The 45116-nt window shown below is 58.5% G+C and carries 41 protein-coding genes and 1 pseudogene; 15 read left to right on the forward strand and 27 right to left on the reverse strand.

Annotation, left to right across the window (positions count from 1 at the left end; all coding sequences use genetic code 11):
- Window positions 1-490: 490 nt before the first annotated feature.
- Window positions 491-1267, reverse strand: a complete 777-nt coding sequence (gene murI / locus ABEA08_RS13160) for a glutamate racemase (protein WP_345335786.1) — start codon at window positions 1265-1267, stop codon at window positions 491-493.
- 147 nt (window positions 1268-1414) lie between these two features.
- On the opposite strand from murI, the gene trmA reads away from it, so the two are divergent.
- Together trmA and ABEA08_RS13170 are read left to right on the forward strand one after the other, a co-directional pair.
- Window positions 1415-2509, forward strand: a complete 1095-nt coding sequence (gene trmA, locus ABEA08_RS13165; protein WP_345335787.1) for a tRNA (uridine(54)-C5)-methyltransferase TrmA — start codon at window positions 1415-1417, stop codon at window positions 2507-2509.
- Window positions 2510-2673: 164 nt separating this feature from the next.
- A complete protein-coding gene (locus ABEA08_RS13170) occupies window positions 2674-4134 on the forward strand; it encodes a sulfatase family protein (protein ID WP_345335788.1) in 1461 nt (486 codons plus the stop codon).
- A 60-nt stretch (window positions 4135-4194) separates the two neighbouring features.
- On the opposite strand, the gene fabR is transcribed toward ABEA08_RS13170, so the two are convergent.
- Window positions 4195-4824 carry an HTH-type transcriptional repressor FabR gene (gene fabR, locus ABEA08_RS13175; protein ID WP_345335789.1) on the reverse strand — a complete coding sequence of 210 codons (630 nt, stop codon included), beginning with the start codon at window positions 4822-4824 and terminating at the stop codon, window positions 4195-4197.
- Window positions 4825-4972: 148 nt separating this feature from the next.
- On the opposite strand from fabR, the gene ABEA08_RS13180 reads away from it, so the two are divergent.
- The gene (locus ABEA08_RS13180) at window positions 4973-6100 is read left to right on the forward strand and encodes a fatty acid desaturase (protein WP_345335790.1); all 1128 of its coding nucleotides are present in this window, start codon (window positions 4973-4975) and stop codon (window positions 6098-6100) included.
- 44 nt (window positions 6101-6144) lie between these two features.
- Here the strand turns inward: ABEA08_RS13180 and ABEA08_RS13185 are convergent, their stop codons facing one another.
- A complete protein-coding gene (locus ABEA08_RS13185) occupies window positions 6145-7449 on the reverse strand; it encodes an endonuclease/exonuclease/phosphatase family protein (RefSeq protein ID WP_345335791.1) in 1305 nt (434 codons plus the stop codon).
- Window positions 7450-7624: 175 nt separating this feature from the next.
- On the opposite strand from ABEA08_RS13185, the gene selD reads away from it, so the two are divergent.
- Both selD and mnmH read left to right on the forward strand, forming a co-directional pair.
- A complete protein-coding gene (gene selD, locus ABEA08_RS13190) occupies window positions 7625-8656 on the forward strand; it encodes a selenide, water dikinase SelD (protein WP_345335792.1) in 1032 nt (343 codons plus the stop codon).
- Complete coding sequence (gene mnmH / locus ABEA08_RS13195) at window positions 8649-9746, forward strand: tRNA 2-selenouridine(34) synthase MnmH (protein ID WP_345335793.1); 1098 nt, start codon at window positions 8649-8651, stop codon at window positions 9744-9746. Before selD ends, mnmH begins: the two co-directional genes overlap by 8 nt.
- A 62-nt stretch (window positions 9747-9808) precedes the next feature.
- Here the strand turns inward: mnmH and cysQ are convergent, their stop codons facing one another.
- From cysQ to gspC, 14 genes are read right to left on the reverse strand one after another with little or no spacing between them, the layout of a single operon-like run.
- The gene (cysQ, locus tag ABEA08_RS13200; protein WP_345335794.1) at window positions 9809-10624 is read right to left on the reverse strand and encodes a 3'(2'),5'-bisphosphate nucleotidase CysQ; all 816 of its coding nucleotides are present in this window, start codon (window positions 10622-10624) and stop codon (window positions 9809-9811) included.
- A 15-nt stretch (window positions 10625-10639) separates the two neighbouring features.
- On the reverse strand, window positions 10640-11203 hold the full coding sequence (gene nudE, locus ABEA08_RS13205) for an ADP compounds hydrolase NudE (RefSeq protein ID WP_345335795.1): 564 nt from the start codon (window positions 11201-11203) through the stop codon (window positions 10640-10642).
- 17 nt (window positions 11204-11220) lie between these two features.
- Window positions 11221-11976, reverse strand: a complete 756-nt coding sequence (locus ABEA08_RS13210; protein WP_345335796.1) for a type II secretion system protein N — start codon at window positions 11974-11976, stop codon at window positions 11221-11223.
- 10 nt (window positions 11977-11986) lie between these two features.
- On the reverse strand, window positions 11987-12481 hold the full coding sequence (gspM, locus tag ABEA08_RS13215; protein ID WP_345335797.1) for a type II secretion system protein GspM: 495 nt from the start codon (window positions 12479-12481) through the stop codon (window positions 11987-11989).
- Entirely contained in the window at window positions 12481-13668 is a 1188-nt protein-coding gene (gene gspL, locus ABEA08_RS13220) for a type II secretion system protein GspL (protein ID WP_345335798.1), read from the reverse strand. The genes gspM and gspL overlap by 1 nt, the downstream gene beginning before the upstream one ends.
- Window positions 13665-14660: a type II secretion system minor pseudopilin GspK gene (gene gspK, locus ABEA08_RS13225; RefSeq protein WP_345335799.1), complete on the reverse strand. Its 996-nt coding sequence runs from the start codon at window positions 14658-14660 to the stop codon at window positions 13665-13667. Before gspK ends, gspL begins: the two co-directional genes overlap by 4 nt.
- Window positions 14657-15394 (reverse strand): type II secretion system minor pseudopilin GspJ, encoded by a 738-nt coding sequence (gene gspJ, locus ABEA08_RS13230; protein WP_345335800.1) that lies wholly within the window; start codon window positions 15392-15394, stop codon window positions 14657-14659. The genes gspK and gspJ overlap by 4 nt, the downstream gene beginning before the upstream one ends.
- A complete protein-coding gene (gene gspI, locus ABEA08_RS13235) occupies window positions 15375-15740 on the reverse strand; it encodes a type II secretion system minor pseudopilin GspI (RefSeq protein WP_345335801.1) in 366 nt (121 codons plus the stop codon). Before gspI ends, gspJ begins: the two co-directional genes overlap by 20 nt.
- The gene (gspH, locus tag ABEA08_RS13240) at window positions 15740-16357 is read right to left on the reverse strand and encodes a type II secretion system minor pseudopilin GspH (RefSeq protein ID WP_345335802.1); all 618 of its coding nucleotides are present in this window, start codon (window positions 16355-16357) and stop codon (window positions 15740-15742) included. The genes gspI and gspH overlap by 1 nt, the downstream gene beginning before the upstream one ends.
- Window positions 16357-16791, reverse strand: a complete 435-nt coding sequence (gene gspG, locus ABEA08_RS13245) for a type II secretion system major pseudopilin GspG (protein WP_345335828.1) — start codon at window positions 16789-16791, stop codon at window positions 16357-16359. Before gspG ends, gspH begins: the two co-directional genes overlap by 1 nt.
- Before the next feature lie 39 nt (window positions 16792-16830).
- Window positions 16831-18057 carry a type II secretion system inner membrane protein GspF gene (gene gspF / locus ABEA08_RS13250; protein WP_345335803.1) on the reverse strand — a complete coding sequence of 409 codons (1227 nt, stop codon included), beginning with the start codon at window positions 18055-18057 and terminating at the stop codon, window positions 16831-16833.
- 3 nt (window positions 18058-18060) lie between these two features.
- Window positions 18061-19581 carry a type II secretion system ATPase GspE gene (gene gspE / locus ABEA08_RS13255; protein WP_345335804.1) on the reverse strand — a complete coding sequence of 507 codons (1521 nt, stop codon included), beginning with the start codon at window positions 19579-19581 and terminating at the stop codon, window positions 18061-18063.
- A complete protein-coding gene (gene gspD, locus ABEA08_RS13260) occupies window positions 19574-21697 on the reverse strand; it encodes a type II secretion system secretin GspD (RefSeq protein ID WP_345335805.1) in 2124 nt (707 codons plus the stop codon). Before gspD ends, gspE begins: the two co-directional genes overlap by 8 nt.
- A gap of 24 nt (window positions 21698-21721) precedes the next feature.
- Window positions 21722-22633, reverse strand: coding sequence for a type II secretion system protein GspC (gene gspC / locus ABEA08_RS13265; protein WP_345335806.1), 912 nt, complete (start codon window positions 22631-22633; stop codon window positions 21722-21724).
- Window positions 22634-22840: 207 nt separating this feature from the next.
- Here gspC and hslR point away from each other — a divergent pair, with 207 nt between their 5' ends.
- The 3 genes from hslR to ABEA08_RS13280 all read left to right on the forward strand — a co-directional run bounded on the left by hslR (window position 22841) and on the right by ABEA08_RS13280 (window position 25872).
- A complete protein-coding gene (gene hslR / locus ABEA08_RS13270; RefSeq protein WP_345335807.1) occupies window positions 22841-23260 on the forward strand; it encodes a ribosome-associated heat shock protein Hsp15 in 420 nt (139 codons plus the stop codon).
- 4 nt (window positions 23261-23264) lie between these two features.
- On the forward strand, window positions 23265-24131 hold the full coding sequence (hslO, locus tag ABEA08_RS13275) for an Hsp33 family molecular chaperone HslO (protein ID WP_345335809.1): 867 nt from the start codon (window positions 23265-23267) through the stop codon (window positions 24129-24131).
- 211 nt (window positions 24132-24342) lie between these two features.
- The gene (locus tag ABEA08_RS13280; RefSeq protein WP_345335810.1) at window positions 24343-25872 is read left to right on the forward strand and encodes a phosphoenolpyruvate carboxykinase; all 1530 of its coding nucleotides are present in this window, start codon (window positions 24343-24345) and stop codon (window positions 25870-25872) included.
- Window positions 25873-25929: 57 nt separating this feature from the next.
- On the opposite strand, the gene envZ is transcribed toward ABEA08_RS13280, so the two are convergent.
- The 3 genes and pseudogenes from envZ to ABEA08_RS13295 all read right to left on the reverse strand — a co-directional run.
- Window positions 25930-27258, reverse strand: coding sequence for a two-component system sensor histidine kinase EnvZ (gene envZ / locus ABEA08_RS13285; protein WP_345335811.1), 1329 nt, complete (start codon window positions 27256-27258; stop codon window positions 25930-25932).
- A complete protein-coding gene (gene ompR, locus ABEA08_RS13290) occupies window positions 27258-27986 on the reverse strand; it encodes an osmolarity response regulator transcription factor OmpR (protein WP_345335812.1) in 729 nt (242 codons plus the stop codon). Before ompR ends, envZ begins: the two co-directional genes overlap by 1 nt.
- Before the next feature lie 94 nt (window positions 27987-28080).
- A pseudogene (locus ABEA08_RS13295) lies at window positions 28081-28302 on the reverse strand (GreA/GreB family elongation factor); the annotation flags it as partial.
- Between the two features lie 476 nt (window positions 28303-28778).
- On the opposite strand from ABEA08_RS13295, the gene ABEA08_RS13300 reads away from it, so the two are divergent.
- Window positions 28779-31463, forward strand: coding sequence for a TonB-dependent receptor (locus ABEA08_RS13300; RefSeq protein ID WP_345335813.1), 2685 nt, complete (start codon window positions 28779-28781; stop codon window positions 31461-31463).
- A gap of 69 nt (window positions 31464-31532) precedes the next feature.
- Entirely contained in the window at window positions 31533-32435 is a 903-nt protein-coding gene (locus ABEA08_RS13305; RefSeq protein ID WP_345335814.1) for an endonuclease/exonuclease/phosphatase family protein, read from the forward strand.
- Window positions 32436-32634: 199 nt separating this feature from the next.
- On the opposite strand, the gene ABEA08_RS13310 is transcribed toward ABEA08_RS13305, so the two are convergent.
- A complete protein-coding gene (locus ABEA08_RS13310) occupies window positions 32635-32823 on the reverse strand; it encodes a hypothetical protein (protein WP_345335815.1) in 189 nt (62 codons plus the stop codon).
- Between the two features lie 150 nt (window positions 32824-32973).
- Here ABEA08_RS13310 and greB point away from each other — a divergent pair, with 150 nt between their 5' ends.
- Both greB and ABEA08_RS13320 read left to right on the forward strand, forming a co-directional pair.
- Window positions 32974-33447, forward strand: a complete 474-nt coding sequence (gene greB, locus ABEA08_RS13315) for a transcription elongation factor GreB (protein WP_345335816.1) — start codon at window positions 32974-32976, stop codon at window positions 33445-33447.
- Between the two features lie 268 nt (window positions 33448-33715).
- Window positions 33716-36076, forward strand: a complete 2361-nt coding sequence (locus ABEA08_RS13320) for a Tex family protein (RefSeq protein WP_345335817.1) — start codon at window positions 33716-33718, stop codon at window positions 36074-36076.
- A gap of 99 nt (window positions 36077-36175) precedes the next feature.
- On the opposite strand, the gene ABEA08_RS13325 is transcribed toward ABEA08_RS13320, so the two are convergent.
- The 4 genes from ABEA08_RS13325 to bioH form a co-directional block, all read right to left on the reverse strand.
- Window positions 36176-36580, reverse strand: a complete 405-nt coding sequence (locus ABEA08_RS13325) for a DUF4149 domain-containing protein (RefSeq protein WP_345335818.1) — start codon at window positions 36578-36580, stop codon at window positions 36176-36178.
- A 41-nt stretch (window positions 36581-36621) separates the two neighbouring features.
- Window positions 36622-37146 (reverse strand): SixA phosphatase family protein, encoded by a 525-nt coding sequence (locus ABEA08_RS13330; RefSeq protein ID WP_345335819.1) that lies wholly within the window; start codon window positions 37144-37146, stop codon window positions 36622-36624.
- A gap of 90 nt (window positions 37147-37236) precedes the next feature.
- Window positions 37237-37692 (reverse strand): hypothetical protein, encoded by a 456-nt coding sequence (locus tag ABEA08_RS13335; RefSeq protein WP_345335820.1) that lies wholly within the window; start codon window positions 37690-37692, stop codon window positions 37237-37239.
- 39 nt (window positions 37693-37731) lie between these two features.
- Window positions 37732-38541, reverse strand: coding sequence for a pimeloyl-ACP methyl ester esterase BioH (bioH, locus tag ABEA08_RS13340; protein ID WP_345335821.1), 810 nt, complete (start codon window positions 38539-38541; stop codon window positions 37732-37734).
- On the opposite strand from bioH, the gene ABEA08_RS13345 reads away from it, so the two are divergent.
- Entirely contained in the window at window positions 38534-39262 is a 729-nt protein-coding gene (locus ABEA08_RS13345; RefSeq protein WP_345335822.1) for a ComF family protein, read from the forward strand. The two genes, bioH and ABEA08_RS13345, sit on opposite strands and share 8 nt — an antisense overlap.
- On the opposite strand, the gene ABEA08_RS13350 is transcribed toward ABEA08_RS13345, so the two are convergent.
- Window positions 39259-41751 (reverse strand): M14 family zinc carboxypeptidase, encoded by a 2493-nt coding sequence (locus ABEA08_RS13350; RefSeq protein WP_345335823.1) that lies wholly within the window; start codon window positions 41749-41751, stop codon window positions 39259-39261. The two genes, ABEA08_RS13345 and ABEA08_RS13350, sit on opposite strands and share 4 nt — an antisense overlap.
- A 162-nt stretch (window positions 41752-41913) precedes the next feature.
- Here ABEA08_RS13350 and nfuA point away from each other — a divergent pair, with 162 nt between their 5' ends.
- The gene (gene nfuA, locus ABEA08_RS13355) at window positions 41914-42492 is read left to right on the forward strand and encodes a Fe-S biogenesis protein NfuA (protein WP_345335824.1); all 579 of its coding nucleotides are present in this window, start codon (window positions 41914-41916) and stop codon (window positions 42490-42492) included.
- 66 nt (window positions 42493-42558) lie between these two features.
- Here the strand turns inward: nfuA and dinF are convergent, their stop codons facing one another.
- Window positions 42559-43905 carry an MATE family efflux transporter DinF gene (gene dinF / locus ABEA08_RS13360; RefSeq protein WP_345335825.1) on the reverse strand — a complete coding sequence of 449 codons (1347 nt, stop codon included), beginning with the start codon at window positions 43903-43905 and terminating at the stop codon, window positions 42559-42561.
- A 21-nt stretch (window positions 43906-43926) separates the two neighbouring features.
- Here dinF and ABEA08_RS13365 point away from each other — a divergent pair, with 21 nt between their 5' ends.
- The gene (locus tag ABEA08_RS13365) at window positions 43927-44982 is read left to right on the forward strand and encodes a polysaccharide deacetylase family protein (protein ID WP_345335827.1); all 1056 of its coding nucleotides are present in this window, start codon (window positions 43927-43929) and stop codon (window positions 44980-44982) included.
- Window positions 44983-45116 lie beyond the last annotated feature (134 nt).

Raw genomic sequence — 45116 nt, forward strand, 5'->3', positions numbered from 1 at the left:
TACTCAATGAATACTGAATAAAACGTGTGTTCACTCAATAGGCATTAAGAAATGATGATTTCTCAATCCTGCGTGAGTGCCCACACAGATTGTCTGACAAATTGTTAAAGAGCTGCTCTTGCGAGCGCTGCCTCGTTGCCGAAGCCGGATGCGTATCTTACGCGTCCTGTTGTTTAAGTCAAGCGGAAAGTTTCACTTTCTTTTCAACTTAAACTTCAACTTTCGAGCCGTTGAGCTCAATCATCGAAGCGGAGCGCCATTTTAGCTAGCTAAGTTGCCAAGTCAAGGACTTATTTAGCAAGTTAACTGCGTGGCTGCTGCCGTGTTGAACGAATCACTCAAGCTGCCTAAGCGGCTTGTCCCCGTCAACGTGGAGCGCATTATAGATAAGGATTTGCGGAGTGCAACAAGCAAATCGAACATTTAGCACCAACCGACCAAGAAAACATCAACGCCAGCTCACTTTGCACATTTAGCCACCAATTCCGGCCTAAAAAGCGCGGACCTCGCCAAACCCTTGCCGCTTCAGGGCGTCGAATAGCCAAGGTCCAGGCTGACTACCTGTATAGAAGAAGCGCGCACCGTCGCCCCGCTCCAAGGTTAAAGCCGATTGCCGACACAGCTTCTCGACCTGGCGCGCCACCGCGGCGCCGGAATCCACCAGTTGCATATTCGAGCCTAATACCTCTTGCAACTCCGCAACTAGCAAAGGGAAGTGGGTGCAGCCCAACACCACAACATCCGGCTGTTGCACGAGTAGTGGCTGCAGTATTGCAGTCAATGCGGACCGATTTGGCGTCTGACCTGCCATCTTGGCCTCCGCCATACGTACCAGTTCGCTGCTACCGATGCGGATCACCTGATGTTGCGGTGCAAACGCGTCGATCAGAGCATCGGTGTACTGCCGCTGCACCGTGCCCGGTGTGGCCAACAGACCGATCCGGCCGGAGCAGGATAACTCTGCCGCCGGTTTGATCGCTGGCACCACGCCCACAACAGGGATCATCACCCTACTGCGAAGTTGCTGCAGCACCAGCGTGCTCGCACTGTTGCATGCGATCACCACCAATGCGGTGTCGTAACGCTGAATGTGCTCTTGGATCAACCCAATACAGCCCTGGATCAAATCGGGTTCAGACAACTCACCATAAGGAAAGCGCGCAGTATCCGCCAAGTAATGGATGCTGGCCTCAGGCAATCGTTGGCGTATGTGCTGGTAGATGGACACGCCACCCACCCCGGAGTCGAATAATAAGATGGAGCTCATGGAACCCGTCTGCTAAATAAAGATGCGGTGCTGCAAGTTAGAACGACATTCTCACACAAGCATCGCTTTCGACCAAGATCACTGGACTTAGCCTCACAGGTGGTTAGAATTTGCCCCCTTTATATAGACAGACGCTCGGAGAATCTCATGGATCTGGCTGCACTCGATCCCCGTCGTTACGATGACCAACTGGCCGAAAAATGTGAGCGAATGCGCGCTCTGTTCGCCGAATACACCACCCCAGAGCTGGAGGTATTCCGCTCCGAGCCCGAGCACTACCGGATGCGCGCCGAGTTTCGCATCTGGCACGAAGGTGATGATCTGGATTACATCATGTTCGATCAGGCCACCAAATCCCGGGTCGCCATCAAGCAATACCTGCCGGCCAGTGCGCTGATCAATGAGTACATGATCAAACTGCACGATGCCTTGCGCCCAACCCCGGCTTTACGCCACCGTCTGTTCCAGGTTGATTTTCTCTCCACTCTCAGTGGTGAGTTGGTGATCAGCCTGCTGTATCACCGCCAACTGGATCAGGCGTGGACCGATGCCATCGAGGCGTTGCTGAAGGAGTGGAACCAACCTGGCGTATCCTTTATTGGCCGCGCTCGGAAACAGAAGATCTGTGTTGAGCGCGACTATGCGGACGAAGTCCTGCACGTACATGGCCGCCCGTACCATTACCGCCAGATCGAAAACAGCTTTACCCAGCCCAACGGTAAAGTCGCGGAAAAAATGCTGGAGTGGGCGGTCGATGCGACCCGCAACAGCAGCGGCGATCTGCTCGAGCTGTACTGCGGTAACGGCAACTTCTCGCTGGCGCTGGCGCAAAACTTCGAAAAGGTCCTTGCCACCGAGCTGGCGAAACCCTCGGTCGAATCGGCACAGCACAACATCGCCAAGAACGGCATCGATAACGTCACCATTATTCGCATGTCCGCCGAGGACTTTACCGATGCCATGAATGGCGTGCGCGAATTCAATCGCCTGAAAGGGATCGATCTCAAGGCCTTTAACTGCAACACCATCTTTGTTGATCCGCCGCGCTCTGGACTGGATCCTGCCACCGAAAAAATGGTGCAGGGCTACGATCGCATCCTCTACATCTCCTGTAACCCAGAAACCCTACTGGAGAATATGAAGACGTTGGGACAGACCCATACGATCACCAAGTTCGCGCTGTTTGATCAATTCCCCTACACCCACCACATGGAAGCCGGCGTTCTACTGGAGCGTAAGTAGGCCTATTGGCCCTAACAACAAGCATTTGGCGCGCCATGTTATGGCGCGCCTTTTTTTGCCCCCATAAACAGTGAGCAAAGTACAAGCTTTACACTGCATAACAATCGCCTTACTCCTCCACTGGTAAGCTGGGCGGCGCCACCCCCTTGCCCATAGAGAACCGAATGATAAAGGCAAACTTTCCTATACTGCTGTCCGCCGCTGCGCTCAGTGCCAGCCTCACTGTTCAAGCCAATACAGCCCCCAACGTCATCATTATCCTGACCGACGACCAAGGCTGGGGTGATGTGGGCTATCACGGCATTGAGGATATCCATACCCCCAACATTGATCGTCTCGCAGCCGGCGGCACCGCATTTGCCCAAGCCTATGTCACCGCTTCGGTATCAGGCCCCTCTCGCGCTGGGTTGATCACCGGCTTGCACCAACAAAAGCTGGGCTTCTATGGCAATGGGGAGTTGAGCGTGATCCCTCACAGCCAGCCGACACTGGCTGAGATGCTGCAAACGCAAGGCTACGACACCGGCATGATCGGCAAATGGCACCTGGGCCAGGAAGAAGATCAGATGCCATGGCGTCGCGGTTTCGATTTCTACTATGGCTCACCCCATGGCTCCCACGACTACTTCCGCTCAAGCAACAGCCTGGAGGAAACCCGCAAGCGCTTCCTGCCCATGTTGCGCAACGGCAAGGTCGACACCCCAGTTCAAGAGCGAGGCGATTACCTGACGGATGTCTATACCGACGAGGCGATCCAATTTATCGAGTCGGAGCGGGAGGCACCGTTTTTCCTATACCTAGCCCATAACGCGGTGCACTTCCCTTGGCAGGTGGCGGAACGATATATCGATCGTCTGGCGGATCTGCCAGTTCATCATGAGGAGCGTCGATTCTTTGCCGGTATGGTACTGGCGGTCGACGACAGTGTGGGTCGCATCATGCAAAGCTTGGAAGAGAACGATCTCAGCGAAGATACGCTGGTACTCTTTCTCAGCGATAATGGTGCCCCGCGAGGCCAAGGCTTTGAGGCCCCCAAGCAAAAAGACCGCGGTCAAACCACCATGGCCAGCCCGGGCCCCTTCAACGGCTTTAAAGGCGATACCTATGAAGGTGGCTTAAGGGTTCCCTTTGTTGCCCATTGGCCCGGCACCATCCCTGCCGGTCAGATCTACCCGCACCCAGTGGTCAGTTACGATATTGCCCCCACCATTCTGGCTCGCTCTGGCGTCATCCAGCCGATGAAGGGCCTGCCGTTCGATGGGGTCGATCTACTGCCCTATCTCAGCGGCCAGATCGAGCCACAACAACGGCCGCATCAAACGCTGCACTGGCGCCGCGACAATGACTACGCGATCCGTGATGGCGACTGGAAGCTGACCTGGAACAGCCAAAGCGGGCCGCAGACCATCCGGCTGTTTGATCTAAAGTCGGATCCCGAGGAGAGAAACGACGTGGTCGACCGCTATCCTGAACGCGCGCAGATGATGCAAGACCGGTTCGATGATTGGGACAGCCGTTTGCCCAGCAACATGGCCGGCAAGGATCCCCAGAACCGCAACGACCATTATCAGCAGGGTCAACGCACCAATGTGATGCAGTTTAATGACCAAGAGCGGGCCAACTAGGCGCCCCGCGCTCACTCGCCCAATAGACAAACCCGCCAACTTCGGCGGGTTTCTTTATGCTCAGTCTGGATTGCGCTGCTGATATTTATTGGATTTTTGCAGCGCCTCACCGCCCAACGCCAGCATCGCCACCTGCAGCACCAAGCGCTCGCTCAAGGCTTTGCGCTCGGCCCGAGTCATATCCAACGCTTCCGAGCCCGTCGAAAACACCAATACAACCATGGCCTCCGCCTGCGCATAGGACAAGGCTTGCGTTCGTCCAGCGCGCGCTTGCAGGTAGTCGCTGAGCTCGTCGGTAAAGTGGCGGATCTCCCGATTAACGGCGAAACGAAATGCCTCCGACGTGCCGGTGCGTTCACGCAGCAGCAGGCGGAATACATTGGGGTTTTGCTCGACGAACTCCATATAGATCTCGATAGAGGCGCGGATCACGCTGCCGCCCTGCTCGGCCCGCTGACGCCCTTTGCGCATCAACTGGCGCAGGGTTAATCCACCTTCATCGACCATGGTCAAGCCGAGCTCTTCCATATCCTTAAAGTGGCGATAGAAGGAAGTGGGCGCGATCCCGGCTTCACGGGCAACCTCACGCAAGCTTAAGCTGGAGAAGCTGCGCTCAGCACTGAGTTGATTGAACGCGGCATCCACCAGCGCACGCCGGGTTTTCTCTTTTTGCTGGGCTCGGATCCCCATGGCTCTCACTCTACTCTCTTGATCAGGGCAAAACAGGCAGATAGTAACGCTATTGGCGCCACTGCGCATCTGCGATGCTGCAACTCTTGCATTTGCGCATGGATCTACGACAATAGCTTACAACTGTAAGCCGAAAAAGTTGTCAAGGATGAATAAGAAACCGCCCCTCATTTGGCTCAACATCGCCATCTTTACACTGACCTTTGCCGTCGCACTGATCGGCGTGCCATGGTACGCCCTGACCCATGGCTTCTCTTGGGCCAGTGGCATTATTGCCGCAGTCTTCTGGCTGTGGAGCGGGATATCCATCACCGCCGGCTACCACAGGCTTTGGTCCCATAAAGCTTGGCAAGCCCACCCCAGCGTGCAATGGGTACTGGCTATTGGTGGCGCCATGGCGCTGCAAAACAGCATCCTGCACTGGTGTGCCGATCATCGGGTGCACCATAAGCACGTGGACAACAATGACAAGGATCCCTACTCCGCAAAGCGGGGTTTCTGGTTCAGTCATATGGGTTGGATGCTGCGTGAATACCAGCCCGACGGCCACGATTATAACAATGCCCGAGATCTGCAAAAAAACCCGGTGGTCATGCACCAGCACCAGCATTACGGCGCTTGGGTATTGCTCACCAACATCGGCCTGCCGGTGCTGCTCGGCTGGCTTTGCGGCGATTTGCTCGGCACCGTGCTGCTCGCAGGCTTCCTGCGGCTGGTGCTGGTTCATCACGCCACCTTCTTTATTAACTCTCTGGCGCATATCTGGGGCAGCCAACCCTACTCCGATGCCCACACCTCAAAGGACAACGGCTGGTTGGCCTTGGTCACCTACGGCGAGGGCTATCACAACTTTCACCACACCTTTGAGTACGACTACCGCAACGGCATTCGCTGGTGGCATTTCGATCCCACCAAGTGGTTGATCAAAGGATTAGAGAAACTGAAACTCGCCAGCGGGTTACGACGGGTGCCTTCGGATCGGATCGAAGCGGCCAAGCTGAAGATGCAGCTAAAGCTGAGTCAACAACTGCTCAGCCGCCATCAAACGACGGGTGAGTTCCTCGGTAAGCTGGAGCAGGAGTACGATCAACTGCTGCAGAAGCTGCAGGCCTATTATGGCGAGAAGCAGCGACTGCTGAAGCTGCAAAAGCACCAGCTTGACCGTAAGGCCCGGCGCCAATTGAAAGAGCTCAAGCAGGCCTTTGAGCTGCAACAAAGACAGTGGCAACTGCTGCGCCAACAACTGCACGCCTTGACCGAAGAGCAGCAACGCTAAGCACAAAAAAGGCGCCCAACGGCGCCTTTCTTTGTGGCTATCTATCAGCCGGACTGACCAAAGTCGATGTCGATCCAGGTCAGGCGTCCCAGGTGGCCCAGCGCCGGCTCCGGCTGGCCCTGCTCATCATAGAACCATTCAAACCCGTTTTCGCCGACCGCCGGCCAGAACACCCCACGCTCGACGATGCGCAGATCCCGCTGAGGGATCACATAGTCCTGACGCAAGCCCAGCATGCTGGTCCAGATCTCTGCGAAGGTATGCCCCGACTCCACCTCCTGGCCGTACAACATGCCGCCTTGGCTGGACGGCGCATCCTGATTAATGGCGCCATCAGAGACGATCTGGTAGCTGGACAATAGCTTGCGCATGTTGCCGGAGTCCCAGCGATAGCTGTCGAGATCCAGATACGGCACGGTGAAGTGCGCCGTATCTTCATCGCTCTGCAAGCGGCCCATGATCACGAACGGACGGTTACCCGCCACCCCGCCCGGCTGGCCCTTGTCATCTCGCAGATACTTACCTTCATCCCACTCGTTGATGTAGTCGGTCAAAAACTGCAACTGATCGCGGTTGCGCTGGCGCGGTCGCTCGGACAGATCCCGCGGCATCGGTGATTCAAACTGGGTCAACAGCAAGCTGACGCGACGGCCATCGGGCAGCAGCAGGCTAAGATCGACAAAGTTGGTGTCCATGATGCTCAGTGCATCCCAAGCCTCATCGCCCAACACATTGCCGCCCCCCAGAGAGGGCTTGCTGGCGCCATTAACATCACGCCAGTTGAAGTCGCGGAAGGTACGGACGCCGTCAACATCGAGCGGGTATTGGGACAACAAGACGAAGCTGTTCTGGCCGTGGTAATGGCCATAGCCGTTACGGTCTTCCGGTGGGAAAACCAGGCCATCGCCACTGACGTCGATATCCTCGTCGAAACGCTGACCCGAGTTGGTGGCCGCGACGTAGATATGAGGGTAACTGAGGCCCGCCAAGCCGGCCTCCTGAGCCTTGCTCAGGTAGTTCTCCTGGAAGTTGCGGATAATGGCGTCACTGGCGGTGTCGGTGTCGCGCACATCCACCGAGATCCCGGTCAGCAACAGCACGTCTGGACGCCCGCCCTGATAGTCCTGCTGGATCATCGCCGCAATGCTTTGCAGCCGTGGCGAGGCATCGCTGCCGGTCGCGCGCACCTCATTGAGCAGCCGATCGTAGCCGCCGGCTTCATCGTAGGCCATGTCCACATGGAAGGTGGCAAAGCGTAGGGTGTCAGTAAAATTCTGGGTTTTGCTTGAATCGCTGCAAGCGGTCATCGCCAACGCCACTAGGGCCAAGCCGAGGGTTCGAAACTGCATGGGTGACTCCGTACCACATTTGTCGAAGAGTTGGCGCCAAAATATGCCGCCTACCGCATTGATTCAAGTGACAACTTTCAGAACTGCGGCGTTTTTCACCAAAAACCAACAATTCGCCCTAAGCCTAGGGGCCAGCTGGGTTATCATTCAGCCAGACGTAGATTAAGGAAACCCCATGACGGTAAAACTGACCGAATACAGCCACGGTGCTGGCTGCGGCTGTAAGATCAGCCCCAAAGTACTGGACACCATACTGCAGAGCCAGCTGAACATCGCCCCAGATCCCCAACTGCTGGTGGGCAACGCCTCTCGGGATGACGCTGCTGTCTACGCCTTGGATGACACCACGGGGATCATCTCCACCACGGATTTCTTTATGCCGATCGTGGACGACCCCTTCACCTTCGGTCGGATCGCCGCCACCAATGCCATCAGCGACGTCTACGCCATGGGTGGCCAACCGATGATGGCCATTGCCATCCTCGGCTGGCCGGTAAATGTGCTGGCGCCGGAGATCGCCCAGCAGGTGATCGAAGGAGGCCGCGCCGCGTGCCGCGACGCCGGGATCATGCTGGCCGGTGGCCACAGCATCGATGCGCCTGAGCCCATCTTTGGCTTAGCCGTCACCGGCCAGGTGCCGCTGGCTCAACTCAAGCGCAATGACACCGCCAAGGCCGGCGACAAGCTGTACCTGACCAAGCCGCTGGGCATTGGCATTCTGACCACGGCACAAAAGCAGAAGAAGCTCGAAGCCGCTGATGATCAGATCGCCATTGAAGCCATGTGCCAGCTCAATACCATCGCCCTCGAACTGGCGCAGCTGCCCGGCGTGAATGCGCTGACCGATGTCACCGGTTTCGGACTCGGGGGTCACCTGCTGGAGATGTGTCAGGGCGCCGATCTGCAAGCCCAGATCCAACTCGATACCCTGCCACTGCTGCCACGTATCGATCACTATCTCGCATTAGGGTGCATCCCCGGCGGTACCCATCGCAACCATGACAGCTATGGCGAAAAGATCGCGCCACTGTGTGACCATGCCAAGGCCTTGCTGTGCGATCCACAAACCTCCGGCGGCTTGTTGGTCAGCGTCACACCAGCGCACGCCGCGCAGTTGGAAGCGGTGTTGGCGGAAGCTGGCCTGCCAAACCAGTGTATCGGCAGCCTGAGTGATTATCAGGGCGGCTTCCGGATCACCCATGACTGATCGGATCCCGGCCAGCGACTACGCCCAGCTGCTACTGAGCGACACGCCGATGATCGATCTGCGTGCCCCGATCGAGTTTACCAAGGGCGCCTTTCCCGGCTCGGTCAGTCTGCCCTTGATGAGCGACAGCGAGCGGGCGGCGATCGGCACCTGCTACAAGCAGCAAGGGCAACAGGCTGCGATCGACTTGGGCCATCAGCTGGTCAGCGGCGCCGTCAAGCAAGCGCGGATCGATGCCTGGTTGGCACAGATCCAACGCCAGCCCGACACCGTGCTGTACTGCTTTCGCGGGGGCATGCGCTCGCAGATCACCCAACAATGGTTGCGCGAAGCTGGGGTTAACCGGCCATACGTCGAAGGCGGTTACAAGGCGATGCGTAGCTACCTGATCGCGCAGACCGATCGACTCACGCAGACGGCCGACATGGTGATCGTCGGCGGCATGACCGGCTGCGGCAAAACCGACTTTCTGACGCCTCGGGCGGACAGCGTTGATCTGGAAGGATTGGCCAACCATCGAGGCTCCAGTTTTGGCCGGCAGCTGACGGAGCAACCGAGTCAGATCAACTTTGAAAATACCCTGGCACTGGCCCTGATGCGCCATCAAGCTCGCGGGGCAACACAGTTGATCCTCGAAGATGAGAGTCGCCTGATCGGCCGCTGCTCGCTGCCACTGGAGATGCACGAACGCATGGCTCAGGCCCCGCGCGTGATCTTGGAGATCAGCACCGAGGCGCGGATCGAGCAGATCCTCAAAGACTATGTCACCGACATGCAAGCCGCCTTTATCGCCCGCGATGGCCTCGAAGCCGGCCATCAGGCCTTCAGCGAGCATCTGCTGGCCAGCCTCTCGCGGGTCAAGAAACGACTTGGGCCGGTACGCTACCAAGCCCTCAATGACATCATGGTCAAGGCACTGCAGCTGCAGCTGTCACGAGGGGCGCTGGATGGCCACCGGGACTGGATCGCACAGCTACTCACGGAGTATTACGATCCCATGTACCACTACCAGCTTGAGAAGAAGCCCACCAAGCCCCTGTTTCAAGGCCCACCGGCCGCCGTGGCCGAGTTTCTCGATCAGCGGCTCTGAGCGCCAAAACCCAAAAGGCCGCGCCTCCCTTCGGAGTCGCGGCCTTTTTTATGCGTACAAGCTCAATTGGCGCGAGGCGGCAGGATCGTCTGCCAAGGCAGCGCCTGAGAGCCGAGCACCATGTAGTTGGGGTTCTCTAGGCTTTCCCGCTCGTTGTAGCTGAGCGGCTGATACAGGGTATCGACGATCACGCCACCGGCTTCCGACACAATGCACTGTGACGCCCCGGTGTCCCACTCGCCCGTCGGCCCCAAGCGCAGATAGCAGTCCGCCGCGCCCTCCGCCACCATGCAACTCTTCAACGACGCACTGCCGAAGGGCACCAGCTCATAATGACGGGACGGATCCAGCCGGGCGATCACCGTCTCCCGTCGTTGCCGCCGGCTAACCGCGATCTTCAACGCCTCGCCCTGCGCCACCGAACGGCTGTGGATCGCCTGCGCTTCGCCCCGTTGGAATTTAAAGGCGCCATGACCACGGCAGGCATAATAACAAGCCTCCGTCATGGGCGCGTAGATCACCCCAAGCGCAGGACGCCCCCGCTCGATCAATGCGATATTCACCGCAAAGTCACCGCTGCCGGCGATAAACTCCTGGGTGCCATCGAGGGGATCGATCAGCCAATAGCTCTGCCAATGACAGCGCTCGGCGAGGGGAATGTCGGCATCTTCTTCCGACAGAATGGGGATCTCCGGGGTCAACTGGGTTAACGCCGAGACGATCATACGGTGCGCGGCCAGATCGGCACTGGTCACCGGGGTATTATCGGACTTGGTTAGGGCTTCGTACTCGCCCTGTTCATAGATCTGCCGGATCTGCTTTCCTGCCTGGATAGCAATGTCCATTACCGGGTCTAGCAAAGATTGCAGGCGACTCACTCCACCACCACCTTATTACGACGACACACCTTCCAGTTTCAGCCGCTTTTGCGCCAAAAACAAGGCGCTGATCGAGCGAGACTCGGAAAAATCCGGCCGCGCCAGTAAAGAATCCATGTCAGCCAGCGGCCAAGGCACCACCTCCAGCGGCTCAGGCTCATCCCCCTCCAACCGACTCGGGTACAGATCCCGCGCCAGCAAGATGTCCATCTTGCTGGAGAAGTAACTGGGCGCCAGTGCCACCTGATGCAACAGCTCGAGTCGATTCGCTGCGTAACCGATCTCCTCCTGCAGCTCACGATTACCGGCCTGCAGAGCGGACTCGCCAGGATCGATCAACCCCTTGGGGAAGCCCAGCTCGTAGCTGTGGGTGCCCGCCGCGTACTCACGCACCAACAACATGGTGTGCGCGTCCAGCATGGGGACAATCATCACCGCCCCGCTCATGGTGCCCCGCATCCGTTCGTAATGCCGCTCCACGCCATTACTGAAACGCAGATGCAACTGCTCCACTTGAAAAAGGCGACTCTTAGCCACCAATTCTGTCGCGAGGATCTCCGGCTTCTTGCCCTGACTCATGCTCAACTCCCTGTGACTCAAAGACCTGGAATGACGCCGTTATAGTTAAGCGGATACGCTCCGCTGCTGTCCGGCTGACCCAGGAACATCAGTGCCTGACGCAGATCCGTCGGCTGCTCGTCGGTTTCACGAATGGTGGCGGCCAGCTTAACCTGATTGTCCGCCAACAGCAGCGCCTCGCCCTGCACGCCAATACGGTTCTCGGCCTCATCCACGCTCAGCTGAGCGTTGCCCTGCTGACACGCCAATGAGCCGGCCAGATCCCCTAACGGGTAATGGCCAAACTGATTGCGGACATCCAAGCCCGTGATCAACAATCGACCATTGAGTTGCTCACACCAAGGCTGGCCTTGTTCGAGCTGACGCACATTGAGCGTCACGCCACCACTGAGTTCGGTGCGCAGCGGCAAACGGGTATCCCCCACCAACCAGCCGAGTGGGGCACTGAAGCGCAGGTTCTCTGCCGCCAGGCCACCCAAGCCATACTGCACCGCGCCTTGCGCCTGAACCACACTGTCTTCAATGCGGAAATCCAACGCCGCCGTGGCCGTCAACAGCTGCGCAGGCGACAGGATCCAGTGGATATTCTCCAGCTGTCGATCCGCCACATTCAATTGACCGATCTGGCCCTGCCACAGGGTGCCGTCAATGCCACTGATCGCCACACCGGGTGGCTTGGGCGCCAACTTCCAGATCCAAGCTGCCGGCACGTTCGCCAACAAAAACAGCAGGTACACCACAAAACCGGCCAGGCCGTACTTCAACACTCTCACATTCATTCCCTTACGGCTGCGCGATCTGCAGGCGACGCACCTGGATCAAACCCGGTTGTTGCGCCACGGTGACATCTAAGGCTTCCACCGAAACCCCTTGTTGCTGACTCAGCTGCTCCAGCCACGCCATCAAGGTTTCAAACTGGGTGTCCTCGACCCACAACTGCAGCTTGTCGCCCTGCGGCTGCATCCGGGCGATCCGGATCCCCGCGCTGCCCGCACTGCGGCTGGCCACTTGACTCAGGCTACCGCCCCGATTTTGAGTGGCGCCACCGGCGCCCGCTAACGTCACGTAGCGATTGGCGTCCCGCTTCACCTCGTTCAAGGCATTTTGTCCGGCTCGAACCCGCATCTCGGCCTGCTCAACCGAGTTTGCCACCGGCGTCCAGATCCCAAAATACAGCAGCGCCAATAGCAGCAAGGGCCCGGCAACCGTCATCAAACGTTGCTCAGAGGCTGCTCGACTGAACCACCACTGCTGGGCTTGTTCCCAATAGGCATTCATCATTTGGCCTTCACGGTTACCGTGCCGGTAACCCCTTGTTCGTCATTATTCAAAGCCCCGGTCTCCACCGTGAAGTCCCGGCTGGCGGTCTCGCGAAACTGCTCGAACTGAGCAAAGTCCTTACCCATCAGCTGCAATCGCACCTCGCCGCGGGTCGCATCGAAGCGCAAGCCTTCAGGGCGCACTTCAGGCTGAGCCTTAAAGGCGGGCTCCAGCTTGGCCAGCATGGCCATCAGCTCGCCACCACTGCCGCCGCCGAGGCCACGTAGCTTGGCGCGCAATTGGCTGGCCGGATTGACCACCCGCTGCTCATTAGGAAACAGTTGACGGTAGATCCGCGTTTGCTCCTCGCTCAACGCCTTTTGCTGCTGATTGAGCTGATAGACGGTCACACCATTGTGGATCAGGCCCAGCACAAACAGCACCGAGGCGGCGATCCCGACCTTGGCCCAGATCTGCACCGCCTTGCCCAGCTCCCGCGCCGGGGCATAAGGGCCGCTCATCAGGTTCACCGGTGCCTTGGCAAAGCCCTTGCACAAGCACTCCATCGGCAGCTCGAAAGGCTGCGGCTCGACCGCGATCCCCTCGGGCAGCTCATAGGGGCTGAACAAAGCCCAAGGTTGCCCTACTGGCAGCACCAAACGATCCTGCAGCGCATCCAGCCAGTCCGGCTCCAACACCTGGCCGGCGCTGTCACCGGTGCGCAGCAACAACTGCGACTCCAACTGCAACAGCGACAAGGCGGTGTCGTCGAGCCGAGGCAGCGCCAACACATCCGGCACCATCCGCTTGCAGGGCAGATCGGCGTCGGCCAGCCAAGTTTGCCACAACGCCATCTGACGATGACTGACCACGGCCACGGACAGCTGCTCGCCATGACGGGCGCCCGTGATAAAATGCAGCGCCTCGACATCCTCGGCCAGGCCCTCTTCCAACATGAAAGGCACCGCCTTCGCTGCCTGACGCTGCGCCTTGGCGGGCAGCGTCACTTCGGTCAGGGTCACCGCGCTGGCGTCCACCAACACGTCCACTGGCCGCCCCCCGGCCCGCTCGGCCAGAGTGGATAAGGCAAACGCATCCGGCAACACCCCAGAGCTGATCACGCCCCGCTGCTCGTCGGACCACGTTATCCACGGGATCGGTTGTCGGGCATGACTGCCCAGACGCACTACCAATCGTTCACTCACTGTTGGCCTCCATACTGGCGGGTTAACACCGTTAGGTTGTTATCCCCACCACGTCGCAAAATACTTTCAAGTCGAAACACCGCATTGTCCACCTGGGCCCCTGCGGTGAGTCTGAAATAGCTGCTGTCCACGCTCATTGTCGCTTTCGCTTGCGCGGACAGATCGGTTAATCGTTGCAGGCTGCGCTCTTCCCAGAACTTCTCCGTGCTCTCCCAGCCATCACCGGGTCGATTGCTGATCAGGCTCTCTGCCTCACTCAGGCTGATCTTGCCCTCCAGCATGCCAACCAGCAACGCGGCCTGATCTTCGGTGACCGTATTGACGTTCAACACCTGGCGATCCTCGCCGGGGATGGCGCAGACATAGTCGGTCAGGAACTGATACAGCTCCGGCGACGTGCCCAGCACCGCGCGCAATTCACTGTGATGCGCCATCGGTTGGTTGGGGGTGCGGTACGGGTATTCCCGCGCACTGTACTCAGGATCTTCGGCGCCAAAGCTGCCGGAGGGATCGCTGTCGCCATCGACAAAATCTTTGATCCGATCGGCCAGTAGCTCACTGGTGTAACTGTCCACATCCAGCGCATCCAGCATGGCCATAAACTGACGTGCCGCCAAGGGCTTCTGGTAGGGATCCGTCTTCTTCTCTTCGTCGGTCAGATCCTGCGACAAGCCATTGAGGTTGAAGCAGCTGCGCAGATCATCAATGGTACCGGCGATCTGGCCGTGGTCGAGCGGATAGACCACGCTCGCGGTGGCCCAATATTGCTGCAGATGTACGGTTCCGTCGGCATCCTCAAAGTCCTGCTTCAACGCCCGTTTGGCCAGCGCCTCCGACGACAGCGCATACCAGTAGGCCTGATCAAACTGATTCAGGTTGACCGTGCGCCGGATCGAGATCTGGCTGCGCTGGGTCATGGCCGTGCCGATGGTGGTGATCACCACCAGCACCAGCAACACGGTCAGCAACGCCACGCCACGCTGTCGTTTCATCGGTTGCCTCCCGCACCATTGCTGCCGCTACCTGTGCTACCGCCGCCGGTGTTGCTACCGCCGTTTTCGCTTTCGTCTTCGTCTTCCGCTGTCGCGCCCTCTTCATAACCTGCAGGGAGCATAATGTGACGGCGGATCACGCCAAGATCGGCAAGTTCAAGCTCCACCGCCACCGCATTGGGAAACACGGTGCCGTCGACTTGTCGCTCCCAGCTGGACTCGAGGTAGAAGGCAAATTTCAGATCCAGCACCCCGTCCATCATATCCAGTTCGATCGGCTCCTCACCCTCAACCGGATCCGGATACAGGGTATAGAGGCGCTGCAATTTTTCATCCTGCACCCGATAGATCACCTGCTGAACCGAGCCACGAGGCAAGCGCCCCTGCGGGTTAAGCCAGCCGAGGCGAGTAAAGCGGATCCCCTCGCCGTCGGAGTTGTACAGATTGGCGCCATGCTCAAACAGCGCGTCACCCAGCTCGCCAAACGCATCCCGGCTGGCTCGGGGGATCATCTGCCCCAGATCCCGCTCCAGCATATTCATGGTGAGCTGCAAATCCTTCAGGCGCCGCTGCGACTGCTGGCTGATCTCATCCGATTGGATCACCTGCTGCATGATCGCCGCCGTCGCCGTGCCCAGCATGGCAAATACCACCATCGCCAGCAGCACTTCAATCAAGGTAAAGCCGCGCTGGCGCCGGGCGCACGCCGCCCGCTTAGTTGGGATCAGCCACATAGGTCTGAACCTCCGCCAACACGTTATCAAATGTCTGATCCAGACTGACCGAAACCTCGATCATCCGGAGTTTTTCGTCACTGGCTTTGACCACCTTCTGGCGCCAATACCAGGTTTGCTCGGCCAGCTCGGTCTGACCATTGCGGGTGCCCACATCCGGGAAAGGGCTCTCCAACTGGGCATCCACCAAGCGGTTATGCACCACATAGTTCGCCAGCGTCCGCTCCTGCAACAAGGGGATCGCATTGAGCTGAATACTGGCGGTGTTGATGATCGCCAGTGCCGCCGTGGCGAAGATAGCCAGCGCCATCATCACCTCGATCAAGGTAAATCCACGGGCGCGCATCAGTCATCGTCCTCCTGCTCGTGCAGCCAGCCGATCCGACCCAATTGATCGCCCACCAACTCGAGCGACTCGGTATCCGTGCCACGCTCGGTGGCGCTAAACAGCACGGTGAACCCGCTCATCTCACCGGACGGCATCAGGATCAACTGTGGGTCCGGTCGCTTGCGCTTCTCCTCCTCGGAGAGCTCGAACAGCGATTGATCCAGACCAAACTCCGAGGCGCGATCCTCATCCCCCTGGCTCAATGGCAACCCTTCCAGCTCCAGGGTCATCTCCAATCCTTCCGGCAGACGACGTTCGCGGTACAGCGGATCGTGGCCCAAGACCTCCCAGCCTTCCTCATCCAGGTTCCAACGGGCAAAGAAGTAATGATCCGGCTCGATCACGATCCCTACCTGCTGGCCGGACAGCGCGGCTTCCTCCAGCGCCATCCCCACCACCAAGCTGAACTCGGTGCCAAACTTCATCATCGCCTCGCGGCGGGGATCACCACTCATCACGATGCTGACCGCACCGGCCATGACGCCGATCAGCACCACCACCAACAACAGCTCTAACAGGGTAAAGCCCCGCTGACGCGAGGCTTGAGCAAAGGATGAAGCGCGGCCCTGCGACATTACTGGTAGTCGGCCAGGTTGTAATTACAGATATCGTCTTCGGTGCCGAACTGCAGATCCGGACCGGCCGAGCAGAGATCGAACCGACCCATCTCACCCGGGCTTTGGATGTAGTAATTGCCGCCCCAAGGATCGGTTGGCAGACGCTGAATATAACCGCCTTCCTGATAGTTACGCGGCTCCGGCGAGATCGTCGGCCGGTTCACCAGCGCTTCCAACCCCTGCTCGGTGGTCGGCAATACGCTGTTGTGGGCGTAATACATGCTGATGGCGTTCTCCAGGCCGGAGATATCCGCCACGGCTTTCTGCATGTTGGCGCGATCGCGGTTACCCAAGATGTTCGGCGCCACCAGAGAGGCCAGTACACCGATGATCACCAGGACCATCATCACTTCCAGCAAGGTAAAACCTGCGGCCTTGCGGCGCGCACGCAGTTGTCGTTTCATTGGGTCAATCCTCTAAACTTTTACTTATTAAATCATTTGGTTGAGTGCAAGCATCGGCTGCAAGATCGAGATCACGATGAACATCACAAGGCCCGCCATGACCGTGATGATCATCGGTTGCATGATCGCCAATGCCACGGTGATCTGAGATTCAAATTCACGATCCTGGTTATCCGCCGCACGGCCCAGCATGCCGTCCAGCTCACCGGATTTCTCGCCCGAGGCGATCATATGCAGCATCATCGGCGGGAACAGCTTGGTTTGTTGCAGCGACGCCCGCAGCGACGCGCCTTCGCGCACCTTGGTCGTTGCTTCTTTGACCGCGGTCTTCACCTTGAGGTTCAGCAGCACGTCCGAGGCGATCTTCATCGCCTCCAGCATCGGCACGCCCGACGAGGTCAGGGTACTCAGGGTGCGGGCGAAGCGGGCGGTATTCAAGCCGCGCGACACTTTACCCACCACGGGCATATTCAGTAGAGCCTCATGCCAGCCCAGCTTAAACTTGGGGTTACGCAGGGCCTGATTGAAGCCAAGCAAGCCCAGCGCGATCAGCACCAGCACGTACAGGCCGTAGTCATTGAGCAGTTCGGAGGTATCGATCAAAAACTGGGTGGTGGCCGGCAGCGCCGAGCCCATGTGCTCAAACTGAGAGACCACGGTCGGCACCACCGAGGTGAGGAGATACACCACCACGGAGATCGACACCAACGTCAAGATCGTGGGATAAACCAGGGCCTGGATCAGCTTGGAGTTAAGCTCCTGCTTACGCTCGGTGTAATCCGCCAACCGCTCCAGCACCACCTCCAGGTGGCCCGATTTCTCACCGGAGGCCACCATGGCGACGAACAGCTCATCGAACACCCTGGGGTAATCCGCCATCGATTCGGCCAGCGAGTAGCCTTCCACCACTTTGGCCCGCACCGCCATCATCATGCTTTTCAGCCGGGGCGATTCGTTTTGCTCCGCCACCGCCTTCAAACACTCCTCCAGCGGCAAGCCGCCGGCGACCAGTGTCGACATCTGTCGGGTGATCAACGCCAGATCCTTCGCGCTGATCTTAGGCTCAAACAGCTGACCGATGGAGAATCCGGACGACGCCGCCTTCTTCTCGCGCTGCGCCGCGGCTTCCAGTGACACCGGCATCAACTGCTTTTCACGCAAGGCCGCGCGGGCCTGCTTGGCGGTGTCGGCCTCGATCACTCCTTTGACCTGACGGCCCTTGAGATCGAGTGCCTGATATTCGAACGCTGCCATGACTTACTCCTCCCGCGTCACCCGCAACACCTCTTCCAAGGTGGTTTGACCGGCCAGCACCTTGCTAAAGCCATCTTCGCGAATGGAAGGCACGGTCTGGCGCAGGTAGCGCTCGATGGCAAGCTCACCCTTGCCACCGTGGATCAGCTCACGGATGGTGTCATCCACCTCCAGCAATTCATGGATCCCAGTACGGCCCTTATAGCCGCCCTGGTTACAAGCCTCACAGCCCTGCGGCTGATAGATCACCACATCCGTATCCGGCGCCAATCCCATCAACTCGCGTTCGCGCTCGGTCGGCGCATGCGGCTGTTTGCACTCGTTGCACAAGGTTCGCACCAGACGCTGTGCCACCACGCCCAACAAGGACGAGGACACCAGGAAGGGCTCAACACCCATGTCCTGCAAACGGGTCACCGCACCCGAGGCGGTGTTGGTGTGCAGGGTCGACATCACCAGGTGACCGGTCAACGACGCCTGTACGGCGATCTGGCCGGTTTCCAAGTCCCGGATCTCACCGACCATCACCACGTCCGGATCCTGACGCAAGATCGCGCGCAGACCACGGGCAAAGGTCATATCGACCTTGGTGTTTACCTGCGTCTGGCCGATCCCTTCCAGCTCGTACTCGATCGGATCTTCCACTGTCAGGATATTGCGGTCGCGACTGTTGATGTCGGTCAAGCCGGCATACAGGGTGGTGGACTTACCGGAGCCGGTCGGGCCGGTCACCAGCAAAATACCGTGCGGGCGGCGGATCAACACATTGAAGCGATCGCGAATGCCCTGGGACATGCCCAACTGCTTGAGGTTCAGCACCGATTGGTTCTTATCGAGCAAACGCATCACCACCCGCTCACCGCGGGAGCTGGGCATGGTCGACACCCGCACATCGACGGCACGGCCACCAATGCGCAGTGAGATACGGCCATCCTGTGGCACCCGCTTCTCGGCGATGTCCAGCTTGGCCATTACCTTGATCCGCGACACCAACAAAGAGGCGATCTTACGCTGCTGCTTGAGCACCTCACGCAGCACGCCATCCACTCGGAAGCGTACCACCAGCTCTTTTTCATAGGTTTCAACGTGGATATCGGACGCACCCACCTTGATGGACTCGGACAACAGGGCGTTGATCAAACGAATGATCGGCGCATCGTCGTCAGCATCGAGCAGATCCTCCGTCTCCGGCAGCTCATCTGCCAAAGAGGTCAGATCGTCGTCTTTGCCGATGTCTTCCATCAGCTGCTGCGCCTCGGAGGAGTCCTGCTGATACAGCTCGGTCAGGCGCAGATCAAACGCACTGCGCGCCATCGGCTGCAGCGGCAATGGCTCGCCGTAGAAACGACGGGCCTCGGTTAATGCGGATAGGTTGGCCTCTTCAACGTGACACAACGTCGGCGGCTGCAGCGCATCGTCGATCATCACCCCGAAGCGACGGGCGAAGGCAAACGGCAGTCGACGCGCGTCGACCGCCTCCTCGCTCACCTCGGACGGCACATCCGTTGAGATCGGATCAGTCATCGGTCGACTCCGCCCCGGCCTGATCCTTACCCAGCGCCTTGTTCATCCAACCACTCTCATCACGCAGTGGGGTTTGCATCTCTTCACCGGACTGGTGACGCTGCAATAACTCCATGATCTCAGGGCTCATGCCATCCGGCACCACCCACTCCTCCAGCACCGGCACATCGGTGTTCGGCATCAGGTTGATACCACGCTCCTGCTGCTTGAGCTGCTCGGCGCGGAAGTAATTGTATTTGCGACCGGCAATCCCCGTCATTGTGCTGCCATCACGGATAATGGTCGGCTTAATGAAGATCATCAGGTTGCGCTTGCTCTTCTTGGAGCTGGTCGAGCTGAACAGGTGGCCGATCACCGGGATATCCCCCAGCAGCGGCACCTTAGATACGGACTCCTGCACATCCTCGTTAAGCAAGCCCCCCAGCACCACAGTTTCGCCGGAATCGGCCAGTACCGTGGTGGTCAGAGTACGTTTACCAAAGGTCACATCCACCGCCGTACGGCCGTTGACGTTAGACACCTCCTGCTCGATCTGCAGCTGCACCGCATTGCCTTCGTTGATCTGCGGGGTCACCGTCAGCTTGATCCCCACCTCTCTACGCTCAACCGTAGTAAACGGATTCTCGTTATTGGAGCCGGACGCCGAGCCGGTGATCACCGGCACCTCATCACCCACCACGAAGCTGGCCTCTTCATTGTCCAACGTGGTGATGGAAGGCGTCGCCAGTACGTTGGAGTTGGAATCCGACGCCACCGCCTGGATCAATGCACCAAAGTCGCCGGAGGCCACGCCCCAAGCCATGCCATTCACCTTCGCCAAAGCCGAAGCCAAGGTGGAAATATCGCCATCCACATCTGGGTTCTCGGTACAGGTTTCTCCGGTACACACCGTCGACCCTTCGGTTGGCCGTGCATCCCAAACCCCTGCACCGATCTCACCGATGGTGGTACCAAAGCCTGAGTTGTATTGCACCAGACCACCGCTGGCCGAACCGTACTGGACGCTGAAGCCGACTTCGTCACCCTCGGCGATCTCCACGATGATCGCCTCCACCAACACCTGGGCACGTCGGATATCAAGCTGACGGATCACGCTCTCCAGCGTATTGAGTTGATCCGGCTGAGCATTGAGTACCAGCGCATTAGATTCCGCGTGCGCCATGATGGTGATCTCATTGCGGCGACGGGATTGCTGTTGCCCAGCATCCTCCTGCTGCAGGCTCTCGGCAAAGCCAGACAACACCTGCTGCAGATCTTCCGCCTTGGCGTACTTGAGATAGATCACCTTGGTGTTGCCCGAGCTCTTCATGTCCTGATCCAGCTCACGCACCAGATCGGCCGCACGCTTACGCGCCCGCTCATCACCGCTGATCACCACAGAGTTGGTGCGCTCATCGGCCACCACTTTCGGGATCGAGCCCGCACCGGTGGCCGCCTGCTGACCGCCACCGCGATACAGCGCATCGATGATCCGCACCATCTCACCGGCCGAGGCGTAGCTCAGCTTCACCACCTCCACCTTGGTATCGCCCTGCAGATCGACCCGCTTGATGATCTCCACCAGCTTATTCACCGTCACGGCCCGCCCGGTGATCATCATCACGTTGGAAGGATCGTAGTTCACCACGTTGCCGCCACGGGCGTTGTCGTTGAGCTGACGCAGCAGCGGGGCCAACTGCTTGGCCTCCACGTTGTACAGCGGCACGATGCGGGTCACCATCTCATCGCCGTTGCCCGGATCATTCTCATCCGCCACCCGGATATTCTGATCCTTGGCGTCTTTGTCCTTCACCACCTTGATGATGTTGCTGTCTGGCATCTCGACAATGGCGTAGCCGTACACTTGCAGCACGTTGAGGAAGAACTGGTAATACTGATCTTCACTGAGCAGATCATAACTGCGCACATTGATCTTGCCGCGCACGGTCGGGTCGACAATGATGGTCTTCTCCAGGTTCTTACCAACAATGTTGATGAACTCCTGAATATCGGTGCCTTTAAAATTGGCGGCGTATTGAGCCGGCTCTTGGGCCACTGCAAATGTGGCGGCCCCGGCGATCATACCCGCAAGGATCTGGTTGCGGATCCAAGGCAGTCGGCGCTGCTTCAAAGTCATGGTGCTTCCTTCGCTCGAAATCGTTTATTGGGAGGGCAGGGCAAAATCGATCTGGGTCAACTGCCCGTCACGCTCCACCATCAAAGAGGCATCGGTGAGCTCTTGAAGCTCGCCCATTAACTGCGCCGCCTCTGCCAAATTGGTCAGGTCATAGCCGTTGACGGAAACCGCAATGTCATTGGGCTTCAAGCCCGACGCCATAAACAGCTCACGCCCTTCCCGGCCCGGGTTCAAGCGGTAGCCGCGCAAGGCCCCGTCACTCCGTACCGGTGAAAAACTGATAAAATCGGTGATCTTGCCTGGATCGGCCAGCAAGGCCTCGCGCACTTGGGCCACCGCTTGGTTGGCGCCAGAGCTGGCTTGACTGGATGGGCGCGGCTCGCGCAGCCGCTGAGTCTCATTGGACATCTCACGGGTGTATTCCATCCCATCCAACATCAGGGTCTCATAGCGCCCCTGATTGAGAATGATGGCCCGATCGGCATACACCTCATGCAAACTGGCATTGGTGCTCTTGATCTTCTCACCAATACTATAGGTCTCTTGCGAGCCGCCGCTCTCGATGATGGCGATCCCCCGCTCCTCAATAGAGCTGGCGACCAGTCCGGTCAGCAAAATACGCAAGGAGGTTTTGGGCGCATCGGTGATCAGATCCCGTGCCACCGGCTCCGGGGTGGCCACCTCCGGCTTCGCATCCGGGGTGCCAAACAGCTTCAGTGACAGCAGCGGCGCCAGTGACACATTGCCGGACTGCCCGCCCTGCTGCGGCGTGGGTCGCCAGTTGGCCGTATCCGTGCCAGGCTCGGGCAACAATTGCCAGGTCATCAGCGCGGCCAGATACAGGGAGCACACCACGAGAATAAGAGTGAGGATCTTAGCCACAGGGGCTTGCGGGATCCTTGCCAGCCAACGCTGGATGGGTAGAGATAAATCCATCGGTCGGGAAACTGATTATCCTGCGCCAGGGAAACTCCCCGCGCTTGCTGAATTTGAAAGGTTTGATGCTAACTTACGCCATTGGTCAGCAACAAGCCAGAGTGGCCAGATGCCCAATTCATAGCGAAAAATGACCAATTATGCTAACTTTCTCCGCCCTAATAAGCTGTGAAGCTCGCCCCTCTTTTCCTACCCTAGGGCTTTTGTGTGTCAAAACAACGCTCAAACGAACAAAATAGCACCGAACTGAATTCGGTTCGGTTGGATAAGTGGCTCTGGGCCGCCCGATTCTACAAAACCCGTGCGCTGGCACAGGAGATGATCAACGGCGGCAAGGTCCAGGTGAATGGTCAGCGCAATAAGCCCAGCCGTAAGCTGGAGCGCGGCGCCACTCTAACCTTGTGGCAAGGCCATGACGAGAAGGAGATCGTGATCCTAGCGCTGTCAGAGAAGCGCCTTAGCGCCCCCCTGGCACAAGCGCTCTATGAGGAAACGGAACTCAGCGTAGAGAAACGAGCCGAGCGAGCCGAGCAACGTCGCCTGTTGGCGGATGCGGATCACACCGCGCGCCGCCCAGACAAGAAACAGCGACGCCAACTTCTTCGTGTCAAACACCAGGACGAGTAAAACCATGACTCAATCCGACAAGCTCTACCGTTACCTGTTCGACAAAGCGGATGTCCGCGGCGAACTGGTGCAACTGAAAGACAGCTACCAGCAGATCCTCGCGGCCGCCGACTACCCGGCTCCGATCAAGCGCCTGCTGGGTGAAACCTTGGCGGCCACCGCCATGCTGACCGCCACCCTCAAGTTCGAAGGGGAGATCGCGGTGCAGATCCAGGGCGATGGCCCGCTGCGCCTGCTGGTGATCAACGGCACCCACGACAACGTCCTGCGCGGCGTCGCCCGCTTTGAGGGCGAAGTGCCAGAGGGCGATCTGCAGAGCCAGATCGGCCAGGGCCACCTGGTGATCACCATCACCCCAACCGATGGCGAGCGCTATCAGGGGATCGTGGCGCTGGACAAGCCGAGCCTGGCCGCCAACATCGAGCAGTACTTTGCCCAGTCAGAGCAGCTCAACACCCGCCTGTGGCTGCACACCGACGAGCAACACGCCGCCGGCATGCTGCTGCAGCAATTGCCCGCCAGCAACGTGCAAACCGAGGTCGAGTTTGAGCACCTCGAAGCGCTGACCGACACCATCAAAGCGGACGAGCTGTTCACGCTCGAAGCGCAGGATGTGCTGTACCGCCTCTATCATGAAGAGTCCGTGCAGTTGTTCGATCCAAGCGACGTCAGCTTCAAGTGCGGCTGTTCTCGCGAGCGCAGTCTGTCGGCACTGGCCACGGTCGCCAAGGCCGAGCTGGATGCCATCATCGCCGAGCGCGGCCACATCGAGATGCACTGCGATTACTGCAACACCAGCTACCGTTTCGACGCGGTCGATGTCGCTGGCGCCAACGTCGCCCTCGCGCCGAGCAGTGACAGCCAGCACTGAGTTGCGCCCTCTCGACTCGATTCTGTAAGAAAAAGCTGCCTTTCGGCGGCTTTTTTATTTTGTGATAGCCATCACGCCTATCCCGCTTTGGCGCCGACTGAGATACACTCACCTTGCCAGATCAGAGCCAGGAAATGGCCGATCATTCAAACCGATCATCAGCAGATGTCTGACTACGATCGGTTATATACCAAGGACCGAGGAGAGAGATATGGCAGCAATCCGGCAGGATCTGAGCAACGCAATGTTGGTCGAAGCCGCAATCCGCCGCAACGAAGGACAACTCGCCGCCAATGGCGCACTGGTTGTTGAAACCGGACACCGCACCGGACGCAGTCCCAAGGACCGCTTCATTGTGCAGGAGCCCAGTACCGCGGCTCAGATCGACTGGGGCCCGGTCAACCGACCTTTTGACCCGGGTCAGTTCGATGCTCTATGGCAGCGGGTCGAACAGCACCTGGACGAACAAGAGCACTTTCTGTCTCATCTTGAGGTGGGCGCCGATCCCGAGTACTCCTTGCCGCTGCAAGTACGCACCGAAACCGCCTGGCACCAACTGTTTGCCCGCAACCTGTTTATCGTGCCACAGCAATGGAACCAAGCCGACAAGCCGGTCTGGCAGATCCTCAACGTACCCAGTTTTCAGTGCGATCCCGAGCGCGACGGCACCCACTCCGACGGCGCGGTGATCATCCACTTTGCCGAGCGCAAGGTCTTGCTGGCGGGCATGCGTTACGCCGGCGAGATGAAGAAGTCCATGTTCTCGGTACAGAACTTCCTGCTGCCGGCCAAGGGCGTGCTGCCGATGCACTGCTCTGCCAACGTCGGCGAAGAGGGTGATACCACCCTATTCTTCGGCCTGTCCGGCACCGGCAAAACCACGCTGTCGGCCGATCCCAAGCGCGCGCTGATCGGCGACGACGAACACGGCTGGGCCCCCGGCGGTGTCTTCAACATCGAAGGCGGTTGCTACGCCAAGTGCATCGATCTGTCCCACAAAAACGAACCGGTGATCTGGGATGCCATCCACTTCGGCACCGTACTGGAAAACGTCGTCCTCGATCCGCAGCGCCAACCGGATTATCGCGACACCCGGCTAACCCAAAACAGCCGCGCCGCCTATCCACTGGAGCACATTGCCCACCGCGTCGAGGCCAACCGGGGGGCGGAGCCCCACGCCGTGGTGTTCCTCACCTGTGATGTCTCGGGCGTGCTGCCACCGGTCGCCAAGCTGTCGAAAGAGGCCGCGGCCTACCACTTCCTGTCCGGTTACACCGCCAAGGTCGGCAGCACCGAGATCGGCTCCAGCGCCGCCATCGAATCCACCTTCTCCACCTGCTTTGGTGCCCCCTTCTTCCCACGCCCGGCCGGTGTCTACGCCGAGTTGCTGATGGAGCGGATCGCGCGCTTTGACAGCCAGGTCTACCTGGTCAATACCGGCTGGACCGGCGGCCCCTTTGATCAGGGACAGCGCTTTTCCATCCCCACCACCCGAGCGATCATCGACGCCATCGTCTCCGGCGCGTTAGCCCAGGTTGAGACCCAACACCTGCCTCAGCTGAATCTGGATGTCCCCATCGCCATCCCCGGCGTCGACAGCGCGCTGCTCAACCCACGCCAGACCTGGCAGGATCCGGCCCAGTACGATCAGTACGCCGCCAAACTGGTGGCGGAGTTCCAGGCCAACTTCAACCAATACGATGTGGCCGACACCATCGTCGCGGCCGGCCCCCAGGGCTGAGCCACACCGGCAAGAAAAAACGCGAAGCCCATGGCTTCGCGTTTTTTTGGCAAAAGCCTATTGCGACAGCGGCTCATCCTCTCGTTTAGGCAGGCGGATCTTCACCTCGAGGCCGCCCTCCCGCCGATTGGCCACGTGGATCTCGCCGCCGTGGCGATCGATGATCCGCTTGACGATCGCCAGGCCCAGGCCCGAGCCTGCGCCGCCCCGGGCCTTATCGCCCTGACGAAAAGGTTCGAACATTTGCCGCAATAACTTCAGCGGAATGCCCTCACCATTGTCCTCCACCTTAAACCAGACCCAGTGCCGCTCCTCGCCGGAGCTGATCCGCACCCAACCGTTGCCATAACGCTGCGCATTCTCCAGCAGATTATTGATCACCCGCTTGATCGCCACAGGCTGCAGCCGCACCGGCGTGGAATCGGTCAGCGCCAACGCCAACTCATTGCCCCGCACCTCTTCCAGATGACCCACCTCCGCCAACAGCTCATTGAGGCTGACCGGCTCAATGGTTTCATCCTCGTGCCCGCGGATAAAGGCGATAAACTGATCGATGATGGCATTCATATCATCGATATCATGCTCGATCCCCTCCTTGAGGAAGGTATCCTCACCGCTCATCATCTCAGTCGAAAGCCGGATCCGGGTCAGCGGCGTACGCAGATCATGCGACACCCCCGCCAGCAACAGCTTACGATCCGACTCCAGCTCGGCCATCGAGCGTGACATCTGATTAAACGCCTTGGTCACCTCCACCACCTCGGCCGAGCCCGACAGCGGCAACGGCTTAGGAAAGTGCTCGCGCGACACCGCCAGTGCCGCCCTCTGTAACCGGCGCAGCGGCCGCGACTGCAGACGTGCCAACCACCAACCGCCCAGCACCGACAAAAAGCCGATCACCAGCAGGTAGATCGCCAGCGGATTGTTGACAAAGGATTCATCAAAACTGGACAAGGGCACCCGGATCCACGCCTGTGGCGCCTGTGGCGGCTGGATCCACACCAGATAACGCCGGCCGGTGGTCAATCGAACCTGCGCATCACCGCCCAGATATTCACCCATCTGATCCGACAATAAGCGGTAATGGGTCGCCTGCTCCAGCCCCGCCATCCTGGCCTCCACCTCGGTGAAGGCATCCATATGGGGATCGTCCGCCAACTTGGACTTCAACGCATCGAGCGGGGTCAGATGCTCGATATCCAGCGGCAGATCATGAAACGCCAGATCAACCTGCCGCGCCAGCAACTGGACGATCTGCTGGGTCGACGGCTTCACCACATAGATCGCCATCGACAGATAGGACACCAGCTGATTGATCAGCAAAAGGAAGCCGATCAGCAACACCGTCTGACCGAAATTACTGCGGGGCAGGATCCCCCAGCGCACTAGTGGGCCGCCCCATCCGGCACAAAGACATAGCCCAATCCCCACACGGTCTGGATATAGCGAGGATTGGAGGGATCGTCCTCGATCAACCGCCGTAAGCGGGATACCTGCACATCGATAGAGCGCTCCAGCGCGCTGTAATCCCGCCCCCGCGCCTGATTCATCAGCTTATCCCGACTCATCGGGGTCCGCGGGTGGCTCACCAACACCTTAAGCACGGCAAACTCGCCGGAGGTAAGCGGCACACTCTCGCCCGCCTTGAACATCTCCCGGGTCGCCAGATTGAGGCTGTGCTCGCCAAACTCGATCAGCTCCTCGGTTTGCGAAGGCGCGCCAGGCACCTCATTGGGCCGACGGCGCAATACCGCCCGGATCCGCGCCAGCAGCTCCCGCGGGTTGAATGGCTTGGGCAGGTAATCATCGGCGCCCAATTCGAGGCCGATGATCCGATCCACCTCATCGCCCTTGGCCGTCAGCATCACGATTGGGATCGGATTCTCCTTCTCCCGCAAACGACGACAGATAGACAACCCATCTTCGCCCGGCAGCATCAGATCCAGCACCAGCAGGTGAAAGTTCTCCCGCTCCAAGTGGCGATCCATCTGCTCAGCATTGGCCGCTGCGCGCACCTGAAAGCCCTGCTCAACCAGATAACGCTCCAGCAAGCCGCGCAAACGGATGTCATCATCGACAACCAGCACCTTGTTGGTTTCCTGTTCCATAGCCATTTGATATTGCCTTAAAAAATGGTCCCTAGGTCATTCTAAGCACAGCGCTGACATTGTCACCAAAATTGCGTTAGCAACTTAGTTGCAAGGTGTGTCAGTCGAAACGGTTGTAGCTGATCCGATTGACATACCACACCTTCTCACCCGCCGGCGTCTTCACCATCACCTCATCGTCCACCGCCTTGCCGAGCATAGTCCGAGCCAACTGTGAGTTGATGCTGATCTTCCTTTCGATGACATTGAACTCATCGGCCCCTACCAGCTGATATTGCTTGTGCTCCCCCCCCTGTTCCGACTCCAGCTCCAGCCATGCGCCAAAGAACGCCTTGCCCTATTGCCGTGGGTCCGGATCCACCATCGGCAGCACCTCCATCCGCTTTGAGAGTAAACGTACCCGGAAATCTACCTGAGTTGTTTTAAGGCATATGTCAGATCCCCGGTGATTGATAATTAGGCACTCATGTTCTTGCCCTGATTTATCCTACGTGTCAATTTCTCTATGTCTTATTAAAATGAACTTTTTAATAAGACATATTCCATTAATTTATTTGTCATGGAGAAATGTTCTAGTGTGCATGCCCGATTTCAGGTTGAGGTTTGCTGTCATAGCAATGGCATTTATGTCTATCAGGTAGCTAAGACTACTAGACACAAAGGGCTTTACCATAGACACATTGTCAGAGTTGTTAACTTGGCAAGTTATAAATAAATCTCACATTTAACACCTAGCAAAAATAAAAGCTTTTTGCTTTAGTGCCAAGGGTTAACTGTACCCACAACAAAGTTCAAATAATGATAAATGTCAACCTAAGTATTATTTCCGCTGCTGTTATCATGGGGCTTTCTGCAGGTGCACATGCAGAACCAGTCTCTCCTTCGGAGGAATCAAGTGACGCGGAAGTCAGTTTGCCCAGTGTTGAGCGAATTGTTGTTTCTGGATATAGAACCGCAAACTTAGCTGAAATCGACAGCAAACGAGAGTCGGATGGGATCCTCGATGGGATCTCCCAAGATCAGAGCGGCATGCTGCCAGATATGGACATCACGCAGATTGCTCAGCGCATCCCTGGGGTCTCAGCGATGACCGGGTTTGGTACCAATGCCGGTCGAGCAAATAACCGAAGTGACGCTATCTCAATTCGGGGCCTGGATCCTAATTACAATTTGACGACGTTTGATGGTGTCCCGGTCGCCTCGGCTGATGAAAACAACCGCGGTGTAACCTCATCCATTTTCCCGACCTCGATTATTTCTCAAGTGCAGGCCGTGAAAACACTGAGTGCAGATATGGACCCACATGGCATGTCGGGTCAAATCAATATTGTCACCGGCAGTGCATTTGATCGGGATGGTATGTTTGCGTCAACTCGGGTTTCGCTCGGTGAGCAATCTCATTCCGGTGGCCTGATTGACGATCAAGGCCCGGATCAACGTTTTGACCTGACCTTGTCAAACACCTTCGGCGCTAACAATCAGTTCGGTGTGAGCCTGGCCGGTTCCTACCATAACCTCAGCAGTACCACGAAAGGTTACAGCAACGGTAAATCTGCCAACAGCTTGATTGTCGTCGAGGATGTGCTGGCGGCACGGCAAAACGGGATGTTTGCCCATGAGACAACATGGGAAAAATACTCTGCCATGGCCAAGTTTGAGTACCAGCCAAATGAAGATACCTATGCCTATGTGACCTTGGGACATTTTGTGGTCGATGACCATGAAACGCGCTGGGAAAATCTGATCTGGGGTGGTGATCTGGATATGAGCACCGTAACGGCGAACTCCGGGACCTGGAATGAGGCTGCAGTTGAACACGGCTATGTTTATCAGCCTAAGGTAGATACAACGGATCTGCTCAGTGCGCATCTGCATCATTGGTTAGATAACGAGCAGGCGATCCGAGTCGATCTGTCCCACTCACGCTCTCATACGGATCTGCTTCGCGACATGACGCGATTCGAATTTGAAAGTGTCTGGAATGACCAAGTCAAAATCGACTACACCATCAACGATGACGGCTTCGAGTATCGCTTCCATGACGAAGACTACGTCAATGATCTCAACAACTACTCGAACGCCTATATTCGAAATCGTAGTGAAGACATTAGCAACAACCTGACGTATGCCGCCTTCAATTACGACAACAATGTTGATGGCATCAGCGGACCGTGGGGCTTTAACCTAGGGGTTAATCTCACTCATCAGGATCTCTCCTTCGACAGAAAGTACACCGAAGGTCGTCTCTTTGACGATTGCGGTGCGGATGATTTCACCGAGTGTGGATTCAGCTCCATGAATGGTTTTGTTCATGACTTTACCCTTCCATTCCACGGCGGCGTGCCAATGTATTTCATTGACGACACCGCGGCACGTGTTCGCTGGGCCGAGCAGGGTTACAACATCTTTCGAGATCGGACTCGTGAATCCATCCAGGATGATTACGAGCTGACCGAAGAGCTGTACGCAGCGTTTGGCCAAGCCTTTTATCGAGGTGAGGCTCTCACTGTGCGGGCAGGTCTGCGCTATGACTACAGCCGTGTTTCGGTTGACCTGTTCCAGTACGATGCCAATGTTGAAGAGTTCAATCCAATCACGCGGGATTACAACCATGGCTATCTTTTGCCTTCCGTGGTCGCCAGCTATGACCTGAACTTGGATACGGTAGTTCGCTTGGGCTATAGCCGTACTTTGGGGCGGCCAAACTTCGGTCACTATGCAACCAATGAGACTGTCCAGATCTGGAATCCGGGTGATGAGTACCTAAACATCACTCAAAGCAATACGGATCTGAAACCTCGAGTTTCCGATAACTTTGATGCGTCACTAGAGTACTACTTCGATGAAGGGGCCTCGATGCTGTCGGCTGCGTACTTCTACAAGGACGTCAGCAACATGATCTACACCCGCGAGACCCTCGTGGAAAACTATGAGCATGAAGGGCACTTGGTTACCGCTCGGATAACCTCTCCGCAAAACGCGACAGATGCGTATATTCAAGGACTGGAACTGTCTGTTCGAGTGGATATGGCCAACTACCTTCCATCACCGTTTGACGGCCTTATCTTCAACGCGAACACCACATTTATCGACTCTGAACTGACCATGTCTAATGTCGATGGTGAAGAGTACACCGCTGATGCTTGGGCGAATCAACCGGACTTTTTAGCGAACGTTTCCCTGTCCTACGACAAAGGGCGTTTTGGCGCCAACCTGGCGCTAAACCATGTGGGTTCTTATACACAACATCTCGACCAAGATAAGCCGGATAATAACCTCTACCGCGATGCCTCTAGCAGCCTTGATGGCCAATTGCGATATAGCGTTACGGACTCCATCAAAGTACTCCTTGAGGGGCAAAACCTGACCAATGAGAAGATCACCAATTACCGTGATCTGGCCGATTTCGGCCGGGTCATCGGTGATGTGCGTGACCAAGGCCGTACCGTTTGGTTGGGCGTTACCTGGATCCCTCAGTTTTAACCCAGCCATCATTGGATGAGTGCTCGGCCGCTTTGGCCGAGCACCGACACAAATAAAAAATAAGATCACATGACTCTATTATCAATTCGTACTTTAGCCGCTGTAGCATTGGCCAGCTCCGCTGTCAGCCTACCTTTGAGCGCCAATGAGCAACCCACCATCAGCGTTGTTCAATACAACATCTACAATGGCAAAAATATCGACCTTATTACTCAGGTCCTGCATGAACAAGAGGCGGACCTGATCGGCCTGAATGAGGTTAACTATAAGAACAAGCGCAGTAAGGGCAGCGATCAAGCCAAGCACCTTGCCGAGCAACTGACTGAACTTAGTGGCGAAGAATGGCGCTATGAATGGGCCCACGCGATCCCCTTTCAAGGAGGGTGTTACGGCAACGCCATTCTTTACAACGCAACTCGTCTGAAACTGCATGGCTACCAGCCATTGACCATGGACGATTCGGAGGGGGATGGGATGCGATCGTCAGGGCTTGGGATCTTCGAGCTCAAAGATGAAGAGATCTACTTCCAGTGGGGCACATTGCACCTGACCAACCGCAACACCCGACTTTCAGAAGAACCGATGATGACCCGTCAACTGCAGCAGTCCAAGGCGATCTGGGGCGCGATGGAACCGGGACTACCAATGCTGATAGGAGGGGATTTCAATTCGCACGTCGACGGGCCACATAACCCAGAAACCATGGCTTATTGGATGGATAAGGGCTTCGCTGTGAATACTCCCCTGATCCCTGATCCTGCAGGTCGCTCGCATGTCATTGATTTTAATCTGATGAAGGCGCAAGGCTGGGAGTCAATAGAGGAACAGATCATCTGGGATGAAACTGCTGCTGTCGCCTCCGATCACGCCCCCATATTAACGCGCTATCGCGTCAACGCACGCAACCCTGAAGGGGCGTCGATCGCGCATGACAGTGCCGCCAGTTTTAGCCCAAGCATTTGCCCAATGTGATGGCTTAAACGCGGCAACCATTGACGGTGGGGCGGCCCCAGAAGGCTGGGCCGCTTCCACCATCTCGTCGATAAGAATGAGACTATAAGATTCACCGTGATGCGCTATCGCCAGCACTAACGGGTCTTCGCCTTGGGTAACAAAAGCTTTCCTGCAACCCGACGCTTCAACAGCGTGGAGGCGGAATGCCTCCAGCTCTTCAACGGCCTGACGCCAGAGGCTCTTTGGACCTGGCCAAGGTCATTTTCATATAGATCCGCTCAATAATGAGAAGCTGCAAGCCAATATCAATGGTGACACTCATTATTATTGCCTTGATATCGAATACCGTATTTGGGCGATTCCAATAGCTCGACTCAACATTGCCAACGTGAGTCTCTTGATTCATGAAATACGCGTTCCTCTGGCAAACAGAAGAGCGAGCTTAAAAGACTCACTGAGCCTCACCCGCAATAACAACCAAGCGATAATGGAACACTTTCTGTCATACTAGTAATATCCTTTGGTAAGTCATGTTGTTTAGTTAGGTTGTTTATTGATGAGAACGAAACTGATAACTCGAAAAGGATTTCACAGATTAGAAAGCGAACTCGACCACCTCTGGCGTGTAGAGCGCCCGGAAACCACCGCCAAAGTCGCTTGGGCCGCCAGCCTTGGCGACCGCAGCGAGAACGCGGACTACCAATACAACAAGAAGCGATTACGGGAGATCGATCGGCGGGTGCGCTACCTGAGAAAGTGCCTCGAGCATCTGCGCATCGTTGATTACTCACCGCAGCAGGAGGGTAAGGTGTTCTTCGGCGCCTGGGTCGAGATCGAAAACGACGATGGCGACACCAAGCGCTTCCAGATCGTCGGCTACGACGAGATCTTCGGCCGGGACGACTGCATCTCCATCGACTCCCCCATGGCCCGGGCGCTGCTGAAAAAAGAGGTGGATGACGAAGCCTTGGTGAAGACACCGGCCGGCGAAGCCACCTGGTACGTCACCAAGATCGAATACCTGGCATAACCCCATAGGAGCCTGGCGCGGCGCCGGCCAGCATTGGACGACCGGGCCAACAGGGGTCCACTGCTACGCGCCCCCGTCTCGCGCGCCAGCCCGTACCGGCAGACGCGTGGTCGCCACCGTGCTGGCAGCACAGCACGCCGGCTCAGCTTCCGCGCCATTCCAGCCGTCTTAATCCGTTAATCCCTTGGTCGCCACCCAGCCTGTGCTATGGTGAGCATCGTTTTTTCCGTTAGTCCCGCCGTGGCGGGCCAAAGCAAGCATTGTCATCATGGATCATATTTCACATACCATTGCCCAGGAGCTGGGCGTCCGACCGCAACAGGTTAATGCGGCCGTTACCTTGCTGGACGAAGGCGCCACCGTGCCCTTTATCGCCCGCTACCGTAAAGAGATCACCGGTACCCTCGACGACACCCAACTGCGTACGCTGGAAACCCGATTGGGTTACCTGCGCGAACTGGAAGATCGTCGCGGCACCATCCTCAGCAGCATCGACGAGCAGGGCAAACTGACCGACGCGCTCAAGGCCAAGATCCTGTCGGTGGCCACCAAAACCGAGCTGGAAGATCTGTACCTGCCCTACAAGCCCAAGCGCCGCACCAAAGGGCAGATCGCCATCGAAGCCGGACTGGAGCCGTTGGCGGACGCCCTACTGGCCGATCCCACTCGCAACCCAGATAGCGAGGCCGAGGCCTTCTTCAATGCCGAAGCGGGCTTTGCCGACAGCAAGGCGACACTGGATGGCGCCCGCGCCATCCTGATGGAGCGTTTCGCCGAGAACGCGGCGGTACTGACGGTCGTGCGCAGTCACATGAAGCAGCACGCCCAGCTTAAGGCCAGCGTAGTCACCGGCCAGGAAGGCAGCGGCTCCAAGTTTGCCGACTACTTTGACCACTCCGAGGCCTGGCACAAGGCGCCCTCACATCGGGTGCTGGCCATGCTGCGCGGTCGCAACGAGGGCGTGCTGTCGCTGCAACTGGATGCGGATCCGGATCGGGAAGAGGGCGATCGCAGCTCCATCTGTGAAAGTCTGATCGCCCAACAGATCGGGATCGACAACCAGGGCCGTGCCGCCGACAAGTGGCTGCAGCAGGTGTGTCAGTGGACCTGGCGGGTCAAGCTGTCGCTGGCGATGGAAACCGAACTGATCGGCGATCTGCGCGAGCGCGCCGAAGCCGACGCCATCAAGGTGTTTGCCGAGAACATGAGCGATCTGCTGATGGCCGCCCCAGCGGGCATGCGCCCAACCCTGGCGCTGGATCCGGGCCTGCGCACCGGCTGTAAGATCGCCGTTATCGACGGCACCGGCAAACTGGTCGCGTTCGATACCGTCTACCCCCACGCGCCGCAGAAGCAGTGGGATCGCACGCTCGCCACCCTGGCGCAACTGGTGAAAGCCCACGACGTCGAGCTGATCGCAGTCGGCAACGGCACCGCCTCGCGCGAGTCGGATAAGCTGGCGGGCGAGCTGATCAAACTGGTCGGCAAGCCGGGCCTGACCAAGGTGATGGTGTCCGAAGCCGGCGCGTCGGTTTACTCCGCCTCGGAAACCGCCGCCGCCGAATTCCCGGATCTGGATGTCTCCATCCGCGGTGCTGTGTCCATCGGCCGTCGACTGCAGGATCCGCTGGCCGAGCTGGTGAAGATCGAGCCCAAGTCCATCGGGGTTGGCCAGTACCAGCACGACGTCAGCCAAACCCAGTTGGCTCGCTCACTGGATGCGGTGGTCGAGGATTGCGTAAACGGCGTCGGGGTGGATCTCAACACCGCCTCTGCCCCGCTGCTCACCCGGGTGGCAGGCCTGACCAAAACCATCGCCCAGAACATCGTCAACTTTCGTGATGCCGAAGGCCGCTTTACCGATCGCAAGCAACTGAAAAAAGTGGCGCGACTGGGGCCTAAGGCGTTTGAGCAGTGCGCCGGTTTCCTGCGGATCAACCAAGGCGACAACCCACTGGACGGCTCCGGAGTCCACCCAGAAGCCTATCCTGTGGTGAAGAAGATCAGCGCCCATACCGGCGTGCCGGTGGCGGACTTGATCGGCAACAGCGGTGTGCTCAAGTCGATCGATGCCCGTCAGTTCACCGACGAACGCTTTGGCCTGCCCACCGTCAATGACATCCTCAAGGAGCTGGACAAGCCGGGTCGCGATCCACGCGGCCAGTTCGAGACAGCCCAGTTTGCCGATGGGGTCGAGAAGATCACCGATCTGCAGCCCGACATGGTGCTAGAAGGGGTGATCACCAACGTCACCCACTTCGGTGCCTTTGTCGATATCGGCGTTAAACAGGACGGCCTGGTGCATATCTCTGCCCTCTCCAACAAATTCGTCGACGATCCCCGCAGCGTGGTCAAAGCCGGTGATGTGGTGAAAGTGAAGGTGATGGAGATCGACGTGGCACGCAAGCGCATCGGCCTGTCCATGCGCCTGAGCGACAACGCCAGTGAAGTGGCCGAGCAAAAAGCCGCGCCTCGGCGCAGCGCGGGTGCGAGTCAACGGCGGGAATTCAGTGGCGATCGCACCAAACCAAGCCACGACCGCCCACAGCGCCAAAGCAACTCGACCGGCAATGGCCTTGCGGGCGGCGCCTTTGCCGACGCTTTCGCCAAAGCCAAGAAGCGCCGCTAAATACGCGTCTCCCCCGAACAAAGCCGCCGCTCAGGCGGCTTTTTGCTTTGCCGGCGCCCATCCCTTAACATCCGCGCCGCTCTATCTTGTGAGCAGGGATCACCCCATCACAAACCCACGGCTGAGCAACGCTAGGGCCAGCAACTGCATGCTGTTGACCGCCACCATGATCCGGTGCCACCAGACAAACCCTTGCCGTCGCCGACTTTGAGCCCGTTCGGCCGCCGGCATCAACCACAGCGCGCACAATAAAAAGCCCATCAGCGACACAGTGAGGATAGACACCTCCCACGCCGCCCCAACCAACCAACGCAACAACAGCGCCACCGCGCACAGCGCCGCGCAATAGACATACAACCAGGGGAAAAACGCGTGTTGAAAGCGGCGCGCCAAACCCGTCTCACGCGCTGAAAACAGCACGGGCAAGAACAACATCATGTACGCCAACATCCCCCCGAACAGGGTGGCCAGCAATAACGCATAGAGGGTTTGCAGCAGCGACATCGGCACTCCCGATCGGCTCACCTGCTGTCAGTGTAGCTCGGCTAAGGGCAGTCGAAGTCCAGTGTGATCTCTGCCAGCTCTGGCGACTGCCCAGATCGTACGGTCACCTGCCAGAGCTTATCGAACTGCGACTCGCTCAATGCCGGTAGGGCGCGCCCGACCAACAAGCCTACCAAGGCGGGTGTAGTATTGCTGTGGCCCACCACCAAGGCATTCTCTGTTCGCAAGCGGAGTCGCTCGGCCAATGGGGCCAACGCAGCGCCATCATAGCGCTCAACGGCCAGTGCGTGTCCCAACCGCCGAGCGATCCGCTCGGCGGTCTGTCGGGTCCGTCGCGTATCGGTGCTGTAGATCTGGTGCAGATTATGTCCGGCCAACCAATGCGCCCAGAGATCGGCCCGGGCCTCACCACACGGACTCAGTGTCGGATCCACGCCCGACGCCTTTTCACTGTGGCGGATCAGATAGATCGTATGCTGGTCTGGATGACTGGTTTCCCAGCCGAGCCAAAGCGCTAGGCTCAATAAGCCAACACTCAATCCAGCAAACAGCCAACGCTTCGTCATGGTCTCTCCTGATCCTCGGCCTCGACAACTCAAACGCTCAAGTAAACATAGGGCCCCGTTTGGCCAACCGGGAAACCGGCGCGCTGCCGCCTAGGTACGCACAGTAAAGGCCGGTGGCACCTGAGGCTTGGCGACACGGCGGTAAAACCGATCCACCACCTGGGCAAAGCGGGCGTACTCGTCCGCACTCAGCTCAACCGCCGGATGATAAGGGAAGTCCAACTCGGAAGGCTGGCGCACCTGGCCGGGACGACGCAACAACGGCCGGGCCTGATCCAGCAACTCCTTCAGCGTTTCTTTGCGGTGGCGCTTGGGCGGCTGTCGCTCTGACTGGGATTGGGACTGGGACTGCTCGCCGCCATCGGGATCACGCCGCTCGACGCGGGCCTGCTCATGTTTGGGATCCAATGCCCGCTCGGCCGTACTCTTCTCCAGCGCCTCGGGGCGGGAGATCGGTGGGCGGTGCTGGGCCTCTTTCGCCGCCTGCTCCGTTGCAGGGTTGCTGGTGGCGATCGGCACCTGAGGAAAATGGGAAACCAGGAACATAGCCGCTCCGTAACGGGCTCCTGGTTAATTTAGCACCGCTCAAACGGAAAGGTAAAACTTCTCCAATATCTCAAAGGTTTGTTCTGGGTGAGAAACAAAGGGCGCGTGCGAGGCCTGAGGCAGGATCGCCACCTCAGAGTGCGGTGCCAGATCCGATGCCGGCTCGATCCCACGGGCGGGCACCAAGCCATCCAATCGGCCGTACAATCGTAACCAGGGCGCGTTGATCTGATCGATCTGCCCGCGCAGATCCGCCTGTGCCAGCAAGCGCAGACCCGCCGCCAGCGCATCGGGCCGGGCGGCGGGCTTGCTAAGCACCGCTCGTTTTAACTGGCGCACATCGTCCCGCGCACTGGCCGAGCCCATCGCCTGCAGGGCGAAAAACCCCGCCAGGGTTTTGTCCAGATCCTGCGCCAACTGCTCGGAGAACTGCGCTAAGACCGCAGGCTTGATCCCAGGCCAGCCCGGCTCAGCCTGGAAACAGGGGGAGCTGGCGATGCTCACCAGCGACGCGGTGCGTTGCGGTGCACTGAGGGCCATCTGCATCGCGATCGATCCCCCCAATGACCACCCCATCAGATGGCATTTCGTCTCGCCATCGACCGCCTGCCACACCGCTTCGGCCCACTGACTCAGGCTGCCCGCGTCGCGCAACGAAGCCGAATGGCCAAAGCCGGGCAGATCGACACAGCCGACACGAAACCCCAACTGCGCCAGGCGAGGTGCCAGGCCCTGCCACACGGCGCCGTTCATCCCCCAGCCGTGTAAGATCAACAAACTGGGCCCCGCTCCATACCAATCAATTTGCAGGCCTGGGCGGGCGGTTTCTAAGCTGGTGACAATGGACATGGAACGCTTCTCTTGGGATCAGATCATGGCCGGCAGTTTACCCAACCGGTGCTTACTGTGTCAGCAAGGCATCACTCTGGGCCGCGGCTTGTGCCAATACTGCCTCGATGACGCCCGCCCCGGCCATCAATGCTTGGGCTGCACCTGCGCGATGCGGCAATGCCCGCCGTGGCGCTGCGGCGCCTGCCAGAAAAAGCGCCACTGGTGGCCAGTGATCAGCGCTTTCCCCTACCACAGCCCAGTGGGTTACCTGACCGGAGCGATCAAGATCCATCGACAACTCTGCTTGCTCGAGCCCATGTGTGAGGCCCTGGCCCAGCGCTTAGAGCAGTTATGGCAGGCGGATGCGATCGGCCCGATCAGCGCATTGGTGCCGATCCCCATGCACCCCAGCCGCCTGCCGGTGCGCGGATTTAACCATGCCGTGCTGATCGCCGACCAACTGGGAAAGCGCTTGGGCTTACCGGTCTTGGACACGCTGGTGGTGAAAAAGCAACGAACCGTTCCCCAGCATGATCTGGAAGATCAACGGCGGCGTAAGGATCTCAGTGGCGTGTTTCAGGCCCAGCCCGGCGCACGCCGCCAGCAACAACTGGCCCTGATCGACGATGTGATCACCACTGGCTCCACCATGACCGCGGTCGCCCGCGCCTTACGCAAGCAGGGGCATCACGTCAGCCAATACTGGGCCTTAGCCAGTGCCCTCAAGCGTCAGCGCTAGCGCAAACTCGGCACCAAAAACAGGCTGTTGGCCACCACACGCTCCCCCCCCAACCAGAAGTTACGAAACAGCGGATTATCCGCCAGCAGCACATATTGGCCTCGACCGTTGCGCTCCACCGTGGCCGCACTGTCCCGGGCCAACGCTTGCTGATAGGTCGGATCCATAAAGCCGGACAGCAGCAAGGCTTCCGGATAGATCGCCACCTGATCCGCCTGCTCCCCCTGCAGCGACAGCTCCCGATCCTTCATCATCGGCAGATAGTGCGACAGGCCAAAGCCCAGCGGATGGGTTTGGTCCAGCTGCCAGGCGACGATCGCACCGCCGATGGTGCGGCGGGCCCGCTCATTGTGGCGCTGGGCAAAGTGGAGCCAATCCGAGGCATGGACAAACTCCTCCTGCAGCTGACTCTTTTGCCGCACCCGCGTCCGGATCAACTCCCAGCTCGACAGCTTCGCCACGCCGCGCTTCCAGGCCACGACGGTGCCACCGTTGCCGACAAACTGGCCAACCTTGTAAGCAAAGCCATCACTAATGCGGCGATAGCCGCCATCGACCAAGAACAGATGGGTGAACTCGTCCAGCGGCACCCGCTCGGCATACTCAGCATCGATCAGCGTCGCCTCCAGCGCCAGCACCTGATCCAGGTAATACCACAGCATGCCCGCTTCGGTTTGGCTGACATCTCGGCCGATCAGGATCAGCGGCTTGATGGGCTTGGCAAAATGATAGTGCCGCCCACCCGGATCCGGCCCGCTCAGCGCCTGCCCCGCCACGACCGCATTCGGCCGCAACCCCAGCTCCTGCTGGATCGACGTCAGCGCCGCTTCCAGCCCGCTTTGATCCCCCAGGATCAGCAGATCCCCCGCCGCCACATCGACGGGCCCCTCCTGACCGGCCAACACCGCGGCGGTATCGGCAAAGCGCACCCGCAACCCAGCCTGTTGCAATCGATACAAGGCGGCTGGCGCCAGGCGATCTTGCCAGCTCAGGTGCCAATGCAACGCCGGCCGGCTCAGATCGGTCGCCGCACTCTGGATCGCCGTGGCGCGCAGGCCCGGCTGTCGTCCCGCCACTCTGACATTCAGATTAAACGCCAGCGCGACCGAGAAGGCCGACACGTCATAAAAGGTGTTGTCACGAAACTCGGTGCGTTGATCCAACAGGGCTTCGAGCAGGCGATATTGCGGCTGCGCAAACGGCACAAACAGCTCACCGGCGAGGAAGCGGATCCCCTGCTCGGTCACGCTCTGACTCAGGTAGTCAAACTCAATGCGGTGACTGGCCAGGATCTGCACCAGTGCCGCCAGGCGGTTGGCGTCGCCAGCAGTTCCAAGCAGGTAGCCCGCCCCTGACCGTTTCTTGCCCGCCTTGACGCTATCGACATAGAAGCCTTGCTGATACTCACGCAAGGCTTCCGCCTCGGCGATCGCACCGCGCACGGTGGAAAACGAGGTCGCCAAGTGATTGCGGATCCCGGTATGCAGCGTCAACTCGCCCCGATCGGTCGCGCGCACCAGCCCACGGGCCGAGGCTTGCTCAAACAAGATCCCCACCGAGCCGTTGATATCCGGGTAGGTCGAGCCTTTGCCGTAATAAAAATCGTCGAACGCTTCCTTCGAGAAGTAGGGCTGATAGAGCTGATCCAGCGCCTGGGCGTGATAGGACGCCAGACGCGCCGTCAGCGCCTGATTGTCCTCAGGCGTCAATGGGTGGGTCCGCTCGGGCACCCCGGGCTGAAAGAAATAGCTGCTCTGGTGGCTCATCTCATGATAATCACTGACCACATGGGGCAGCCACTGCTGGAAAAAGGCGACACGAGCACGGCTCTCGGGGTGCGCCTGATAGAGCCAGTCTCGATTGAGATCGGCCCAGAAATGGTTCACTCGCCCGGATGGCCAGGCTTGATAATGCTCGCGGTGCCAACTGCTGCCACTGGCGATCTGGCCCCGATAGCCATTGACCCAGTTGGCAAAGCGGTCGTTGCCATCGGGGTTTTGCGTTGGGGTGATCACGATGACCGCCTCATCCAGCCAGCGAGCGACCTCGGCGGACTGGCTTGCCGCCAGATAGTAAGCAAACAGCACCCCGGCGTGCAGCCCCGACGCCTCATCGCCATGGATGCTGTACGCCAACCAGATGATCAGCGGCCCCTCATCCGTCTGCCCTTGCCGCACCGCCGCGCGCTGCTGCAAGATCGCCTCCTGCTTCGCCAGATTGGCGGGACTGGAGATCAGCACCGCCTGCTGGGCCCGCCCCTGATAACTCTGCCCCAAGCTCTGCACTGCCACCCGCTCACTCTGTCGAGCCAACTGCTCGAGATAATGGGCCACCTCATCCGAGCGCAGGTGGCGCTGGCCCACCGGCTCAGCGAAGTATTCCTCTGGTGCGGGAACTTGCGGCAGATAGGATCCGGCAGGCAGCAGCGCCGCGCCGGCATATAATGGCAAAAAGACCAGCAAAAGCAGCCATTTCAGACGGGTTTTCATCCGTGAATTCCTTGTTATTGTACGACCGCCAGTGTAACAAGTGGGCCGCTTATTTCGCCACCAAAGCGTGATCTTACTAACACTTGGAGGCTATAATCCCAGCCCACTTAGCGTTATGATGCAGTATCCGAGTTAATTACTCAGGCTTTAAGAGAAGCTTTTATGATCACCATTACCGAAGCCGCCCAGGAACACTTTGCTAAGTTGCTGGCGCAACAGCCGGAAGGCACTCACATTCGCGTGTTCGTCATCAACCCAGGCACACCGCAAGCCGAATGTGGTGTGTCGTACTGCCCACCCGATGCGGTGGAAGAGGACGACACCGAGCTGACGTTTAATGGGTTCAATGCCATGGTCGACAGCAAAAGCGTACCCTTCTTGGAAGAGGCCTTTATCGACTATGTCACCGATCAGCTGGGCAGCCAGCTGACCCTGAAAGCGCCTAACGCCAAGATGCGCAAGGTGGCCGATGACGCGCCCCTGCGTGAGCGCCTCGATTACGCCATCCAATCTCAGGTGAACCCTCAGTTGGCCAGCCACGGCGGCTACATCACCCTGATGGAGCTCACCGAAGACGGCATCGCTGTGATCCAATTTGGCGGCGGCTGTAACGGCTGCTCCATGGTTGATGTCACCCTCAAAGATGGCATCGAGAAGCAGTTGCTGGAACAGTTTGAAGGCGAACTCAACGCCGTGCGCGACATTACCGAGCACGAACACGGTGAGCACTCCTTCTACTGATCGCCGATCAACGCGATGCGCCCGAGCCGACACTGACCGTGTCGGCTTTTTTATCGGCAGCGTTCGCTAACCGTGACGCGACGGCAGCCAATGACCAGCACGCCAGTGCCAGCAAAAATGCCCACCCAGAGTCAGGCTGCGCAGCAGCATAAAGCCGTTAAATGCCAGCCACAAGCCGTGGTTGCCCAAACCGCTGAATACGCCCCACAGTAGGAAAAAACCCAGCGTTGATCCCAGCATGGCGTTGCGCATCACCCGCCCCTTGGCCGCGCCAATGTACACACCGTCAAACAGAAAGCAGGTGAAGGCCATGAAGGGATAGAGCCAGATCCACGGCAGATAGGTCATGGCCACCAGCTGTACCGACTCGATACTGGTCAGCATCGCAATGATCCCCGCACCGCCCAATGCAAATCCCAGGCTGAACAGCACGGCGGTCAAGGCCGACCAAAACCAACCGAGGATCACCGCATCCTTCACCGCCGCCGGATCCTCCGCCCCCACCGCCTTACCCACCTCGGCCTCCGCCGAATAGGCAAAGCCATCGAGCGCGTAAGCGATCAGCAGGGTAAAGTTCATCAGCACCGAATTGGCCGCGACGATCTCATCGCCCATACGGGCCCCCTGAGCCGTGACAAAGACCATGCAGGCCTGCAGCGACAGCGTCCGTAGAAAGATATCGCGATTGAGCGCCAACAGTTGGCCACAGCCGGCCAAACGGAGCTGGGTTAAGATCTGCCGCTGCCGCAACTCGGCCGGAAGCTGGCGCCAGATAAACCAAAGCGCCAAGCTCAAGGCGGCATAGTCGGCCAGCACACTGGCCCGTGCCGCCCCCGCCACGCCCCAGTCCAGTCCCAACACAAACCAGAGATCCAGCGCAATGTTGACGCTATTGGTGACGATCAGCAGCCACATGGCGGCCTTCGGTTTTTGTTTTCCTAACAAATATCCCAGTGCAACCAGGTTCAATAAGGCTGCGGGGGCACTCCAGATCCGATGGCTAAAATAGACCGAAGCGTAGTGCTGAACCTCCGCACTTCCCCCCACCAAATTCAATGAGATATGCAGTATGGGCTGCTGCAGCAACAGCAGTCCCAATGCCAGTAACAAGGCCATGATCCCGGCCTGAAACAGCACCTGTAGCTGTGCCAACGGATCGCCTCGCCCATAGCTCTGCGCAACCAATCCTGTGGTTGCCATGCGTAAAAATCCAAGGATCCAGAATAAAAAGGTTATAATCATCGCCCCGACGGCCACGCCGCCGAGGTAATAGGCATCACTCAGGTGCCCAATCACCGCCGTGTCCACCAGCCCCAGCAAGGGGATCGTGATGTTGGACAAGATCATAGGAACGGCCAGAGCAAAGGTGCGCTGATGCGCCCGGCGCTGCCGCAAAATGGCGGGGATTGTCATAACGCTTATGGGTTTCCAAAGATGATGAAACGATTTTTTACACTGGCGATAAGCCTGCTACTGGGCGCTGCGTCCTGGCCTGTGCTTGCGGTGGTTATTCTACAGTACCACCACGTCAGTAACAGCACGCCGGCGATCACCTCGGTGACGCCGGCGCAGTTTAGCGAGCAGATGGCCTATTTGGCCGACAATAACTTCAATGTGGTGCCGCTGGCATTGGCCCTCGATGCCATCAAAGCCGGCAAAGAGTTGCCCGCGAAAAGCGTGGTGATCACCTTCGATGACGGTTACGCCAATATCGCCATCAATGGCCACCCGATCCTCAAACAGTACGACTTTCCCTATACGGTCTTCGTCAACTTGGAGCCGATCGAGCAAAACCGCCGCAACATGATGGACTGGGATACCCTGCGCGAGATCGCGGCGGAGGGTGCCACCATCGCCAACCACAGCTATGCGCACGACCACCTGATCCGTCGCTTGCCGGGCGAAGACCAAGCCGGCTGGGAGCAGCGCATTAAACAGGATATCGAACGCACCGAGGCCGCGATCCAGACCGAGATCGGCCACAGCCTGAAAGCCCTAGCTTATCCATACGGCGAGTATAATCAGGCGCTGCGCGCCCTGCTCGAACGCATGGGGTATGTCGGTATTGGTCAGCACTCCGGTGCCGCTGGGCCCTACTCCAGCCTGACCGCACTGCCACGCTACCCGGTCGCTGGCCCCTACGCAGACCTAGACAGCCTTAAGGTGAAGATGCACAGCCTGAACATGCCGGTGCTGGCCATCGATGGCGAAGAGTCTGAACTGATCAATCGCAACCGCCCCAGCCTCACCGTCAAGCTGGACAGCACCGACGTGCGCACCAACGAGCTGATGTGCTATATCCAAGGCCAAGGGGCCAAAACCCCGACCTGGCTGGATGATCACACCTTCACCATCCAAGCCGATCTGCCCCTGCCTGCCGGCCGGACCCGCTATAACTGCACCGCACCGAGTCGCAGCAAAGGCAGCTACTACTGGTTCTCACAGCCCTGGGTCCAAGCCAATCCCGATGGCAGCTGGCCTGCCGAATAAGTGTTCAAAATCGAGTAGGAGGGGGCCTTGCGGCCCCCGTCCTCTCACACCACCGGGCATACGGTTCCGTACCACGGCGGTTCAAGTTAAACCTTTGAGCCGCTGATAATGACCCAGCAGCGATATCAGTCCTA

Origin of the sequence: Ferrimonas pelagia (assembly GCF_039543565.1) — a bacterium.
GTDB classification, from domain to species: domain Bacteria; phylum Pseudomonadota; class Gammaproteobacteria; order Enterobacterales; family Shewanellaceae; genus Ferrimonas; species Ferrimonas pelagia.

Bases quoted from the DNA above. Each gene is read 5' to 3' on its own strand.
- murI (WP_345335786.1), bottom strand. From the start codon at position 1,267: ATGAGCTCCATCTTATTATTCGACTCCGGGGTGGGTGGCGTGTCCATC.
- trmA (WP_345335787.1), top strand. From the start codon at position 1,415: ATGGATCTGGCTGCACTCGATCCCCGTCGTTACGATGACCAACTGGCC.
- ABEA08_RS13170 (WP_345335788.1), top strand. From the start codon at position 2,674: ATGATAAAGGCAAACTTTCCTATACTGCTGTCCGCCGCTGCGCTCAGT.
- fabR (WP_345335789.1), bottom strand. From the start codon at position 4,824: ATGGGGATCCGAGCCCAGCAAAAAGAGAAAACCCGGCGTGCGCTGGTG.
- ABEA08_RS13180 (WP_345335790.1), top strand. From the start codon at position 4,973: ATGAATAAGAAACCGCCCCTCATTTGGCTCAACATCGCCATCTTTACA.
- ABEA08_RS13185 (WP_345335791.1), bottom strand. From the start codon at position 7,449: ATGCAGTTTCGAACCCTCGGCTTGGCCCTAGTGGCGTTGGCGATGACC.
- selD (WP_345335792.1), top strand. From the start codon at position 7,625: ATGACGGTAAAACTGACCGAATACAGCCACGGTGCTGGCTGCGGCTGT.
- mnmH (WP_345335793.1), top strand. From the start codon at position 8,649: ATGACTGATCGGATCCCGGCCAGCGACTACGCCCAGCTGCTACTGAGC.
- nudE (WP_345335795.1), bottom strand. From the start codon at position 11,203: ATGAGTCAGGGCAAGAAGCCGGAGATCCTCGCGACAGAATTGGTGGCT.
- gspM (WP_345335797.1), bottom strand. From the start codon at position 12,481: ATGAATGCCTATTGGGAACAAGCCCAGCAGTGGTGGTTCAGTCGAGCA.
- gspK (WP_345335799.1), bottom strand. From the start codon at position 14,660: ATGAAACGACAGCGTGGCGTGGCGTTGCTGACCGTGTTGCTGGTGCTG.
- gspJ (WP_345335800.1), bottom strand. From the start codon at position 15,394: ATGTGGCTGATCCCAACTAAGCGGGCGGCGTGCGCCCGGCGCCAGCGC.
- gspI (WP_345335801.1), bottom strand. From the start codon at position 15,740: ATGCGCGCCCGTGGATTTACCTTGATCGAGGTGATGATGGCGCTGGCT.
- gspH (WP_345335802.1), bottom strand. From the start codon at position 16,357: ATGTCGCAGGGCCGCGCTTCATCCTTTGCTCAAGCCTCGCGTCAGCGG.
- gspF (WP_345335803.1), bottom strand. From the start codon at position 18,057: ATGGCAGCGTTCGAATATCAGGCACTCGATCTCAAGGGCCGTCAGGTC.
- gspE (WP_345335804.1), bottom strand. From the start codon at position 19,581: ATGACTGATCCGATCTCAACGGATGTGCCGTCCGAGGTGAGCGAGGAG.
- gspD (WP_345335805.1), bottom strand. From the start codon at position 21,697: ATGACTTTGAAGCAGCGCCGACTGCCTTGGATCCGCAACCAGATCCTT.
- gspC (WP_345335806.1), bottom strand. From the start codon at position 22,633: ATGGATTTATCTCTACCCATCCAGCGTTGGCTGGCAAGGATCCCGCAA.
- hslO (WP_345335809.1), top strand. From the start codon at position 23,265: ATGACTCAATCCGACAAGCTCTACCGTTACCTGTTCGACAAAGCGGAT.
- ABEA08_RS13280 (WP_345335810.1), top strand. From the start codon at position 24,343: ATGGCAGCAATCCGGCAGGATCTGAGCAACGCAATGTTGGTCGAAGCC.
- ompR (WP_345335812.1), bottom strand. From the start codon at position 27,986: ATGGCTATGGAACAGGAAACCAACAAGGTGCTGGTTGTCGATGATGAC.
- ABEA08_RS13300 (WP_345335813.1), top strand. From the start codon at position 28,779: ATGATAAATGTCAACCTAAGTATTATTTCCGCTGCTGTTATCATGGGG.
- ABEA08_RS13305 (WP_345335814.1), top strand. From the start codon at position 31,533: ATGACTCTATTATCAATTCGTACTTTAGCCGCTGTAGCATTGGCCAGC.
- ABEA08_RS13310 (WP_345335815.1), bottom strand. From the start codon at position 32,823: ATGAATCAAGAGACTCACGTTGGCAATGTTGAGTCGAGCTATTGGAAT.
- greB (WP_345335816.1), top strand. From the start codon at position 32,974: ATGAGAACGAAACTGATAACTCGAAAAGGATTTCACAGATTAGAAAGC.
- ABEA08_RS13320 (WP_345335817.1), top strand. From the start codon at position 33,716: ATGGATCATATTTCACATACCATTGCCCAGGAGCTGGGCGTCCGACCG.
- ABEA08_RS13325 (WP_345335818.1), bottom strand. From the start codon at position 36,580: ATGTCGCTGCTGCAAACCCTCTATGCGTTATTGCTGGCCACCCTGTTC.
- ABEA08_RS13330 (WP_345335819.1), bottom strand. From the start codon at position 37,146: ATGACGAAGCGTTGGCTGTTTGCTGGATTGAGTGTTGGCTTATTGAGC.
- ABEA08_RS13335 (WP_345335820.1), bottom strand. From the start codon at position 37,692: ATGTTCCTGGTTTCCCATTTTCCTCAGGTGCCGATCGCCACCAGCAAC.
- ABEA08_RS13345 (WP_345335822.1), top strand. From the start codon at position 38,534: ATGGACATGGAACGCTTCTCTTGGGATCAGATCATGGCCGGCAGTTTA.
- bioH (WP_345335821.1), bottom strand. From the start codon at position 38,541: ATGTCCATTGTCACCAGCTTAGAAACCGCCCGCCCAGGCCTGCAAATT.
- ABEA08_RS13350 (WP_345335823.1), bottom strand. From the start codon at position 41,751: ATGAAAACCCGTCTGAAATGGCTGCTTTTGCTGGTCTTTTTGCCATTA.
- nfuA (WP_345335824.1), top strand. From the start codon at position 41,914: ATGATCACCATTACCGAAGCCGCCCAGGAACACTTTGCTAAGTTGCTG.
- dinF (WP_345335825.1), bottom strand. From the start codon at position 43,905: ATGACAATCCCCGCCATTTTGCGGCAGCGCCGGGCGCATCAGCGCACC.
- ABEA08_RS13365 (WP_345335827.1), top strand. From the start codon at position 43,927: ATGATGAAACGATTTTTTACACTGGCGATAAGCCTGCTACTGGGCGCT.